We start from the raw sequence: 54,809 nt of genomic DNA, 5'->3' as shown, positions 1-54,809 counted from the left end.
GAAGGAGCCCGGCCTGTGGCTGGAGGCGTTCATGGACGGCTACAAGGGCACCGGCCCGTCCGCCGGTTCGTCCGGTCGGACCGGTTTTCAGACCAGTGAAGAGACGGCAGGGAAAGGCGAGCAGTGATTCCGCACCGCAACAACATGGACTGGATCCTGAACGACCTCGCGCACAGCGTCCCGTACGTGCGGCACATCATCGTGCTGTCCTCGGACGGCCTGCGGATCGCCCAGTATGGCGCCGACCCGGACACCGCGGACCGGCTGGCCGCCGCCTGCGCCGGGCTGCAGAGCCTGGCGAGCGCGGTCGGGCAGCAGTTCCCGCACGGGAACGGCTCGATGCGGCTGGTGGTGATCGAGGTGGACGGCGGCTACTTCTACCTGATGTCGGCCGGTGACCGCGCCTACCTCGCGGTGCTCGCCGACGAGGGCGTGGACGCGGGCCTGGTCAGCCACCAGATGCGCGACCTGGTGGCCCGGATCGGCGAGCACCTGTCCGCCCCGCCGCGCAACCCCGAGGCGGTCGCGTGACCGCCCTCGTCCTGACGGCGACAGGCAGCACGTGACATGACCGAGCACAGTGAGGCGAGCACATGACCGCAGCCGACCAGAGCGGCTGGGACGGCCCCGATCCCGATCGCCTCTACGTGATCACGCGCGGTCGCAGCGGCCCCTCCGGGCCGGGCGTCTTCGACCTGGTCACCCTGATCGTCTCCCTCGCGGAGCCGACGCCCACCCTGCAGCCCGAGCACGCGGCCATCCTCCGGCTGTGCCGCTCCCCGCTGTCGGTCGCGGAGGTCTCCGCCTACCTCGAACTGCCCACGAGCGTGGTCACCGTCCTGCTGGCGGACCTGCTCGACGACGGGCGGATCGAGGCCCGCTCCGCCGTCCCCCGGGCGGAACTCCCCGACCGTGCCCTGCTGGAGGCGGTGATCCATGGACTTCAACGGCTCTGACACCGTGGTCGGCCCGGCGGCCGAGGACCGCCTGCCGGACTCCGTCGCGATGGCGGTCAAGGTGGTGATCGTGGGCGGGTTCGGCGTCGGCAAGACGACGCTGGTCGGCTCGGTGAGCGAGATCCGCCCGCTGACCACCGAGGAGACCATGACCCAGGCCGGCATCGGCGTCGACGACCCGACCGGCGTGGAGCAGAAGACCGCGACCACCGTCGCCATGGACTTCGGCCGGATCAGCATCGACGACAAGCTCGTCCTGTACGTCTTCGGCACCCCCGGGCAGGAGCGCTTCTGGTTCCTCTGGAACGGCCTGTTCGAGGGCGCGCTCGGCGCCGTCGTCCTGGTCGACACCCGCCGACTGGAGGTCAGCTTCGAGGTGATCGGGCGGCTGGAGGACCGCGGCGTGCCCTTCGTGGTCGCCGTCAACGGCTTCCCGGAGGCGCCCAGTTACGCGCTGGACGAGCTGCGCCAGGCCCTCGACCTGCCGCCCCACGTGCCCATCGTCCCGTGCGACGCGCGCAGCCGCGAGTCCAGCCGGGACGCCCTGATGACCCTGATGCGCTACCTGTACGACCTCGCCGTGCCCGCCCCGCGCTGACCGGCCCTCCCCCCGATCCCTGATTCCGGAGACCTTGTGACCACCCCGTTCCCCGGCGACGCCGCCCTCACCCCGCCGCCCGGCTGCCCCGCCCACGGGCGCCCCGCGATCGACCCGATCGGCCCCGGCGGCCTGCGCCGGCTGTACGGGCCGGAGGCCGAGACCGACCCGGCGGGCCTCAACGAGAAGCTGCGCGCCGAGTACGGCGAGGTCGCCCCGGTGCTGCTGCACGGCGACCACCGGGCCTGGCTGGTCCTCGGCCACGCCGCCAACATCACCGTGATGCGCACCCCCTCGCTGTTCTCCCGGGACTCCCGGCGCTGGACGGCCTTCCGCAACAACGAGATCCCCCCGGACTCGCCGCTGATGCCGGTCGTCGCCTGGCAGCCGATCTGCGTGTTCGCGGACGGCGAGGAGCACCGGCGGCTGCGCGACGCCCTGCTGGACGGCCTGAACGGCTTCGACCGGCGCGGCATCCGCCGCCACGTGCGGCGCTTCACCACCGACCTGGTCCAGGTCGTCGGGCGGACCGGCCGGGCCGAGCTGATCACCCAGTTCGCCGAGCACCTGCCGATGCTGGTGATGACCAAGCTGCTCGGCATGCCCGACGAGTACGGCCCGCAACTGGTCGACGCCGCCCGGGACCTGATGAAGGGCACCGAGACGGCGGTGGCCAGCAACGAGTACGTGGTGGCCGGCCTGCGCCGCACCATCGCGATCAAGCGCGCCGACCCGGGCGACGATCTCACCAGCCGGCTGCTCGCGCACCCGGCCGGGCTCACCGACGACGAGGTGATGGAGCACCTGCGGGTGGTGCTGCTCGCCGCCAACGAGACCACCGTCAACCTGATCGCCGACTCGCTGAAGATGGTCCTCACCGACCCGCGCTTCCGCGCCCACCTGTCCGGCGGCCAGATGACCCTCGGCGAGGCGCTCGACCAGGTGCTGTGGGACTCCCCGCCGATGTCCCTGGTGGCCGGGCGCTGGGCGACCACCGACACCGAGCTCGGCGGCCAGCAGATCAAGGCCGGCGACCTGCTGCTGCTCGGCCTCGCGGCCGGGAACGTCGACCCGGTGGTCCGCCCCGACCTGGCCACCCCGCTCTACGGCAACCGCTCCCACCTGTCCTTCGGCGCCGGGCCGCACGAGTGCCCGGGCCAGGACATCGGCCGGCACGTCGCCGAGGCGGGCATCGACATCCTGCTCACCCTGCTGCCGGACGTCCGGCTCGCCGTGCCGGAGGAGGAACTGGTCTGGACCTCGGCCTGGATCTCCCGCCACCTGGTGGCGCTGCCGGTCGAGTTCACCCCGCGCGAGATCGAGCCGGACCCGCAGTCGGTGGCCGAGGACGAGGCGCGCGAACGCGCCGCCGCCGAGGCCGCGGCGGCGGTGGCCGCGGCGGCCACCGCCGTGGCGGCGGAGCCGGGCGACGCCGGCGGGGCGGCCGGTGCCGACCGGCCCGCCGGGGCGCCGCGGCCGGCCGCCGCCGTCCCGGCGCAGCGGCGCAGCTGGTGGGACGTGCTGACCGGCTTCTTCCGCCGCTGAGCCCTGGACGCCGCTCAGCCCTGGACCCTGGTGAGCCCTGGACCACGGGCCGGGCCGACGGTTACCCGTCGGTCCGGCGCCGGTGCAGGGTGAAGGTGTCCACCGGGGTGAGGTCCCCGTGCGGGCCGTCGAAGGTGTAGTAGGTGACCCGCATCGTGGTGGTGCCGCCGCGCCGGTCGCCGGGGTCGACGTCGAAGGCGGCGAAGCCGTGGGTGTTCTTGCGGTCCTGGAAGGCGGCCCAGGGGGCGTCCTCGACGAGCCAGATCGACTCGCGGTTGGGCGCGCCCGGCGCCGGCTTGTCCTCCAGGCCGACGACCACCCGGCTCTTGGGCTCCTGGAACAGTTCGTCCTGGGTGGTCGCCGCGTTGCCGCCCGCGCCGATGATCATGTGGACGGTGCCCCGGCCGGTGTCGGCCAGGGCCGGGTCGGTGCCGGTGGGCACCGGGGTGCGGGTGTCGTTGGGCAGGGTGCCGCGCACGGGGTGGGAGCGCTCGTAGTAGTGCTCGTGGCCGCAGACCACCAGGTCGACCCCGTAGGAGTCGAACAGCGGGCCCCACGCCTCGCGCAGGCCCAGGTCGCTGCCCGCGCCGTTCAGCGAGGTGGAGATCATCGGGTGGTGCATGCAGACGACGATCCAGTCGATCCCCCGGTCGCCCCGCGCCGCGCGCAACTCGCGCTCCAGCCAGCGCCGCTGGGCGCCGCCGGAGTAGCCGCGCAGGTAGGTCTCGGTGGACATCTGGATCGTCTCGTCGTCGTTGGCGAGGCTGATGAAGCGCACCGAGCCGACCGTGAAGGCGTACCACATGCCCCGGGTCTCCTCGTCGCGGTCGGCGGCCGAGTCGGGCAGGGCGAAGTAGGTCTGGTAACCGAGGGCGCCGATCGGGCCGTTGCCGCTCTCGCTCTCGTGGTTGCCGGCGCAGGGCATCCAGGGGCGCAGCCGGGTCGAGCGGCTGTTGTTGATGAACCAGTCGGCCCAGGTGGCGGTGCGGCTCTGGCCGTGGCGGCCGCTGTAGGAGGCGTAGCAGAGGTCGCCGTTGACCAGGTTGAACAGCGGGCCGACGCGCTCGACGGCGGCGACGATGTCGGCGGCGTGCGGGGAGCCGACCTGGCTGCTCATGTAGACGGGGTACTTGCCGAGCGGTGAGGGCATCCCGTCCGGGAAGACGATCCGGCGGCGGAGGTTGGGGGTGGCCTGGTCGCCGAAGCTGGTGAAGGTGAAGGGGACGCGGCCGCGCGGGGCGGTGGTGAAGCTGCCGGTCTCGGGGGCGGAGCCGTCGTGGCCGGCGCTGTAGAGGTAGGTGCTGCCGGGGCGCAGGCCGGTGAGCCGGGCGTGGTGGACGTACACCTCCGCCTTGTCCAGGGCGTCGCGGTAGGTGCGGGTCTCGGCTTCGAAGACCCGGCCGAGCTCGCCGCCGGCCGTGCCGAGCCGCACCTGCGGGCGGCGGACGGAGACCGGGGTGATCCAGGAGACGGTCATCTCGGTCGAGGCGTCGGTGCCGAACTGCAGGTGCAGGCCGCTGACGCTGGGGGTGCCGGTGCGGTGCGGGGTGGTCCGCAGCAGCGGGCTCGCGGGAGCGTCGCCGTTGCCGTTGCCGGCGTTGCCGCCGTCGTCGGCCGAGGCCGGCTGGGCGGCCGCGGCGCCGGCCACCAGCGCGGCTCCGGCCGCGGAGGTGCTCTTGAGGATGGACCTGCGTGGGATCGTCATGTGAACTCCGCCTGCCGAGTGGGGGTTTCGACTCCGGAGCACTGTAAATGGCATGCGCACGTAAAGTCGATCACTATTCCGCAGCGAACTGACGGTGGATCAGCGGACGGACGGGCCCTACGGCTTGCGGCCGATGCCGCCGTAGGCCGGGGTCTCCTCGGTGGGCGCGGGGCCGTCGCCGAGCTCCGGGTGCCACTGGTTGATCAGCACCACGCCCGGGTCGTCGAGTTCCAGCCCGGCGAAGAACCGCTCGACGCCGTCCCGCGGGCGGGCGTGGACCTCCATGCCCGCCTCGGCGTAGCGGCGGGAGCCCTGCCTGACCCGCTCGGGGGCCGCGTCGGTGGTGCCGGCGGTGAGGGCGAGGAAGCTGCCGGCGGGCAGTGCGTCGAGCAGGGCCCGGACGGGCGGGTGCGCGGCCTCGTCGGAGAGGAAGTGCACGAGGTTGATCAGGGTGAGCGCGACCGGCCGGGTGAGGTCGAGGGTGGCGGCGACGGCCGGGTCGGCGAGGAACTTCTCCGGGTCGCGCAGGTCGCCCTCGACGTAGGCGGTGCGGCCCTCGGGGGCGCTGCTGAGCAGGGCGCGGGAGTGGGCGAGCACGATCGGGTCGTTGTCGACGTACACCACCCGGCAGGCCGGGTCGACGCGTTGGACGACCTCGTGCAGGTTGGGTGCGGTGGGGATGCCGGTGCCGACGTCGAGGAACTGCCGGACGCCGTGCGTCGCGGCGAGCCGGTGGACCATCCGGTGCATCACCGAGCGGGCGGCGGCGGTGGCGGCGCGGGCGCCCGGCCAGTCGGCGAGGACGCGGTCGCCGACCGCCCGGTCGGCCGGGAAGTTGGTCTTCCCGCCGAGGAGGTAGTCGTAGACCCGCGCCGGGTGGGCCCGGTCGGTGTGCAGGTCCGTCTGCGTCGGTTGCTCGAACTCGGCGCCTATCAGCCAGCTCTCCGGCTCGTAGTCGTCCATGGTGCCTCCCCGTGCGGCGTGTCCGGACCACTCAAGCACAGCGGATCGGCAGCCGTCAGGCGGTTCCGGCGGTTCGCCGGGGCCGGTCCGCCCCGCCCTGGCGGACGGCCGCGGCGAAGGACGGCACCCGCAGCGCGGTGAACAGGCCGAGCAGCGGGCCCGCCGTGCAGACGGTGACGTAGCCGGGGATGAGGCCGAGCCCGTCGTGGTGGCCGAGCCACTCGGCGAGCAGCGGGAAGGTGCCGCCGAAGGCGGCGATGGTGGCGGCGTTGACCACGCCGAGGCCGACCGCCCGGACTTCGGTGGGGAACAGCAGGCCGGTGAACACGTTGAGGGTGCCGAGCACCGTCGCCACCAGCATGCCGAGCAGCACGGCGACGACCTGGAACGGCAGCCAGCCGCCGCGCAGCCCGGCCAGCAGCACCCCGACCAGCGGGATCGGCAGCGTGAACCCGATCCGGGCCACCCGCAGCAGGCCGAAGCGGTCCGCCGCGGCGCCGGTGAGCAGCATGGTGGCCAGCACCACCGCGAGCACCGCGGTCATGAAGGAGGCCGCCTCCTCCTTGCCGATCACGTGGTAGGCCGCGGCGTACTGCGGCAGGTAGACCAGGGCGAAGTAGTAGCCGACGGTGCCGCCGAGGGTGTTGAGGAAGACGGTGAGGGCGGCCGTCCGGTGGGTGCGCAGGGTCCGCAGGAACGGCGGCCGCTCGCCTCCGCGTCCGGCCCGGGCGCGGTGGAACTCCGCGCTCTCCGGCGCCGCCCGGCGCACCCAGAGGGCGGCCAGGCCGAGCAGTCCGGCGGCGACGAAGCCCCAACGCCAGCCGCCGTGCTCCAGGCCGGACTTGCCGATGGTGTGGATGAGCAGCGTGAGCACCCCGAAGGACAGCAGCGAGCCGAGGATGACGCCGCCGTAGGAGACCGAGCTGTACGCGAAGCGGTGCCGGGCCGGGGCGGTCTCGGTGACGTACGCGGCGACGCTCGGCGCCTCCCCGCCGAAGGCCAGGCCCTGCACGAGCCGGGCGGCGACGGCCAGGACGGCCGCCCAGACGCCGATGGTCTGCCGGCCGGGCAGGGCGGCGAGGCCGAGGCTGGCGGCGGCGATGACCACCATGCCGAGGCTGAGCGCGAAGCGCCGTCCGCGGGTGTCGCTGAGCCGGCCGATCAGGTAGGAGCCGATCGGGCGGGCGACGAAGCCGACCGCGAAGGTGGCGTACGCGGCGAGCAGGCCGCTGACGCCGTGCTTTCCGTGGCCGAACAGATCGGCGGCGAAGTAGGTGGCGAGAACGGCGTAGATGTTCCAGTCGAAGGATTCGACGATCGAGCCGACCGTCGCCGCGGCCAACTCCCGCCGTCTGCCGCCGCCGTCCGAGAGGTCGTCGGAGACCGGACTGAGGAGGCGATCTGTCATGGCGTCAGCATGACACCGCCGACGGGGCGGCGGAATCGGGTGCGCGGCGTCCTGTTCGTCCGGTTTGTTGGCGAACGGAAACCGGGCCCGGAATCCCGTGTGCCCGGTGTCATGAGGTGATGGTATTTCTGTGTCGTGAATTCGATGATCACCAGGACCTCCCGACGCGCCCTGCCCGCCGCCGTCGCCGCGGCGACCGCCGCCGCGCTGCTGGCCGGCTGCACCAGCGGGGGCGGCGGCAGTGCCGCCCCCACGGCCCCCGCCACCGCGAGCGCCACCACCGCGACGGCCACCCCCGCGCCGACGCCCACGCCCAAGCCCACGGGTGCGAACGACCCGGCACTGAAGACGTTCTACGGCCAGCAGCTCGCCTGGGCGGCCTGCAAGGGCGACTCGGCCGACGACCCGGCCCTGCAGTGCGCCACCCTCCAGGTCCCGCTGGACTACAGCGCCCCGGCCACCGGCACCCTGGACGTCGCCGTGGTCCGCTTCCCGGCCGCCAAACCCGACCAGCGGGTGGGCTCGCTGGTGATGAACCCCGGCGGCCCGGGCGGCTCCGGGGTCTCCATGGTCAAGAACTCCACCAAGAGCTCCGACGGCCCGCTGCACGACCGCTTCGACCTGGTCGGCTTCGACCCGCGCGGGGTCGCCGGCACCAGCCCGCTCAAGTGCCTCGACGACCAGGCGCGCGACTCCTGGATCAGCACCGACCAGCCCGGGGCCGACCACGGCAAGCAGCTCGCCGACGCCTGTCAGGCCAAGTACGCCAAGGTGCTGCCCTTCGTCAGCACCCGCAACACCGCCCGCGACATGGACGTGCTGCGCGCCGCCCTCGGCGACCAGAAGCTCAGCTACCTCGGCATGTCCTACGGCACCTACCTCGGCTCGCTCTACGCCGAGGAGTTCCCGGACAAGGTCGGCCGACTCGTCCTGGACGGCGCCACCGACCCCGCCACCACGCTGGTGCAGCACAACATCGAGCAGCAGGCCGGCTTCGAGCGGGCGTTGAAGGCCTTCGCCGCCGACTGCGTCACCAAGGACGCCTGCCCGCTCGGCAAGGACGCCGACCAGGCCGTGCAGAAGCTCGCCGACTTCCTCGACGGCCTCAAGGACAAGCCGCTCAAGGGCGCGGAGGGCCGCACCCTGACCGCCAACGAGGGCTGGACGGGCGTGCTCAGCCGGCTCTACGGCGGCGAGAAGGCCTGGAGCGGGCTGCGCAACGCCCTCGGCTGGGCGATGGCCCGCGGCAAGGGCGACTACCTGCTCGACCTCGCCGACGGCTACAACGGCCGTGACAAGGACGGCCGTTACGCGGACTCGGCGGACGCGTACACCGCCATCCACTGCGCGGACGGCGCCACCGACGCCCCCACCGGCGCGCAGCTGCAGGCCGCGCTCACGGACCTGGCCGCCAAGGCCCCGCTGGTCAGCAAGCACGACCCGAACGCGGCCCTGTTCGACCCGGACTGCCGGATCTGGCCGTTCCGCTCCGCCGAGAAGCCGCACGCGATCAAGTCCACCGCCGCCGCCCCCATCGTGGTCGTCGGCACCACCGGGGACCCGGCCACTCCGTACGCCTGGGCCGAGAAGCTCACCCAGGAGCTGGGCAACGCCGTCCTGCTCACCCGCGAGGGCGAGGGGCACACGGCGTACGGCGCCAGCACGTGCATCCGCGCCTCGGTGGACGCCTTCCTGGTCGACGGGACGGTGCCGGCGGCGGGGACGCGCTGCCAGAGCGACTGACGCCGGCCCCCGTACGACGGCCGGGCGGGGACCGGGCGGGACGCCGCCCGGTCCCCGGTCGGTCACCGGCCGGGGTGGTGGACGAACCGGTAGGTGTCGCGGTCGAGTTCGGTGACCTGAACGCCGAGCGATGCCGGGACGGCGATCCGGGCCCGCAGCACGTCGAGCACCCCGGCGGTCAGCGCGGCGCGCTGTTCGACGGTCCGGCCGGCCAGGATCTTGACCTCGACCAGCACCACCGCCTCGCCGCTCGCGCCGTCGCCGGCCACGGCGTACGGGGCGGGGCGGAAGACGGTCTTGCAGTCCGCCACGGTGGTGTCGATCACCTCGACGATCGCCCGGGGCAGCTCGGCGGCCAGGGCCGCCCGGTCGAGGGCGAGTTCGGGCGAGTGGTCGATCAGGATCTGCGGCACGGGGGGCTCTTCCCGGGGGTTCGGACAGTACGACCGCCGACCCTACCCCGCCCGGGAACGGCAGCGGGCCCCGGCCGGGCGGGCCGGGGTCCGAGGGCCGGGGTCCGAGGGCGCAGCGACCTCAGCGGCCTCAGCAGCCTCAGCGGCCTCAGCAGCCGAAGTTGATCAGCCGGAACGTCGCGTAGTGGTCGCCGGTGTAGTAGTCCTCGTGGTACCGCTGGCCGGTGACGATCCGGCGGGTGCCGCGGGTCGGCGCGCCCGGGGTCACCACGGTGTACTCGTGGTAGTAGCCGGAGCGCTGGCTCGGCAGGACGCCCTCCTTGTTGGTGAACACCACGCCGTCCTGGCGGTACGGGAACGGCCCGCCGGAGGCGATCAGGTCGAGGGTGGTGTGCGCCTGCGCCGGGAGGGCGGACAGGCACACCGAGCCGCTGGTCGCGGCCTGCGCCTCGGTGGCGACGGCGAGCGGCGCGACGACGGCCAGGGCGAGGGCGGCGGTGACGGCGGCGCGGGTCTTCCACGCGCGTAGAGTTCTGGTCATGCCCACAGCATGGCGGCCGCCCCGGCCGGCCGGAAGGCACGTTCGGAGTCTTCACCTCCGGTCAACTCGCCGTACCGGCCGATGACTTGAACCGGTACGGCGAGGCCGCGTCAGCCGCCGTTGTAGTCGGTGGCGGCCAACACGGCGAGTCGGCGGCGGCCGGGACCGAGGGCCAGGACACCGAAGTCCATGAAGTCCTCGACCCACCAGTCGGTGGACACCCTGAAGCCGTACCAGGTGCAGTCCTCGACCCGCCGGATCACCTCCTCCGGCGGCGCGTCCGGGTCCGCGCCCGCGAGCGCGGCCATCGAGCGCCAGGCGGCCAGCCGTCCGTAGGCGCCGTGCCAGAACTCGTTCGGGTGCCCACCGCCGACCGACGCGGCGGCGAACAGGCGCTGCCAGACCTCCGTGGCCGCGGTCGGGACGACGATCGGCCGCATGCGGAGCCCGTCCAGGCAGTCCAGCGGCAGCTCCGCCAGCGTCCCGGGCAGCGCGTCCGGCGCGAGCTCCGCGTCGGCGAGGAACACCGCGGCCTCGATCCGCCCGTTGTGCCGCCGGGCCCACCGCCGCACGGCGGCGGTCAGGTCGGGGGCATCCTCGCCGATCTCGACCGGCACGGCGGCCGATGCGCCCGAGCCGGCCAGCGGTTCGCCCTCCGGCAGGCCGTACCCCACCCCGCCGGCCATCCCGCCGCGGAAGAACTTTGGCACCGCCGGCTCGCCCTCGAACGGGGCGAGCGTCCAGGGCAGCCAGGCCAGGGGGTGGTCGGCCCACTGCGGGGAGGCCTCCGCCCAGGCCACCGCCTCGCGCAGCCGGGCCACCGGCGCGCCGCGCAGCACCAGTTCGTGCACCAGGCAGGCCCGCAGCTCCTCCCGCACCCGCCGGGTGCGCCGGGCGCCCGGGTCGGCCACGAACACCGGCCCCAGCGCGGCGAGCGGCTGGTACTGGGCCAGCACGGCGGCGGCCACGCGCTCGGGCCGCCCGCCGCGCTCCCAGGCGCCCAGGCCCAGCGACAGCGCGCGCTCCACGTTCGCGCGGCCGGGGGTGGTGGTCACGTCCCAGCGGATCCGGTTGAACAGGAAATGGAGCTCGGCGTCGACCCATCCGGAGCCGTAGCGGGTGTGCAGCGCGAGGGCGAACTCCTCGAGGTACGCCGTGTCACCGCGCGCCAGGTGCGCGTCGAGGTGATCGCAGATGTCACCGAAGTAGTCCCGCCGCCCGGCCAGCCCGTCCACCAGCTGCTTGATCGTTTCTGCCACGACGGGTGAGCCTAGCCCTGCGCCCGATCTCGCCGACACCGATATCCGGTGCGTGACGCAGCGTCACGATGTCACACCCAGGCGTTAGCGTGGCCCCGCAACGACGTCCGAGCAGCAGGAGGTACCACCGTGTCCCTGGTCCGGGTCCACAACTTCTCGATCTCCCTCGACGGCTACGGCACCGGCGAGGGCCAGACCCTTGAGGAACCCTTCGGCCACGCCGGCCACCGCCTGCACGGCTGGTTCTTCGAGACCCGCACCTTCCGGCGGATGACCGGCCAGGCCGGTGGCGAGACGGGCGTGGACGACGCGCTGGCCCGCACCTGGGCCGACGGCATCGGCGCGGAGATCATGGGCCGCAACAAGTTCGGCCCGCAGCGCGGGCCCTGGGAGAACGAGGACTGGCAGGGCTGGTGGGGCGACAACCCGCCGTTCCACACGCCGGTCTTCGTGCTCACCCACCATCCGCGCCCCAGCCTGGAGATGGCGGGCGGCACGACCTTCCACTTCCTCGACGCCACGCCGGAGGAGGCGCTGCGGCGGGCCCGGGAGGCGGCCGGCGGCAAGGACGTCCGGATCGGCGGCGGCCCGAGGACCGTCCGGGCCTTCCTGGCGGCGGACCTGATCGACCACCTGCACGTGGCCGTGGTGCCGATCGTGCTCGGCCGGGGCGAGTCGCTCTGGGAGGGGCTGGAGGGCCTGGAGGAGCGCTTCGACACCGAGGTGGTGAGCAGCCCGAGCGGCATCACCCACCTCACCTTCACCAGGCGGCCGAGGAGCTGAGACCGAGGGAGGAAGCTCAGGGGGAACCCCGGGGGCACCCCGGGGGAACCTCCGGGGAACGGAGGCGGACGGCCTCCCCGCACCAGCGTGGGGAGGCCGCCCGGCGGGGGCGCGTCCGGTCAGACCCGGTCGGCCGCGATCAGCACGTACTGGAAGGAGCCGTCCTTGTACGACTCGATGAACGCCTCCTCGATGCCGGTGACCAGCGAGGTGGTGTTCCGCAGCTCCCAGTAGGGCAGGGTGTCCGGGGTGAGGTCGATGACGGCCTGCGGCACCAGGCGGTTGTCGGCCATCGCCCGCAGGTACTCGCGGCGGGAGTGGATGTTGCACTCGAAGTGCGCGTTGATCTGCGAGACCCACTTGGACGGCTGGCCGTACTTCGGGTTCCAGCAGCCGGTGATGGTGACGTACCGGCCGCCGACCGCGAGCACCCGGGAGTGCTCGGCGAACAGGTCGTGCAGGTCGACGTACATGCTGGACTCGTTGTTCCACGAGCCGGCGATGCTGCCGTTCGCCAGCGGCATGTCGAGCATGTTGGCGACCCGCGAGCGCACGAACTCGCCGATGCCCAGCTCGGCGGCGCGCTTGTTCCCGAACTCGGCCTGCTGGGTGGAGAGCGTCAGGCCCTCGACCTTGCAGCCGAAGCGCTGGTGGGCCATCACCATCGAGCCGCCACGCCCGCAGCCGGCGTCCAGCAGGGTGGAGTCGGGCCGGATGTCACCGAGGTGGTCGAGCAGCACGTCGGCCTGCGCCGACTCCAGGCGGTGCAGCTCGGCGATGACCTTCTTCTCGCGCTCGCTGTCGGCCGGGTCGCCGATCGCCGCCTGGTCGATCTCGCCGATGCCGTAGTGGTGGTGGTACAGACCGTCGACGTCACCGAGGCGCAGGTTGACCGGGCGCGCCTCGTGGTCCCAGTAGCGGGCGATGTCGCCCTGGTAGGGGGTCGCCGGGCCGGGGATCGCGGCGTCGGTGGCGGTGGTCAGATCGTCGGTCAGGGACATGTGGTCAACTCCAAGATTCTCAACAGTGGTTGCGGGACGAGGTAGCTGCCGCGACGCGAGGTCGTTACCAGAAGTCGGGCAGGCTGTAGCGGTGCGTGTTGGTCTGGTGCCAGTAGTGGTTGCCGTCGAGCCAGGCGGCCACGCCGCGCAGGAACCGCACGAGCGTCGGCACCGGGCAGGCGACGGCCAGCGCGGCGGACTCGGCCTCGAAGGCGTGCATCAGCTCGTTGTGGACCTCGACGGCCTTCAGGTAGCCCTCCTTGCGGGAGACGCCCTCGCGCTCGGAGATCACCACGGGCAGGTTCAGGTGCAGTCCGGGACTGGACAGCTCCTTGGTGTACGAGTACAGGTCGTTGACGATGGTGGTGGCGTTGCCGGCCAGTGCGATCACCCGCTGCAGGGCGGGCAGCGCGTGCAGTTCGGCGGGCAGCTCGTAGCCGCCCACCGTGTCGGTGATCGTCGGGCAGGGGCGGAAGTTGTTGAACTGGCGCATCGCCAGGTACTCCCACACCTCCGGGACGTGGTCGGTCTCGGACCAGGCGGCCTCGGCCAGGTACCCCAGGTGCAGCCGCGCCATGTCGTGCCGGAAGCGGTCCGCCTGGGACGGCGTGGAGGCGCGGACGAAGTAGTCCATCGCCGAGCGGTACGAGCGCCGGGCCGCGTCGGAGGAGAGCGAGGCCTCCCAGGCCGGGTGGTACTCCGGCGTGGTGTGCAGCGGGTCCAGCGCGGTGTGCGCGAGCAGCAGGCGGCTGCCCAGGCCGATCGGCGACCCGCCCAGGTCCTCGCAGTAGCAGTCGTCCACCGCGTTCTCGGCGACCATCAGCCGGGCCGCGAGCATCAGGTGGTCGACGCTGGGCGCGTCCGGATGGCAGGCCACCATGTAGCGCCCAGTGGAGAACCCGTCGAAGTCCTTCTCCCACTCCGGCGGGTAGAGCTCGATCTCGTCGATCGCCCAGGCCTTGATCTTCAGGCTGAGCGCCTCCACCCGCACCGGGTCGGGCTCGGCGATCGGGTGGTGGTACAGGCCGGGGATCGGGTCGCCGAGCCCGGGCTTGCCCCCGCGCGGCGCCTCGGCCGGGGCCGGGGCGAGGGTCGTGCCGAGCAGCGCGGACAGGCCGGGAACGTGCAGGCCGGGGACGGCCGGCCCGGGGACGGACGGCACCTCGACCTCGGGGGCCCGGACCTCGGGCGCCCGGACGTCCGGGACGTGGACCTCCGGGACGTGCACCTCCGGGGCCTTGATCGTCGGGGCCTGGATCTTCGGCGGCTCGACCTCGGGCACGACGGCCTCGGGCACCTCGGCCGCCGGGGCCTCCGCCGCCGCGGCAGGCGGAGGCGTCAACTGCAGCCCGGCGGTGCCCAGTCCACTGGGCCCGCGCAGGATCCGTTCCATGGCGGTGGCGTTCATGCGCCCACCCCCGCGGCGAGGACGTCCGCGGGCGGTGAGCCCGTTGTGGTGCGCAGGGGCATGGAGCCTCCTCTGAGAAGGATCGCAAGATATGACGGGTCATCACCCCGCCTGCCGCGAAGGGGAAATCCACACCTCGGACCCCGTCTCGCTCGGTCCCCCACCGTAGGCGCGAAAGCGCGTTCCGGATCGCAACGGACGATCTTCTACACCCGATCAGGTGAACGTTCCTGCCGACTGCGTGTGGACGCGCCCTTGTCATGCATCTGCGCGCCCCCTGTCCCGGCCTCACCGTTCGGCACCCGGGCCGGTGGGTCGTCGCCACGCACCGTCAACTTCACGCCCTCCCCCGTGTCCTGACCACTGGTGGCGCGTTGGGCCGGTCACGGCGGGGGCTGTTCGAATGCGGATCGCCCGTCGTCGGCGGTCCGACACCGGCCCGCCGCGGATACGAGCTTCCCGAGGGAACGCGCAGTGACGACGATGACGATGCCGGACTTCTCCATGCCGTGGCCCGCCCGCCTCAACCCCCATCTGGAGACGGCCCGCGCCCACAGCCTGCGCTGGGTCCGGGAGAGAGCCGCCCAGTGCGCCGCCTGCACGCCGCGGTGGCCGACTGGGCGGGCTGGTCCAACGACATCGTGTCGTACCAGCTCGACGTCGAGCACGAGGACGAAGTGCACAACGGCCTGATCGCGCTCCAGCGCTTCGCCGACTGTGACCTGCCCCGGGCCGTCGACGTGGTGAACGGCATCCTGACCGCTCGCCTGCGCGAGTTCGAGTCCATCCGCGACAACGAACTCCCGGCCCTGTCGGACGACATGCGGCTCTCGCCCGAGGACCGCGCGGCACTGACCGGCCACGTCCGGGCCTGGCAGGACTGGATCGCCGGGTGGCTCGCCTGGCACCTCCGGACGGGCCGCTACACGGACTTCCGCACCCAGTCCACCCTGCCCACCCTGCTGCGGCGCGGCCCGGTCGGCCTCGGCACCGCCGCCGCCCGGATCGGTGCGAGCGCGTAGCCCCCCGGCCCCCGGCGCCCGGCCACCCCCGTGAGGGGGGAGAAGTCGGCACCGTCTTGGACCGCACGGGAGTTGAGCCTCACCCCGGCCGGCCGGGCTATAGGCATCACGATGCGCGTCTGTCAGACTTCGGGCCCGGACACTGCCGGACGTCGTCCGGATCGCATGTCCGATGTGCTGACGGGCGAGGGGGCCGCAGTGGAGCCGGTACTCATCCTTCTCATCGCGCTGGTCGTAGCGCTGGCCCTGGCCCGACCGATCCGGGTGATCCCGCAGGCCCGCGCCGCGATCGTGGTGCGCTTCGGCCGCTACAGGCGCACGCTCAACGCCGGCCTGCGCCTCGTCATCCCGTTCATCGAACGCGTCCGCGCCCGGATCGACCTGCGCGAGCAGGTCGTGCCGTTCCCGCCGCAGCCGATGATCACCCGGGACAACCTGGTCGTCAACATCGACACGGTGGTCCACTACCAGGTCACCGACCCGCGGGCCGCCACCTACGCGGTCGCCGATTACGCCGAGGCGATCGAGCAGTTGACCGGCACCACGCTGCGCAACATCATCGGCTCGATGGACCTCGAAACCATCCTGGCCTCCCGCGAGGTCGTCAACACCGGCCTGCTCCGCGGCCTCAACGAGGCCACCGGCAGGTGGGGCGTCCGGGTCAACCGCGCCGAGCTCAGGACGGTCGAGCCGCCCACCTCCATCCAGGACTCGATGGAGAAGCAGATGCGCGCCGAGCGGGACAAGCGCGCCGCGATCCTCACCGCCGAGGGCCAGCGCCAGGCGCAGATCCTCAAGGCCGAGGGCGAGAAGCAGGCCGAGGTGCTCAGGGCCGAGGGCGAGGCGAGAGCGGCGGCGCTGCGCGCCGACGCGGGGGCGGTTGCGGGAGCCGTCGTCGGGGTGGACGGGGGAACACCGGCCGCGCCGCTGCTGCCCCCGCAGGCGTTGCTCGGGCCCAGCCATCAACCGTTGCGGGGGGACGACCCGCGCAGCATCGGCCGCTACCAGCTGACAGCTCGGCTGGGCGAGGGGGGTATGGGGACGGTCTTCCTCGGGCGTTCCGCCGGTGAGCGCCTGGTCGCGGTGAAGGTCATCAGGCCGGAGCTGGCCGCGGACACCGAGTTCCGACGGCGGTTCGGCCGTGAGATCGAGGCCGTGCGCCGGGTCGGTGGATTCCACACCGCGTCGGTGGTCGCCGCCGACCCGCAGGGCGATCCGCCCTGGCTGATCACCGAGTACATCCCCGGCCTGCCTCTGCACGAAGTCCTGAGGCATTTCGGTGCGTTGCCGAGTCGGAGTCTGCACACCCTGGCCGCCGGTGTCGCCGAGGCGCTGGAGGGGATCCATGCCTGCAACATCGTCCATCGCGACCTCAAGCCGAGCAACATCATCATCTCCGGCACCGGGCCTCGCGTCATCGACTTCGGCATTGCCCGGGCACTCGACGGCACCACGCTCACCGGTTCCGACCAGGTGATCGGCACGCGGGGATTCCTGGCCCCGGAGCAGTACATCGGAGGACCGGTCACGTTCGCCACGGACGTCTACGCCTTCGGCATGGTGCTGTGCCATGCCGGAGGGGCGGTGCCGCTGGACGACAGTGCGGTCTCGGAGTCCGTCCTCGGTCTGCTGCCGGCCCAACTGGCCGACCTGGTCGTCCGCTGTCTCGACCACGACCCCCACCGCCGTCCGACCCCTACCCAGATCGTCGAGCACCTCTCCCGAAGCCGCCCGCCCGCCGGCGACTGGCTGCCGCTCCCGGTGCGCACGCTGATCGACCTGCACAGCGCGCCCACCGGCTAGTGACCCGGCCCGGCGCCCACAGCCGGTCGACCGGGGCCGCGTGCGCGGGAGCGGGGTAAGGAGGAGAAGAATGGCCCCAGGCGCCGTGCGGGAACGGCGCAGCGTGTCGCTGCCAACCGAACCAGTCGACGACACTCCTCCGAACGCGGCGTGTCGCGCACCTCAGCCAGGGTGGCTCTGAATCTCGTTGCCCAGACCCGTGGCTCTCGCCCCCACTGCCCGACCGGCTCACAAAACACCTGCTCAATACAGCCTTGAGCGCTCCAGCTCGGCATGCAGCCGTTGCAGTCCCGTCGCCGTCCGTGCCGCGGACTCGGACAGGTTGACACGCAGGTTCCGGCCGGGGTGAAGAGCTGTCCAGGCGGCGGCGGTGCCGGCGTGGAGGACCGTGGGATTGAGCCGTAGCCCGTTCGCTCCACACCGGCGGACCCAGCCCAGGAAGTCCCCTTCATCGAGGCGCAGGCGAGGGAACGCCGAGTACCCCGCTGTTGGGGCCAGGCCGTCTGCGAAGGTGAGGGGGCTGTCCGCTTCGGTGAGCAGCACGCTGTTGCTGCGGAAGCGCCGGGCCATGCCGTCCAGGTGCGCTTGCACGCGGTGGGTCGTGGCGGTGTCAGGCAGAGGGGGCAGGCCATGGTCCTGGACGATCTGCTGTGCCATGTGGTGGCGCTTGTCGAGGTTCTCGGGCGGGCCGTTGACGGCATGCAGGAGGGCTGCGTAGAGGACCATCAGGAGCGAGGTCAGCGGGGCGCTGGTGGGGGCGCGGTCGAAGGCGTCCGCGGTCAGGTGCTGCTGCAGTGCCCGGTTGCGGGTGATGATCGCGGCGGCGCGCAGACCCGGCATCGCGAGGTCTTTCGAGGCGGTCATGATGACCGCGCTGCTGGTGAGGTCGAGGGCCCGCACCCGGGACTGGATCGCGGCTTCCAGGGCGAGGGGTTCGTGGTGGGCGCCAACTTGGAACACGAGGTCGAGGAGGGTGAAGTCCGGGCGGTCACCAGGTCGGTTGAAGAATGTGCCGGTGACGCCGTTGGGGAGAACCTCGACGAGGGCGGTTCGGTTGCGGAGCAGCGTGCGGTTGTGGTGGACGGCGCCGTCGTGACGGTAGTAGGCCGCGACGCGTGCGCCCCAGCGGCCCGCGGAGTGGTCGAAGCCGTAGTAGTTGGGGATGGGCAGGGTGAGGCTGTGGCCGGTGGCCGCGAGGTGGCAGATGGTCAGGCTGGCGGCTTCGGTGCCGCCTTGGAGGAAGGTGACGTCCTGCGCGGTCAGGGGGATGCCGAGCCGTGCCGAGGTGAGGTCGGCGAAGGCCGCCTTGGCGCCTCCTTTGAAAGGGTCACGGTATCGGGAGAGGTTGCCCTGGGCGGCCAGGCTGTGCAGCAGTGCGCCGAGGTGACGGCCGAGATCGGGCGATGGCGGGTAGAAGTTGCAGCCTTCGCCGATCTCGAACGCGTCTGCGGGGGATCCTGCGCGCAGGCGGGCGAACGCGGTGAGGCATTCCGCCTGTGCCGGTGCGGGGGTGATGCGGTGCATGGGACGGCCTTCGCGCGCCTGGTCCGGGGCGCTGGCCGGGCTTCTGCGGTGCAGACCTGGTGAGACTAGCGGACCGGGCCGGCGGGAGGCGGGTGTTCGGCTGCCGTACCGCCGGTGTCCGAGGGTCGTCGAATTCCCCCAGCACGGTGCCGGGCGCGGTCACCACAGCCGCAGCCTCTCCAGGAGGAGCGCCGCTCGGGGTAGGGCCGGAGTCGGTGTGCCGGTGAGGAGTTCGTCGGGCAGGTCGACCTTGTGGTCGAGGCGGATCATCTCGCGCCACCGCAGCGCGTCGGGCCACTGCTCGGCCCAGGTGGGCCGGAGCTCGTCGGCGGGGATCTGCTCGAGAGAGCGGCCCTCGCGCAGCAGGCGGGCGGCGGTCTTGGTGCCGATGCCGCGTACGCCGGCGATGTTGTCCGCGGGGTCGCCGGTCAGAGCCCGGTAGTCGGGCCACTGGGAGGCGCTCACGCTGTAGCGGGCCACGACATCGAGGCCCGTGCTGTACCGGCGGTGCTCGGCGAGCATGGTGTTCAGCAGGCGCACCTCGGTGTCGGCGAGGAGCTGCAGGAAGTCCTTGTCGCCGCTCATCACGTCCACGGGCCGGCCGTGGCGGCGGGCGAGGACGGTGAGGGTCGCGATGGCGTCGTCGCCCTCGCAGCCGTCCTGCTCGATCCATCGCACTCCGCTCTCGTCGAGGGCAGCCTTGACGTGGATCAGGGACTCCATCAGGCCCGGGTCCGGCTGCGCGGCGCGGTTGGCCTTGTAGGCGTCGTCCTGCTCGACGCGCTCCTGGGTCCCGTTCTCGGCGTCGAAGACCACGAAGACCTCATGGCCGGGAGCGTGCTGCAGCTGGGCCTTGCGCAGCAGCGCGGCGAAGCCGAACACGCCGGTGCGGTCGTGCTGCTTGTCCCGGCTGTGAATCCGCGCGGCGAACCCGTACCAGGCCCGGTACAGCAGGTGGTGGCCGTCGACGAGCAGCAGCGGCAGGGACGTCATCGCGCGGCCTCCAGGGGGTCGAGCTGGCTGGTGGTGGCCTGTGACCGCGGCTGACGGGCATCCGGAACCGGATGACCGGGGAGTCTACCGGCGCAGCCGCCGGCAGCCGGGAAGAACCGGGCAAGGAGCGCGGCGAGGTGCGCGGTGGCGTCCCGCTCGGCGACCACGCGGGCGTGCGCGGCCCGTCGCATCCGCTCCCGCTCCTCCTCCGGCAGGGCCAGGGCGCGGCGCAGAACTGGGAGGCCGCCGCCAGGTATCGGCTGGAAGAAAGCATCCCCCTCCATGGCGACGACGTTGTGATCGAATCGCCCAGCATCGACGAGCCGTAACCGTCCCCTGCCGAGCCGGGCCCGTGACTCCCGCACACCACCCGCGGGAGTCACCTCCCAATGCCGCTGCCCGTAGAGGTCGGCCGCTGTGCCCGGTTGCGCTGCTGTGACCCCGCCGGGCTGCGGCACGGTCGGCAGCGGCGCATGCACGATCGCGCCCTTGTTGGCCTCCGGGATCAGGCCGTACGCCAGCATCGTCGAGGCGTCGATCCGGCCCGGCGAGTCCGGGTCGGTCGGCATCCACGTCGGCCACTCCGGTTCCACGTCGGTGATGACGCCGCGCACGCGGGCCCGGTCGACCGGGCCCGCGTGCGCGGGGGCGGGGTAAGGAGGAGAAGAATGGCCCCAGGCGCCGTGCAGGAGCGGTGCCAGGAAGGAAGACCAGCGCATGGACAGCCAGGCCGGCAGCCGCACCGCACTCGTCGAGGACCTGATGGGCCGCTTCCCCGACGTCCCCCGGGAGGCGGTGATCAAGGAGGACCTGCTGCGCGGCGGCATGGCCTTCGACGAGTCCGCGCTCAGCGGCAGCACCGGCGCCGGGGGCGGCGAGGTCAAACCGAAGTCCTACTTCATCTTCTCCTTCGACCACCGCACCCTGCCCGAGCTGGGTGCGGCGGCGCTCAACCGCCCGCCGGAGGAGGTCGTGCTCACCGGCGGCCCGTACGGGCTGCGCCGCACGGTGGTGTCGGTGCGGGTCAACCCGGACTCGCCGTACCGGGTCGGCGCCGGCGACGACGGCACGCTGGGCCTCTACCTGGACGGCGTGCGGATCGCCGACGTGGGCCTGCCGCCGATGCCGGACTACTACCGGCACACCCTCGCCAACGGGAAGTCGGTGATGGAGGTCGCCCCGACCATCCAGTGGGGTTACCTGATCTACCTCACGGTGTTCCGGGTCTGCCAGTACTTCGGCGCCAAGGAGGAGTGCCAGTACTGCGACATCAACCACAACTGGCGCCAGCACAAGGCGGCCGGCCGCCCGTACACCGGGGTCAAGCCGGTCGAGGAGGTGCTGGAGGCGCTGGAGCTGATCGACAAGCACGACACCGCCCGCGCCTCCCAGGCCTACACCCTCACCGGCGGGGCGATCACCTCGCAGGTCGGCGGCCGGGACGAGGCGGACTTCTACGGGCAGTACGCGAAGGCGATCGAGGAGCGCTTCCCCGGCCGGTGGATCGGCAAGGTGGTCGCCCAGGCGCTGCCGCGCGCGGACGTCCAGCGCTTCCACGACTACGGCGTGCGGATCTACCACCCCAACTTCGAGGTGTGGGACAAGCGGCTGTTCGAGCTGTACTGCCCGGGCAAGGAGCGCTACGTCGGTCGCGACGAGTGGCACCGCCGCATCCTGGACTCCACCGAGGTGTTCGGCCCGGAGAACGTGATCCCCAACTTCGTGGCGGGCGTGGAGATGGCCGCGCCGCACGGCTTCACCACGGTGGACGAGGCGATCGCCTCCACCCAGGAGGGCCTGCGCTACTTCATGTCGCACGGGGTCGTGCCGCGCTTCACCACCTGGTGCCCGGAGCCGACCACCCCGCTCGGCAAGGCCAACCCGAACGGCGCGCCGCTGGAGTACCACATCCGGCTGCTGCAGGCCTACCGGGGGACGCTGGAGGAGTTCGGCCTCTCCTCCCCGCCCGGCTACGGGCCGGCCGGTCCGGGCAAGGCGGTGTTCTCGGTCAGCTCCTTCATGGACTCGCTGCCGGGCTAGCAGCCGTTCCGGTGGTCCCCCTGCGCGCCCGGGCAGGGGGACCGCTCGGGGTCAGCCGCCGTTCAGCGCGCGGACGGTGAGGATCTGCTCGGCCCGTCCGACCGGGCCGTCGACGTCGTGCAGCACGGTGCTGGTGACGCCGTGCCCGGCCGGGCCGAAGGTGACGGCGGTGTCCAGGCCGGTCCAGCGGCCGCCGGGGCGGCGGTGGAAGTGGATCGTCAGGTCGGTGTTCGGGAACATCCACACGGTGGGGTCCTGCCGGACGGCGATGCCGTTGGCGGTGTCCACCAGGGCGATGAAGGCGGCGTGCGGGCCGCACGGCTCCCCCGCGACCAGGTCGAGCGGGGTGGAGAGCCAGGCGGCGGCCCGTCCGGGGGCGGCCGAGCGGCGGCGGGCGTCGAGGGAGGCGATGTAGCCGCCGTTCCACTGGTCGGCCATCGCCCACGGCTCGAACTCCTCGGGCGCGGGCAGCGGCTGGTCGTGGGTGCCGGCGACGGCGGAGGTGTCGGACTCGGCGAGGTACCAGGCGCGGGCCCGGACCACCGCCCGGCCGGCGATCGTGAGCACGGCCTCGACCAGCTCGATGGTGCGGCCGGGGCGGACGGTCTCCACCGTGATCTCGCACTCGTCGAGGGCGATCAGGCCGAGTATGTCGTAGCTGATCCGGGCCAGCGCCAGGGCGTCATCGGGCCGGCCGCCCTCCGCCCGGCGGTCGGCCCGGTGGCGGTCGATCGCGTGGGCGATCAGACCGCCCACCGGGCTGAAGTGCTGCTCGTCGGTGTGCCAGGCGCCCTGCGCGTGCGCGGTGGGCTTGAAGTGCCGCTCGCCGGTGCGCTGGTAGTAGCTGTCGGGCTCGGCGGTGGGGGTGGACAACGGTGGTTCTCCTCGGGCCGGATCGCGGGGTGCCGGCGGGCGCCGTGTGACGGCCGGTGTCCGCGCTCAGGATCGTAGGCGGCCGAACGACCACGGGCGCTGTGAATCGCCCCACACCTTCGCCGCCGCTGCCCGCTACTGCGCCCGGCCCGCGACCAGCGGGTAGTGGTCGGAGAGGTCGGTGTAGGTGTAGCTCTTGCCCCAACTGCTCACCGTCCAGGGCGCGCTGTGCACCCGCAGGACGTGGTTGAGGTAGCTCTGCGGCCGGGCGTGGTCGGCGCGGTAGAGGACGTGGTCGAGGTCCTCCTTGGGCTCGCCCGGGTACCGGTAGGCGGCGATCGAGTTGTCGACGGTGTCGAAGGAGTACGGCCAGCCGGTGCGTGCCGAGGCCGGGGCGAGGTTGCCGTTGTCCAGCAGGGCCTGGAACTCGGTGCCGTGGGAGTCGATGTTGAGGTCCCCGGCGACCAGTACCGGTTCGGCGGCGGGGATCCGCTTGGCGTCCAGGAAGGCGCGCATCGCGGTGAGCTGCCTGGCCCGGATCGCGGCGGGCTGGCCGCTGGAGCAGCCGGAGTCGGTGGACTGCAGGTGGGTGCCGACGACGTGGGTGCGCACGCCGTTCACGTCGAGCACGGCGTAGGCGAAGCCCTTGTTGGAGAAGTAGTCCGAGCCGCAGGCGTCCTTGAAGACGTACTGCTCCTTGCGCAGGATCGGCCACTTGCTGAGCAGCATCACCCCGCCGTCCTCGGGGGTGGCGGCGCTGTAGCTGCCGGCGGTGGCGTCCCAGCCGCCGGTGGAGCGGCCGACCACGGGGGTGCGGTACGGGTAGGCGGCGGAGGCCCGGGCGGCGAGCGCGTCGGAGGCGGCGTTGTCGAAGGCCTCCTGCAGCACGACCACGTCGTGCCCCTGGAAGAAGTCGGCGGAGGCGATGGCCTGCGCGCGGTGGGCCTGGCCCCAGTTGGGGTAGAGCGAGGTGCTCATCAGGAAGGTGTTGTAGCTGAGCACGTCGAGCGGGGGCGCCGTCACCGGGGCGCTCTCGGCGGAGGCGGGGGCGGTGCCGAGCGCGGCGAGCACGGTGGCGGCGGCACCGATTGCGAGCGCCCGGCGCAGCGACAGCAGGCGCGGGGACGGCAGGGGCAGCGGCATGGGGGCTCCGTGGGGGTGTCGTGGGAAGGGATGTCATGGGATGTTGTGCATCCAACTTCGCGTCCGGCACGGCCCGCAAGACATCGGGCGAGCATCCGGTGAACTCGTCCGTAACAGCACGACCCGTCAGTGGCACGGGCCCCCTGGGCCCCGGCAGGACGCTCCCCCACGGCTCCGCCGGTCGAAGCGGTACCCGGCGTTCCGCTTGTCCCGGCCGACCGTCAGACTGTCGCGGGCGATACGCGCGGCACCCACCCACCCGCGGCACCGAAACGGGGACGGCATGGCAGGCAGACCGAACAAGAAGCGCAAGAGACCGCTCGCCGAGGGCGTCCCGCGCCCGCCGAAGCGGGTGAAGCGGACCCCCTGGGAGCCCGCGCCGCGGACCGTCCGCCGCACCGCGCTGCTGGTCGGGCTGCTGGCGCCGGTACTGATCGTCGGTCTGGCCGCGGTCGGCAGCAACCCGGACTACCAGGCGCCGTGCGCGATCCTCGCCGTGTTCGTGCTCATGGCGGCGCTGATCGGGACGCTGCTGGTGCGGGCCACCGGCTGGGTGCTCTGGCCCGCCGTGGCGCTCGGCCTGCTGATGCTGGCGCTGCCCGAGCAAGCGCTGCGCGCCCAGCTGATCGGGCACCGCGGGGTGCGGACCGAGGTGGTGGTCACCGCGGCGCACAGCTCGAAGTCCCGGTACGGGACGGTGAGCTGGTCCTGCCACATCCGCCGGGCGGACGGGCAGCCGCTGCCGCACGGGACGTTCAGCGGCGCCGGCTGCTCCTCGAACCTGTCGGTCGGGCAGAGCGTCCCGGTGATCGTCGACCCGTCCGGCTGGGTGCCGCCGGTGGGGATCGGCGAGGACACCTCCTTCAGCGGCGCCACGCTCTACGCCGTCCCCGGCTTCGCCGTGCTGTGGGCGGCGCTGGTCCTCGGCGCGGGCCGGCGCACCCTGCGGGAGCGGAAGGCCTGAACCGGATCCGGCCATCCCCCTTCTCCAGCCCAGGAGTTCGGGCGTAGTGTGCCTGCCGTGAACGAACTGGTCTATCGGGGGAAGGACCTGCTCCGCCCCTCCGTCTTCCTCACCGTGCTCGGCCTCCTGCTCGTGGAGGCCCTGGTCGCCGGCCTCAAATTCGGCCCGGTGGGCGTCGCCTGGGCGGTGGGCCTCACCGTGGCGATCCTCGCGCCCTCCTTCTTCTACACCTACCGCAGCTGGAGTTCGGTCGGCCCGGCCGGCATCACCATCTGCTGGGGCGGCGGCAAGGGCCGCACCTACCCGTGGCACGAGATCCGCTGGATCGACGTCCGGGAGACCAAGAACCGGGGCAACACCTCCTACGCCGTCCGCTTCTACGTCACGGGCGGCCGGCGCCGGACGCTGCCCGGGCTGATGCACAGCCCGGTCTACCCGAACCCGGACTTCGGCGCCCACTTCCAACGGGTCGTCCAGTGGTGGGAGTTCAGCACCGACCCGGCCGTCCGCGTCCAGCCGCCGCGCACACTGCGGGACAAGGTGTCGCCGCAGGCGCTCGGCGCGCTGCTGGCCGTGCTCATCGTCGTGGGGGTGACCCTCGGCGTGGTGCTGTCGCACAGCGGCTGAGCCGCGGCGACACGGACCCGGGGACGGGCGGGGGCGGGGACGGGCGCGGGGGCGCGGGGGGCCGTGCGCGGCACCCGCCCGTCGCGGTTAAAGCCTCCGTCAAAAATGCCTGTCACACCTTGTTGCTAGTGTGATCACATGTGTAGGCGCCGCGGCGCCGCACGCCACCGGGGAGGGAACGGCCCGGCCGTCGCGACCGGACCCGATTCACACAGGAGTCACCATCAACACCGCCATTCGCACGTCCGCCCGTCGCGCCGTGCCCGTCGTCGCCATCGCGGCGATGCTCGCCGCCGGCGTCACCGCCTGCGGCACCGCCAAGGAGCTGAGCGCCCAGGAGAAGGCCGCCAAGGCCTTCAACAAGGTCGGCGACAGCAAGACCGCCGCCATCACCTTCTCCATCGACGCCACGGCCGACCAGATCATGGACTTCGCCAAGGCCACGGACGACACCACGGAGCGGAAGGCCGCCGAGGCCATGTCCGGGCTGAAGATCGCGGTCGCGGTCTCCGCCGACAAGCCGCTCAAGGACGTCGAGGCGTTCAAGCAGGCCCAGGGCTCCGCGCCGGCCAAGGACTACACGCCCGACAAGTCGCTGCGCCTCGCCTACACGCTGTCCGACCGCAAGGGCACCCAGCTGCTGGAGTTCCGCGAGGTCGACGCCAAGGCGTACCTGCACCTGGACGTCAAGGCCCTGGCCAAGCTGACCGGTCAGGACCCGGCCGAGATCGACCAGGCCACCAAGGACCTGCCCGCCGACCTGACCGCGGTGCGCAACGTCCTGGCTGGCAAGTGGGTCTCCTTCGACATGCAGGAGTTCGCCGACGCGGCCAAGAAGGCGGACGGCGCCAAGGGCACCGCCGGCGCCCCGGCCGCCAAGCCCACCGCCGACCCGCAGGCCGCCAAGGACCTGTACAACTCGCTGAAGGACGTCTTCCAGCGGACCGTCACCATCGAGGACAAGGGCAAGAAGGACGGCGCCGACCACCTGTGGATCAGCGCGCCGGCCCGCCAGGTCGTCGACGAGGTGTTCAAGGCGGTCAAGCCGCTGTCCGACAAGTTCCCGAAGGAGTTCGGCAAGTTCCCGACCTCGGCGCCGTCCAAGGGCGTGCCCGAGGGCAAGGTCGGCGTCGACGTCTACCTCAAGAACGGCGCGTTCTCCTCCGCGACCTTCGACGTCGCCCAGCTGAACGAGAAGGTCGGCCCGGGCATCGTCTTCCCGGTGAAGCTCACCTACGACCAGTCCGCCCCGGCCGTCGAGGCCCCGGCCGACGCCGCCAAGGTCAGCATCGAGGAGCTGCAGAACACCGCGATGCAGCTCGTGATGGCGGGCGCCAAGGGCCCGGGCGGCATGGGCGGCCCCGGCGGCATGGGCGGCGAGGACCCGGCCGGCGCCACCCCGGCCGCGCCGCTGACCGACGCCCAGCTCAAGGAGCTGGCCGCGGCCGGCGTCCCGGCGGAGCAGGCGCAGATGTACAACAAGTTCGGCCTGACCTTCGAGGACATCAAGGACCTGGCCTCCAAGGGCGCCTGATCCCCGTCCCCCTCGGTCCCTTCCGGCCGGCCGCGCCTCCCGCGCGGCCGGCCGGAGCCCGTTCAGGACTCCCGTGGGCTCAGGCGTGGGCCGCGGCGCACTCCGGGTGGCCCCAGCTGGCGCCCACCTTGGTGATCTTGTCGCCCTTGGCGTACGGGCGGGAGCACGGGCAGGTGCCGGGGAAGCGGGCGGCGAGCGTCCGGGTGCCGCCGCTCCTGGAGGACGACGCGGACGAGGACGACGAGGACGACTTCGCCGTCGAGGCGGTCCTCGTGGCGGTCTTCGCGGCCGGCCGGGTGGCCCGGCGGGCGGCGGCCGGGGCCGGGTCGGGCACCGGCAGGTCGGCGGCGGTGCCGCCCGCGGACCGCTGGGTGCGGGCGGCGTCGCTGGCGGCCTTGTCGGCGATGGCGTTCAGCGGGTCGCCGTCGACCTGGTGGGCGGGCACGTACACGAAGGTGACGTCCCGGCCCTCCAGCAGCGCGTCGATCCCCTGGATCAGCTCCTGGTTGGCGACCGGCTTGCCCGCCGCCGTCTTCCAGCCGTTGCGCTTCCAGCCCTTGAGCCACTTGGTGACCGAGTCACGGGTGTAGGTGCTGTCCAGCCGGACCTCCAGCGGCACGGCCGGGTCCGTGTCGGCCAGCAGCTCCCGCAGCGCCGTCAGTTCGCCGACGTTGTTGGTGCTGTGCCCGAGCGCGCCGGAGCGCCAGCGCTGGGGCGCCCCGGCACCGTCCGCGACCACGTAGGCCCAGGCCGCCGGGCCCGGGTTGCCCTTGGCTGCTCCGTCACACGCTGCAATGACTCGTTCGACCATGCCCCCGATCATGCCTGGCCGAGCGGCCGGGAGCCAAAGTCGCTCACTCCCGGGGCTCCCGGAGCAGCGGCAGCAGCAGGGCCGCCGACCAGCTGAAGTTCGTCGAGTTCCGTCCTTCGCCGGTCAGCGGCTGGTAGTTCTCGCGCACCGGGCCGGTGCCGGTGAGGCCCTGCGCGGCGGTCAGCAGCCGCTCGACCGTGCGGCGGGCGTCCTGGTGCCAGCCGTACCGGCGCAGGCCCTCGACGGCGAAGTAGGTCTGGTCGAGCCAGGCCAGGCCGCGCCAGTACCCGACCGGGTCGAAGGAGGCGCAGCTGCGGGCGACGGTCGGGAAGGGCATCGGGGTGCCGAACTCGGCCGGGTCGAGCAGCAGCCGGCGCACCGTGCGGGCCTGGGCGGGGGTGGCGGTGCCGGACCACAGCGGGATCACGCCCTCGATGCCGCGGCCGCGGGCGGTCAGCCGGGTGACGGTGGCGAGGTCGGTGTCGTGGAACCAGCCGCCCGCCGGGTCGTACATGGTGCCGCGGATCGCGGCGTCGATCCGGTCGGCACCGGCGCGCAGCCGGTCGGCGGCGGGGTGGTCGCCGAGTTCGGCGGCGATCAGGGCGAGGTGGCGGTGGTCGGCGGCCAGGTAGGCGTTGAGGTCGACGGAGCGCTGGGTGAGCGACCAGCCGAGCAGGGTGCCGGCCGCGTCCCGGTTGGGGACGACGGTGGTGCCGAGGGCGGCGTCGAAGCGCGGGGCGTTGTCCATGCCGGACTCCCAGGCGGCGGCCTGGCGGCAGTCCTCGGGGGTGCCGTTGGCCGGGTCGAGGGTGGCGCCGTACTGGCACAGGCCCTCGCCGTGGTGGTCCCGGGTGCGGTACCACCAGGCCTGGTAGGCGGTGAGCTTGGGCAGCAGCTCGCGCAGGAAGGCGCGGTCGCCGGTGCGCCGGTAGACCTCCCAGACGGCCCAGGCGGCCAGCGGGGGCTTGGAGTTGCGCTCGTTCCAGTTGCCGCCGCCGGTGCTCGGGTCGTTGTAGAAGACGCAGTCGGGGACCATGCCGGCGTCCTGGGGGCGTTCGGCGGAGCCGGCCGGGACCTGGTGGTCGAAGACGGCGCGGATCTGGTCGGCGGCCAGCGCGGGGGCGAAGACGGCGGTGCCGACCGCCTGCTTCCAGGTGTCCCAGGCCCAGACGCCGCTGAACCACTTGTTGGAGAGGCTGGGGGTGACGGCGTCGTGCCGGATCCGGCCGGCCGGGCTGCGCCAGTTGGTGACCAGGGTCTGCACGCACTTGACGGCGGTGCGGCGGCGCTCGGCCGGGACGCCGTCCGTCGCCCGGGCGAGGTAGCCGGCCCAGCGGGCCGCGCCGGCCGCCGCGACCGCGTTCGGGGCGCGCAGGGCGGCCTCCGACTCGGCGGCGGCGCGGGTGCGGTCGGCCTCGGTGAAGGTGTAGCTCTCGGTCCAGTGCAGGCTGCGGGCGCGGCCGGGGGCGAGCCGGACGGGCTCGGCGAGTTCGGTGCGGTGGGCGTCGCCGCCGGCGTCGAGCACGACCCGGACGGGCTGGGCGTGGCGGACGGTGAAGCGTTCGGTGCCGTCGGTGAGGTAGTCCCAGGTCTGCCGGACGCGGGCGAAGCGGACCTCGATGCCGTGCTCGGCGGCGGTCAGCCGCGGGGCGTCGTGCTGCGGGCCGGCGGCGGGGCGCAGCAGGGTGCCGGTCCAGGCGGCGCCCAGGGTGCGGTGGGTGGGGCCGGCGTTGGCGAGGCGGGCGTGCAGGAGGGCGGTGCGGTTTCCGGCGTAGCGCAGTTCCAGGGTGAGGGTGAGGCCGGTGCCGAGGTCGAGGCGCTGGCGGAGCAGGCCGGGCAGCGCGGTGAGCTGAAGGACGGTGGGGTCGAGGGGGCGGTCCTGTTCGGTGAGGTGGAGGCGGGTGAGGCCGTCGCTGAGCCACCAGGGGTACTCCTGGGCGAGGTGGAGCGGGCCGGTGAAGCCGCCGAGCGGGTCGTCGGGGCGGGGCAGGGCGTAGGCGTGCCAGGCGCCGAGGTCGGCGAAGACGGTGATCGGGTTGGTGCCGCTCGGGTCGCCGGGGTAGGCCTGGGCGGGGGTGCCGTGCAGGTCGAGGACGTCGGGGTACTGGTCGGCCGTCGCGTTCCCGGCTGTCGCGTTCTCGGCCGTCGCGTTCCCGGCCGTTTCGTTCCCGGCCGTCGTGCTCCCGGCCGCGGGTGGTTCGTCCGCACGGGCGGCGGCGGGCGCCGCGAGGACGGCGGTCGCGGTCGCGGTGGCCGTGGCGGTGAGGAAGTGGCGGCGGGTCAGCGGGGTCACGGGCGCTCCTCGGTGGGCGGGGTGCGGAGGACGGCCGCGCCGAGCGGGGCGAGGGTGACGGCCCCGGCGGCTTCGGCGCCGGTGAGCAGGTCGGTGCCGGTCAGCGGGCGTGTGCCGGTCCGGTCGAGCGGCACGCGCCGTTCGGCCGGCGTGTGGTTGAGCAGGAAGAGGTAGCCGGTGCCGTCCGCGCCGTACCGGCGGGTGGCCTCGACGCCGTCCGGCAGGTCGGGGAGTTCGGCGCGCACCCCGGCTTCGGCGAGCGGGAGGTCGAGGACCCGGCCGGTGTCGGTACCGAGGTGGCAGCTCAGGTACCAGGCGCTGCCGGCGCCGTGCCGGTGCCGGGTGACGGCGGGGCGGCCGGCCAGTTCGCCGTCCGTGTAGCGGGCGACGGTCGCGGCGCCCTCGGTCTCGATCCACTCGCTCCAGCGTTCGGCGCGCAGGGCGGTGCCGTCGAGGTCGACGGCGGTGGTGGCGCCGTCCGGGATCGGCCAGTGCTCGTCGACGACGACGCCGAGCAGGTCGCGCAGCGGGCCGGGGTGGCCGCCGGGGTGGACGTGGTCGTGCCGGTCGGTGATGCCGCTGAAGGGGCCGCAGACCAGCCGGCCGCCGGCCCGGACGTACCGGTGGAGCCGGTCGGCAGTGGCGGTGTCGAGCAGGTAGAGGTTGGGGGCGAGCAGCAGCGGGTAGCCGTCGAGTTCGCCGGTGGGCGGGACGAAGTCGACGGTGATGCCGCGCTCGTACAGGGCCGCGTACCAGGGCCGGAGCAGGTCGGTCCAGCGCATCCGGGCGGAGGGGTGGTCGTCGAGTTCGAGCGCCCACCAGCTGTCCCAGTCGAGCAGGACGGCCGCCTGCCCGCGCAGCCGGCTGCCGGCGATCTCGCCGAGGCGGCGCAGTTCGGCGCCGAGGGCGACGGTCGTGCGCCAGCCGCGCGCGGCGGTGCCGCGGTGCGGGAGCATCGCGCTGTGGAACTTCTCGGCGCCGGCCGCGGAGGCGCGCCACTGGAAGTGCAGGACGCCGTCCGCGCCGCGGGCGAGGGCCTGGAGGGACCAGAGCCGGTGGAGGGCGGGCGGTTTGGGGACGTTGACCGGGCGCCAGCTGACGGCGGAGGGGGCCTGTTCCATCAGCAGCCAGGGCCGGCCGGCCTTGAGGGAGCGCATCAGGTCGTAGGTCAGGGCGGCGTGGACGTGGGCGTTCGGGTCGGCCGGGTCGGGGTAGGCGTCGTCGGAGACGAGGTCCTCGTGCCGGCTCCACTCCCAGTAGTCGAGCGCCTTGAGCATCGACATGAAGTTGGTGGTGACGGGTACGCCGGGCGAGAGTTCGTCGAGGACGGCCTTCTCGGCGCGGTAGAGGGCGAGCAGCGCGTCGGAGCAGAACCGGCGCCAGTCGAGCAGCTGGGTGGGGTTGACCGGGCCGGGGGCGGTGCGCGGCGGCTCGACCTGGTCGAAGGAGGTGTAGCGCTGGGACCAGAAGGCGGTGCCCCAGGAGCGGTTCAACTCGTCGACGTCGCCGTGGCGTCGGCGCAGCCACCCGCGGAAGTCGGCGGCCGAGGCGGGGCAGAAGCACTCCTGCACGTGGTCGCCGTACTCGTTGTGGACGTGCCACAGGGCGAGTGCGGGGTGGTCGCGGTAGCGTTCGGCGAGCGCCCGGACGAGCCGGACGGCGGCGGCCCGGTAGGCCGTCGAGGAGGGGCAGTAGTGCTGGCGGGAGCCGAACTCCAGCCGGACGCCGTCCGCGGTGACGGGCAGCACCTCGGGGTGGGCGCGGACCAGCCAGGCGGGCGGCGAGGCGGTGGCGGTGGCCAGGTCGACGGCGATGCCGTGGGCGTGGACGAGGTCGAGCAGCCGGTCGAGCCAGCCGAAGTCCCAGTGGCGGGCGTCGGGTTGGAGCTGGGCCCAGGAGAAGACGCCGACCGTGACCAGGTTGACCCCGGCGGCGGCCATCAGCTCGACGTCCTCGGCCCACACCTTCTCGGGCCACTGCTCGGGGTTCCAGTCGCCGCCGTACAGCAGCCCGGGCACCCGGGTGGGTCCGGTCCCGTGGTTCTCGGTCATGGTCATCCCTTCAGGGCCCCGCCCAGCAGCCCGGCCACGAACTGCCGCTGGAACAGCAGGAAGAGCACCATCAGCGGCAGGGTGGCGAGGAACGAGCCGAGCATCAGGCCGGAGTAGTCGACGTGGCTGAGTCCGGTCAGGGTGTTGAGGGCGACCGGCACGGTGTACTTGTCCTGGGTGTTGAGCATCAGCAGCGGCCAGATGAAGCTGTTCCACTGGCCCATGAAGGTGAGGATCACCAGTGTGCCCAACTGCGGCCGCACGCACGGCAGCACGACCTGGTAGAAGGTGCGCAGTTCACCGGAGCCGTCGATCCGGGCGGACTCCAGCAGTTCGTCGGGGAAGTCGAGGAAGCTCTGGCGCATCAGCAGGACGCCGAAGGAGTTGGCGAGGAAGGGCAGGATGACGGCCTGGTAGCTGTCGATCCAGCCGAGGTTCGCCATCATCTGGAACAGCGGGACGAGCAGCACCTGGAGCGGGATCATCAGGGTGGCGAGCACCGCGCCGAGCAGCAGGCCGCGGCCGCGGAAGCGGTACTTGGCGAGGCCGTAGCCGCACATGGCGGAGAGCAGGGAGCTGAGCAGGGTGTGGACGGCGGCGATGCCGAGGCTGTTGAGCAGCACCCGGCCGAAGCCGATGCTGTCCTGGAGGTGAGCGAGGTTGCGCAGCAGCCGGCCGCCGGGCAGGAACGGCGGCGGGGAGTGGAAGAGTTCGGCGCTGCTGTGGGTGCTGGCGAGGAGCATCCAGGCGAACGGGATCAGGCTGAGGACGGCGCCGAGGGTGAGGACGGCGAGGGCAGCCGCGCGGCCGAGCCGGGCGGGCAGCGGGCGGCGGGGCCGCTGCGGGCGCACGGGGGTGCTGCTCATCGGCGGCGTTCCCTTCCGTAGAGCCGGAACTGCAGCAGGGAAACGGCGGCGATGAGGAGGACGACGACCCAGGCGATCGCGGCGGCGTAGCCGAAGTCGAGCTGCTGGAAGCCGACCTTGTAGAGGTAGACGACCGGGGTGAGGGTGGCGTCGCCGGGGCCGCCGCGGGTCAGCACGTAGTTCTCGTCGAAGAGTTGGAGGGTGCCGATGGTGGAGGTGATGGTGCAGAACAGCACCACCGGCCGCAGTTGGGGCAGGATCACGCCGGTGTGGGTGCGCAGCGGCCCGGCGCCGTCGAGGGCGGCGGCCTCGTACTGGTCGCGGCCCACGGCCTGCAGGCCGGCCAGCAGGATGACGGCGTTGTAGCCGGTCCAGCGCCAGGTGACCGAGCCGATCACGGAGATCCGGGCCCAGGTGGGCGAGTTGAGCCAGTCGACGGGCTGGAGGCCGAGGGCGTGCAGGAGTTGGTTGGCGAGGCCGCCGTCGGTGCGCAGCAGGACCTGGAAGACGACGGCGTAGGCGACCAGGGTGGTGATGGCGGGCAGGAAGAACACGGCGCGCCAGCCGGCCCGGAAGCGCAGCCAGGACTGGTTGAGCAGGACGGCGAGGACGAGGGCGAGCCCGATCATCACCGGTACCTGGACGGCGAGGATGAGCGCGGTGTTGACGAGGGAGTGCAGGAAGGCCGGGTCGTCGAGCAGGCGCCGGTACTGGTCGAGGCCGACCCAGACGTCGACGCCGTCGCGGCGGGCGGTGAAGCTCTGGTAGAGGCTGGCGCCGAGCGGGTAGGCGAAGAAGGCGGTGAACAGGACGGCGGTGGGGCCGGCGAAGAGCCAGGCGGCGGTGTGCGGAGAGCGGCGGCGCCGGGCGGGTGCGGCGCTCGCCCGGGGTGTGCGCAGGGCGGTGGCGCTGCTGGTCATGGCGCCCGCCCTTCAGGAGACCGGTGGGCGGCCGGTCGCGGTGGCGATCTGGCGGGCGGCGGAGCGCAGCGCGGTGCCGGGGTCGGCGCCGTTGTGCAGGACCTGGTTGACGGCGGTGGTGACGATGTCGCCGGCCTTGGTGTCGTCGGCGGTGCGCTCGACGGCGGGGACGGTGCGGGCGAGTTCGGCGAACAGCTTCATGACGGGCTGGTCGGCGTAGTAGGGCGCGGGCTGCTGGAAGTAGGGGTCGTCGAGGGCCGGGAGGTAGGCGGGGAAGAGGCCTTCGTGCTGCATCATCGAGGCCTGGTTGGCCCGGTCGGCGAGCAGGAAGTCGAGGAAGGCCCAGGCGAGTTCGGGGTTCGCGCTCTGGGCGGGGACGCACAGGACGGAGCCGCCGCTGTTTGAGGTGCGGCAGCCGCCGGGGGTGAAGGCGGGCAGCGGGACGACGCCGAACCTGCCCTTGAGGTCGGCGAGGTCGCCGGTGAGGGTGCCGTCCCACCAGGCGGCGGTGGGGGCGGTGGCGGCCTTGCCGTCGTGGGTGCCGGAGACGAGGCCGTCCCAGCCGTCCTCGAAGTCGACGAGGTCGCGGTCGACGAGCTGTTTGAGCAGGGTGAGGGCGCGTTCGGCGGCGGGGGTGGCGACGGCGACCTTGCCGTCGACGAACCAGGCCTGGCCCTGCTGTTGGAGCAGCATGCCGAAGGTGGTGTCCTTCTTGGCGTCGAGGATGAGCAGCTTCTTCCCGGTGGCGGCCTTGAGCGCGGTGCCGGCGGTGAGGTAGTCGTCCCAGGTGGCGAGGGTGGCGGGGTCGATGCCGGCCTGCTGGAAGTGGTCGCGGCGGTAGAAGAGGGCGCAGGGGCCGCTGTCCCAGGGGAGGGCGTAGACGCGGCCCTTGGTGTCCGTGACGGCTCGCCAGGTGGCTTCCGGGTACTTGTCCTTGAGGCCTTGGGCGCGGCCGGTGAGGTCGACCAGGGCGCCGGGGAAGGTGCCGAGGTAGCCGGGCACCTTGTGGCCCTCGACGGTGAGGACGTCGGGCAGGCCGCTGCCGGCGCCGAGGCCCACGGTGATCTTGTCGTAGGCGTTCTCGTAGCCGATGTCGAGGACGTCGACGGTGGTGCCGGGGTGACGCTGTTCGAAGGTCTTGCCGAGGCGCTGCATGGCCTTGGCGGCGACGTCCCAGGACCAGATGGTGAGCTTCCCGGCGAGGGTGCCGGTCGGGGTGGCGCCGATCTGCTTGGCGTCCGTCCCGGCGGCTCCGCCGGTGGCGCAGCCGGCCGCGCCGGTGAGCAGCAGGGCGCCGCCCGCGGCTGCCCCGGCGAGCAGCGTGCGCCGGGTCGGGGCGAGGGCCGATCCCGGTGCTGTGCGGCCGAGTTGGGGGATTCGTTCGGGCCGGGTTCGTGCGGACATCTTGCCTCCCGACGAGTGAATGCCGAATGCTGTATACAGAACTCAGCATGCACATCGCCGTCAAGGCTTGTGACCGAAAACGCGGAAGGTCCCGATGAGCGCACGCGTGCCCCGAACCCATCCGTACATCCCCAACTCCGCCCCCGACGTGCGGGCCGCCATGCTGGCCGCCATCGGCGCGCGCGGCGTCGAGGAGTTCTACGCCGACATCCCCGCCGCGCTGCGGCTGCGCCGCCCGCTGGAGCTGCCCGAGCCGCTCCGCTCGGAGGCCGAACTCACGGCCCACCTGGAGGAGTTGCTGGCCCGCAACACGGCGGTGCCGCCCGGCCGCAGCTTCCTCGGCGCGGGCTGCTACCGGCACCACGTGCCGGCCGTGGTCGACGAGGTGGTCAACCGCAGCGAGTTCCTGACCGCGTACGCGGGCGAGCCGTACGAGGACCACGGACGGTTCCAGGCGCTGTGGGAGTACCAGTCGCTGATGGCCGAGCTGCTGGCCGTCGAGGTGGTCAACGTGCCGACGTACGACGGCTTCCAGGCGGCGGCCACGGCGCTGCGGATGGCCGGGCGGGCGACCGGCCGGCACCGGCTGGTGCTGGTCGGCGAGATCGACCCGGACCGGCTCTCCCGCATCCACGACTACGTCCGCGGCGTGCACGAGCTCGTCCCGGTCCCGGCCGAGCCGGCGGCCGTCCGGGCCGCGCTCGCGGACGGCGACGCGGCCGCCGTGTACGCCCAGCTCACCGACTTCTCCGGGCGGATCGACCCGGAGCTGCCCGACTACATCGAACTCGCCCACGCAGCAGGCGCGTTGGCCGTGGTCCACGCCAACCCGCTGAGCCTCGGCGTGCTCGCCCCGCCCGCCGACCTCGGCGCCGACCTGACCTGCGGCGACCTCCAGCCGCTCGGCATCCACCCGAGCTTCGGCGGCGGCAACGCGGGCTTCATCGGCTCCCCCGACGAGCCGCGCCTGGTCGCCGAGTACCCCAGCCGCCTGTTCGGCCTGGTCCCCACCGAGGTGCCCGGTGAGTACGGCTTCGGCGACGTCGCGTACGAGCGGACGTCCTTCGCGCTGCGCGAGGAGGGCAAGGAGTGGGTCGGCACCGCCGCCGCGCTGCACGGCATCGCGGCCGGCGTCTACCTCGCGTTGATGGGGCCGCACGGCATGCGCGAGATCGGCGAGACCGTCCTCGCCACCACCGCCTACGCCCGGCAGCGGCTCGCCGAGGTGCCCGGCGTGGACCTGGCCGACCCCGGGGCCGTGCACTTCGCCGACTTCACCCTGCGCTACACCGGCGGGCGCACTGCCGCCGAGATCGCCGCCGCCCTGCTGGAACGCGGCCTGCACGGGGGCACCCCGGCCGGGGAGCACGAGGGCCGCTACTGCGTGACCGAGCTGCACACCCGGGCCGACATCGAGCACCTCGCCACCGCCCTTGAGGAGATCGTGAAGTGACCGACCGCCGGACACCCTCCCGTGCGCGCATCGCCCCCAAGCCGGCGCTGCGGCGCTTCCAGCAGGCCCGCTGGGACGAGAAGCTGATCTTCGAGCTGGGCTCCCCTGGCGAGCGCGGCGTCCTGCCGCCGCTGCCCGACCCGGCCGTCACCGCCGCCGTCGGCTCCCCCGCCGACCGGCTGCCCGCCGCGCTGCGCCGCACGGCCGCGCCCGCGCTGCCGGAGCTCGGCCAGCAGCAGGTGCTCCGGCACTACCTGCGGCTCTCCCAGGAGAACCTGGGCGCCGACCTCAACGTGGACGTCGGCCAGGGCACCTGCACCATGAAGTACAGCCCGAAGGTCAACGACACCTTCGTCCGGGACCGCCGGATCGCCGCCCTGCACCCGGCGCAGGACCCCTCGACCGTCCAGGGGGTGCTCGAACTCGCCTACCGGCTGGAGCAGTTGCTCAAGGAGATCTCCGGCATGGACCGGGTCAGCCTGCAGCCGGGGGCCGGCTCCGCCGCGATCTGGACCAACGTGTCGGTGATCCGCGCCCACCACGCGGCGCGCGGCGAGGCCGGGCAACGGGACGAGATCATCACCACCGCCTTCTCCCACCCCTCCAACGCGGCCTGCGCGAAGACCGCCGGCTACCGGGTGATCACCCTGCACCCGGACGCGGACGGCTACCCGGACTTCGAGGCGCTGCGCGCCGCGGTCGGCCCGCGCACCGCCGCGCTGCTGATCACCAACCCGGAGGACACCGGCATCTACAACCCGCGGATCGCCGAGTTCGTCGAACTCGTCCACCGCGCGGGCGGGTTGTGCGCCTACGACCAGGCGAACGCGAACGGGATCCTGGGCATCACCCGGGCCCGCGAGGCCGGGTTCGACCTGTGCCACTTCAACCTGCACAAGACCTTCTCCACGCCGCACGCCTGCGGCGGTCCGGCGGCGGGCGCGTGCGGCGTCACCGCCGAGCTGGCGCCCCACCTGCCGCGCCCCACCGTGGAGTTCGACGGCGAGCGGTACCGGCTGGACGACGGCGGGCCGGAGTCGGTCGGCAAGATCCGGCCGTACCTGGGCGTGGTGCCGAACCTGGTGCGCGCCTACGCCTGGATCATGTCGCTGGGCGCCGACGGCCTGCGCGAGGCCGCCGAGACCGCGGTGCTCAACAACAACTACCTGCTGGCCCTGGTGCGCCGGATCCACGGCGTCTCCGTCCCGTACGCCGAGGGGCGCCCCCGGGTCGAGCAGGTCCGCTACAGCTGGCAGCGGCTCTCCGAGGACACCGGGCTGCACAGCGAGGAACTCGGCTACCGGGCCGCCGACTTCGGCACCCACTACTGGACCAGCCACCACCCGTACGTGGTGCCCGAGCCGATGACGCTGGAGCCCACCGAGTCCTACTCCCGGGCAGACCTGGACGAGTACGCGGCCATCCTCGCCGAGGTCGCCCGGGAGGCGTACGAGGAGCCGGAGACCGTCCGCACCGCGCCGCACCGCTCGACGGTGCACCGGATCCGGCACGAGCCGCTGGACGACCCGGCGGTGTGGGCCGTCAGCTGGCGCGCCTACCGCCGCAAGGTGCTCGGCGAGCAGCCGTGACGCCTCCCCTGATCGAACCGGCCCGGATCGGGCTGGTGGTCAACCCGGTCGCCGGGCTCGGCGGCCGGGTCGGCCTCAAGGGCAGCGACGGCGCCGACGTCCAGCGGCAGGCCCGCGCCCTCGGCGCCCGGGCCGCCGCCCCGGCGCGGGCCGAGCTGACGATACGTCAACTCCGCGCTCTGGCTGGGGATGTCGACATCCTCACCGCCGCCGGCCCAATGGGCGCCGACTCGGCGGGCCCGACCGCCCGGGTCGTCCACCGGCCCGCCGGAGAGCCCACCGGGGAACCCACCACGGCGGCGGACACCCGGGCGGCGGTGCGCGCCGTGGTCGCGGCCGGCGCCCGGCTGCTGCTGTTCTGCGGCGGCGACGGCACCGCCCGCGACGTCCTCGCCGCGCTCGGGCCCGAGCCGGCCGTGCCCGTGCTCGGCATCCCCGCCGGGGTCAAGATGCACTCCGCCGTGTTCGCCGTCCACCCCCGCGCCGCCGCCGAGGTGGCCGCCGCCTGGGCGCGCGGCACGGGGGTGCGGCTGACGGCCGCCGAGGTGGTGGACCGGGACGAGGCCGCGCTGCGGGCCGGCCGGGTGGGCGCCCGGCTGTACGGGCGGCTGACCGTCCCGGTGCTGCCCGCCCGGGTGCAGCAGCGCAAGACCGGCAGCTCCGGGCCCGCCCCGGCGGCGCTCGACGGGATCGCCGCCGAGCTCGCCGAACGGATCGGCCCCGGCGGGCTGTTCGTCCTCGGCCCCGGCACCACCACGCACGGCGTCGCCGCCGCGCTCGGCGCCCCGGACACCGCCCTGACCGGCGTCGACGTACTCCGGCTGCGCCGCGACGGCACCGCCCGGGTCGAGCTGCGCGACGCCCGGGCCGACCAGCTGCTCGCCCTGCCCACCACCCCGTGGATCGCGCTCTCCCCGATCGGCGGCCAGGGCTTCCTGCTCGGGCGCGGCAACCAGCAGCTCTCCCCCGAACTGCTGCGCGCCGCCGGCCCCGAGCGGCTGCTGGTCCTCGCCACCGAGGCCAAACTGGCCGCCCTGGCCGGCCGGCCGCTGCTGCTGGACACCGGCGACCCCGCACTGGACGACGCCCTCTCCGGCCACGTCCGGGTGATCACCGGCCGCCGCGCGACGGCCGTCTACCGCGTCACCTGCTGACCGACTCCCCAGCGCGTTCGGCTGCCCGGCGCGTTCGACTCCCCAGCGCAATCGACTCCCCAGCGAAGGAGCCCAGATGATCGACCTCTCCGGCAAGCGCGCCCTCGTCACCGGCGCGGCCTCCGGCATCGGCCGGGCCACCGCCGCCCTACTGGCCGAACTCGGCGCGGCCGTCGTGCTCGCCGACCTCGACGCCGAGCGCGGCGAGCGCGCCGCCAAGGAGATCGGCGGCCTGTTCGTGCGCTGCGACGTCTCCCGGCGCGCCGACTGCGAACGGGCGGTCGGCGCCGCCGTGGCCGAACTCGGCGGCGTGGACGTGCTGTTCAACAACGCCGGGATCATCCGCCGGTCCACCGTCACCGAGATCACCGACGAGGACTGGGACCTGGTGATGGCCGTGAACGTCCGCTCGATCATGCTGCTGAGCTCACTGGTGGTCCCGCTGATGGCCGCGAACGGCGGCGGCAGCATCGTCAACACCGGCTCCGGCTGGGGCATCAAGGGCGGCGGCCGGGCCGTCTCGTACTGCGCCTCCAAGGGCGCCGTGGTCAACATGACCAGGGCGATGGCGATCGACCACGGCCCGCAGAACATCCGGGTCAACTGCGTCTGCCCCGGCGACACCGACACCGGCATGCTCGCCGAGGAGGCCCGCCAACTCGGCGAGAGCCCGGACGCGTTCTACGCCGACGCCGCCGACCGCCCGCTGGGCCGGATCGGCCGGCCGCGGGACATCGCCCGGACCGTCGCCTTCCTGGCCAGTGACGCCGCGGCGTTCGTCAGCGGCGCGATCATCCCCGTCGACGGTGCCGGCACCGCCTGACCAGCGCCGCACGGGCGCCCGGCCCCATCGCCGGGCGCCCGCCCGCTACGCTGTGGACCAAGAACGGAAGGAAAGAAGCCCGATGGCGATCGAGCGGCGTCCGCTGCGCGAGCAGGTGAAGGACGAACTCCTGGAGCAGCTCGGCCGCGGCCGGTTCACCCCCGGCGAGTCGATCAACGAGGTCCAGCTCGCCGAGGAGCTGGGCGTCAGCCGTACGCCCCTGCGCGAGGCGCTGATCAGTCTGGAGCGCGAGGGCATCATCACCAGCGAGCGCGGCAAGGGCTTCCGCTTCGCGCCCACCGGCAAGCAGGAGTTCCGCGACCTGACGGCGATCGTGATCGCCCTGGAGTCGCTGGCGCTGCGCACCTCCGACCCGGCCCACCTGTCCGCGATCGCGCCCCGGCTGCTGGCGGAGGCGCGCGCCTTCTCCGCGCCGCAGGCCCCGCACGGCACGATCGAGCGCTACGACGACGCCTGGCACGCGCTGCTGCTGTCCGGCTGCGCCAACTCCCGGCTGCGCGACATGATCGAGTCGCTGAAGCTCACCCTGCACCGCTACGAGCGGGTGGTGGTCGGCGACCACGAGATCCTGGAGCGCGCCGCCGCCGAGCACGAGCGGATCGCCCAGTGCCTGCTGGACGGTGACGTGGAGCGGGCGGTCGCCGCGCTGGAGGCCAACTGGACCAGCGGAATGGAACGCATCCTGGAGCGCCTGCCCCCGGTCGCCGCCCGCTGACGCCCCCTCCGGCCCCCCGCCGTCCCCGCGCACCGGATGGCCTGGCAGGATCTGCCGCCATGGACCCGAGCACCCCGCCCGCCCGGCGGCGCACCGACGACCTCCCGTGGCCGCGCCGACCGCTGCTCGCCGCACTGTGGATCCCCGCCGCGGCCGTCCTGCTGCCGCTCGGCGGGGCGATCGGCGCCTTCGGCCTGTGGATGCTCGCGCCCGCGCTGGCCCTGGTGCTCGCCGGCCTGGTCGGGCTGCTCTGGGCGGTGTGGAGCCTGTGCCCGTCCCGGCTGCTGCGCCGGGTGGGGCTGAGCCTGCTGCTCGGCCCGCTGATCGCCGTCCCGCTGCTGGCCCTGAACACCGCTCAGGCCACCGACCTGAGCATGCGCGGCGTCACCCACCCCGGCGAGGTCACCGCCGTCCGGGTCAGCCACGGCAAGACCACCACCTACTCCTGCACCGTCCGTTTCACCGACGTCCCGGACCGCTCGCGGCCCGTCCAGTGCGGCGCGGCCGACACCGTCGGCGAACGGGTCGACGTCACCGAGGACCCGGACGGCCTGGTCGACCCGGAGTTCGCCGGCGCGGCCGCCGCCGGCCGCTTCGACCTCGCGCTCACCCTGTTCTTCGACGCCGCCCTGCTGATCGTCGGCGCCGCCTGCGCCACCGCGGGCGCCGTCCTGCACCGCACCCGCCGCGGCCGCGCCCGCCCCTGACCACCCTCGCCACCCTGTGGCCCACCTCACATCCCGTTCCTGTCAGCAATCGGCCCGCTGCCCCGCTCAAGCACCGAAAGCAAGCGCAGAGCAAGCGCAGAGCAAGCGCAGAGCGAGCACAGAGCACGCGCTCAGCACGCGCAGAGCGAGCGAACCGACAGGAGCGACCCATGAAGCACCGCATCGTCGTCCTCGGCGCCGGCTACGCCGGAGCCAACGTGGCCGGGACCCTGGCCCGTCGCCTGTCCCCCGCGGACACCGAGATCACCGTGGTCAACGCCGAGCCGGACTTCGTCGAGCGGATGCGCCTGCACCAGCTCGCGGCCGGCCACCGGATCGAGTCCCGCAAGCTCGCCGACGTCTTCGCCGGCACCGGCGTCCGGCTGCGCCTGGGCCGGGTCACCGCCGTCGACCCCGAGGGGCGGCTCGTCGCGCTGGCCGACGCGAACGGCGGCGGCGAACTCGACTACGACACGCTGGTCCACACCCTCGGCAGCCGGGCGGCCGACCACGGCGTGCCCGGCGTGGCCGAGCACGCCTTCGAGGTGGCGAGCCGGCCCTCGGCGCTGCGCCTGCGCGACCGCCTGGACGGCCTGGTCCGGCAGGGCGGCGGGCGGGTGCTGGTCGTCGGCGACGGGCTGACCGGCATCGAGACCGCCACCGACATCGCCGAGAGCCGGCCCGGCCTGTCGGTGACGCTGATCGCCCGTAGCGAGCTGGGCGCCCCGCTCTCCCCCGGGGCCCGCGGCCACCTGCGCCGGGCCTGCGACCGGCTGGGCGTCACCGTCCTGGAGCACACCGGCGTCGAAGCCGTCGAGGCGGGCCGGGTCCGGTGCGCCGACGGCAGTGTCCTCGCCTCCGACGCGACGGTGTGGACGGCCGGCTTCGCGGTCGGCCCGATCGCCGCCGCGAGCGGGCTGGAGGTCACCGGGGACGGCCGGATCGTCGTCGACCGCACCATGCGATCGGTCTCGCACCCGAACGTCTACAGCGCCGGCGACGCCGCCTTCGCCATCGGCGACAACGGCCTGCCGCTGCCGATGTCCTGCGCCACGGCCGGCTTCACCTCCCGACAGGCCGCGGACGCGATCGTGGGCCGGCTGACCGGCCGCCCGATCCGGCACACCAAGCTGAGTTACATCGGCAACCACATCAGCCTGGGCACGCGGGACGGCATCCTGCAGATGGTCGACCGCGAGGCGCTGGCGAAGCCCTCCTACCTGGGCGGCCGGACGGCGGCGCGGGTCAAGGCCGGCATCCTCGCAGCCTCGCTGTGGGCCGTCGCGCACCCCACCTTCGGCCTGCCCACGCGCCGCCACCGCCTGGCCGAGGCGCCGGACACGCCCACCCAGCAGCTGACCGGGCAGCAGCTGACCGCCCAGCAGACGGCCGCGTAGCAGGGAGCCCTAGGGTGATCCGCGTGGACAGCACCGCGATCGACGGCTTCGACGCCGACCGCTTCGACACCGACCGCTTCGAGGCCGGGCGGAACCGGCTGGCCGCGCTGGCCTACCGCCTGCTGGGCTCCGCCACCGACGCCGAGGACGCCGTACAGGACGCGTTCCTGCGCTGGCAGGCCGCCGACCGGCGGCGGATCGAGGTGCCGGAGGCCTGGCTGACGAAGGTGGTCACCAACCTGTGCCTGGACCGGCTCCGATCCGCCCAGGCTCGCCGGGAACGCACCGTCGGTGCCTGGCTACCCGAGCCGCTGCTCGCCGGCGATCCGATGCTCGGCCCGGCCGACACCGTCGAGCAGCGCGAGTCGGTCTCCCTGGCGGTGCTGACGCTGATGGAGCGACTGGCGCCCCTCGAACGGGCCGTCTACGTCCTCCGGGAGGCGTTCTCCTACGGCCACGCCGAGATCGCCGAACTCCTCGACATCTCCGAGTCCGCGAGCCAGCAGCACCTCCACCGGGCCCGGGTCCGCATCGCCGCCGCGCGCCCCCGCGGCGGCGAGGTCGACCCGGCCTCGGCCCGCCGGATCGTCGAGGAGTTCCTCGCCGCGGCCTCCTCGGGCCGCACCGACCGGCTGGTGGCGCTGCTGACCGACGACGCGACCGCGATCTCGGACGGCGCCGGCCTGGCGAAGACGCTGCTGCGCTACGACACCCCGCAGCGCATCGCCACCATCGTGCGGGCCGGCTTCAAGCCCACCGCCGCGAAGCACCGCCTGCTCGGCGGCTCGCCCGCCGTGCACTACGCGCTCGTCAACGGCGCCCCCGCGGTCGTCTTCGTGCTCGGCGACCAGGTCGTCGGCACGGTGGCCTTCGACCTCGCCGACGGCCGGGTCGCGACCGTGCGCGGCATGGGCGCCGCCGCCCGGCTCGGCCGCCTCGGCGAGGCCTGGCGGCGCCACGAGCCGGACGCGCCCCTGATCGAACGGTGGTGACGCGGCACCACCGCCCGAGCAATCCCCCCCCGCTGGCCGTACCCGTCGAGTTGATCGTTATCGTCTGCTCCCGTGTCCAGGTGGGACACGGTTCCATCGACAACGGGAGCACCTCATGGCCGATCAGAAGCTCGACCTGCAGTCGCAGGCCAGACGGGCCGTACTGCGGCTGGATCGGACCGAGCGGCCCCGCCTCGTCCTCCTGGCGATCAGCGGGCCGAGCCAGTACCTCCTGGGCGCCCTGTTCGGCGGGCTGCTCGGCTTGTTCCTGGTCAAGTCCTACTTCATCAGCGTCACGGACCGCTCGGTCTTTATCCACCGCGGCCCCCGCCTGAACCCTCACCCGCAGGAGCTGGTGCACGTCGTCCCGCTCGCGGACGCCGGTCGCCTGATCAGCCGCGTCAAGCTCGGCCGCAGCTGGAACGCGCTGTTCCTCAACCTCCCGGGCAGAGCGCGGCCGACCCGGCTGAACGTCTCGTTCCACTCCCGTTCCGAGCTGGACGGCTTCCTGCGGAAGCTCGGCGCGATCCAGGCCTAGATGTCTTGACCACGAGCGTTGCCGGCCAGGGGTGACCGGCGGGGCTGTGAACACCATGAAGTGGATCGTTCCCGCCCGGCCGTGGTTGGGGGTGACACCCCCGGCGGCTTCGATCATGGGGGCGTACGGCGCGCGGCCCAGGCTGTTGGCGGCCAGGACGTCACCACGGCCGTTCAGGATGAACGCCGGGCAGGCCATGGAATCCAGGAAGTGCCGCAGGTTCGGCCGCACCGCGGCGGCGGGCCGGCGTCGGCGTCCCGGACATTGTCCACGGTTTCCAGATGCGCGCGATGGTCGAGCGCAACCTGGAAGCGATGGGGATCGCGGACCAGTTCGAGGCCGTCGACCGGGAGGTGGAACTGAACCTCAGCTTCACCATCGACGAGGTGTCGCCGATCGAGTACGCCAGGAACTGCCAGGTGCCCACCTTCATCACCCAGGTGCACGACGACGCGCTGACCAAGCCCTCCGACGTGCAGGCGATCTTCGACGCCGTCCCCGTAGACGACAAGAAGCTGTTCTGGATCGAGGGCAGCACCCGGCGCTGGGACGGCTACAACTACTTCTCCGAGCACCCCGAGCAGCTGGTCGAGTGGTTCGACAAGCACGTGAACTGAACCCACGTCACCCTCGGGCCGCCTGAACGGCCCGAGGGTGACGCGCAACGGCGCAAGTCTCCACCACCGCTACAGCAGCGACGCGAGTCAACAACCCTGCGGGTCAACACACCTAGAGGTCCGCGGGCCAGGCGTAGCTGCTCGGGACCTGGACGGCGGCGTTCTCCGCGGCCGTGCCGTAGACCAGGGCGATCTCGTCGTGCGCGTTCAGCGGGATGGCGGCCGGGTCGCCGTCGACCGGACGGCCGTTGACGTAGGCCCGCAGGGTGTGGGTCGCGTCGGTCTTCAGGCCGCCCAGGTGGTCCGCGGAGGCGGAGACCTGCCACTCGGTGAGGAACTGCCCGAGGCTGAAGTCCGCCTTCGCCGGGGATTCGACGTGGATGACCCCGCTGCCGTCGTGGGTGTGCAGCGGGCTGATCCGCCGGGCGGCCTCGTCGATGCCGACCAGGGCGGGCACCTCGACCGGTTTGCCGTCGACCAGGACGTCCAGGTGGGCGTGGATGTGCAGTTCGGTGCCCTCCGCGCCGAGCATCGGGAGCCCGGCGGCGGCCACGGCGGCCGCCGGATCGCCCGGCGCCGGCCAGGGCGGCGGGGTGGTGCGGCCCTCGGCCGTGGTCCGCGGGTGCGCCGGAATCCCCGGCGCGGAGCGGGGTGAGTTCTGGTCCGTGGCGATCGCGGTGGCGACCCCGCCGACCACCGCGAGGAGCACCAGGCCGATCGTCCCGCGCACCAGCAGGCGCCGGCGCCGATCCCGGCGGGCCTGTTCCGCCCGCAGCGCCGCCGCATGGGCCCGGCGGTCGTCCGGAGCCGGTTTCCGCGCAGCCATCCTCGCGGCCTCCTCGGGAACGGCGGTGCCGCACGACGACACCGCGCCTTCAACCTGGTCCCGGTCTCAGCCTGGCAGAGACGACGCGAATCGGCTCACCGAGTGACCGCCCCGCCCGACCTCGTCCATTTCTTGACCAGGTTGCCTTTTTAACCGAGTAACGGTTTCATGGACGGCATGAGCGACAGCATGAGCCCCTTGATGGACGTTCCCCCCGTACTCGTCACCGGCGCGACCGGCCGGATCGGCCGCCTCACCATCGACCGCCTCCTCGACGCGGGCGTGCCGGTCCGCGCCCTCACCCGCCGCCCCGAGGCGGCGGCCGCGCTGCCGGCGGAGGTCGAGGTCTTCACCGGCGACCTCACCGTGCCCGAGTCGCTCGATCCCGCGCTGGCCGGCGCGGGCGCGGTCCTCCTCGTCTGGACCGCCCCGCCCCGGACCGCCGCGGCGGTCGTCGAGCGGCTGGCCGCCCATGTCCGGCGGGTCGTCTTCCTGTCGTCCCCGCACCGGACGCCGCACCCGTTCTTCCAGCAGCCCAATCCCGCGGCCGCGCTGCACGCGGACATCGAGCGGCTCATCGCGGCCACCGGCCTGGAGTCGACGATCATCCGGCCGGGGATGTTCGCGTCGAACGCGCTGGCCTGGTGGGTGCCCGAGATCCGGGCCGGCGCGGCCGTCCGGTGGCCGTACGGCGCCGCCGAGACGGCACCCGTCGACGACCGCGACATCGCGGCCGTCGCGGCCCGGACGCTCCACCAGGACGGGCACGTCGGGGGCGACTACGTCCTCACCGGGCCCGAATCGCTGACCCAGGCCGCCCAGGTGGCTGCCATAGGCGACGCCCTGGGGCACCGGATCGCGTTCGAGGAGATGACGCCGGACGAGTTCCGGAGCCGGCTGGAGGGCGCGGCGCCCGCTCCGGTCGCCGACATGCTGCTCGCCGCGTGGAGCGCGGCGGTCGGGCGGCCCGCGTACGTCACCACCACGGTGGCCGACATCCTCGGGACGGCACCGCGCACGTTCCGCCAGTGGGCCGCCGACCACGCCGCCGCGTTCACCGGGGGTTCGTGACCTCCTCGACCGCGGCCAGCGGTTCAGCTCAGGCCCGGCCGCCGGCCGTCCGCGCCCACCACCACCCAGTGGGCCGGCAGTTCGATCCGGGCGCCGTCCGGGGTGAACTCCGTGGTGAGCAGGGGCATGTCGCCCGAGGCGAGAACGCCGAGGCCGGCCGCGCGGAGGATGTCGGTGAAGGCCTCGTCGGCGACCTCGGCCGGGGCGAGGCCGTGGCTGAGGACCGGGCGCAGCTTCGGGGGCGGCCCGGCGGGGTTCTGCGCGAGCCGCGCCAGCACGCCCTTGGCCGCCTCCGCCAACTCGACGACGAAGCCCCGGCCGCGCCCGCCGAGCAGCACGGCGACGGCCTCCGCGACGGGGCCGCGGTCGGCCGGCTCGCTCTGGTGGATCACGCCGCGCACGTACACGTTGGCGTCGCCCAGGCGCTCGTGCAGCTCCCGGACGGCCGCGGGGTCGGTGGCGTCCAGCTGGGCGAACCCGGCCCGTCGCGCCCCGTCCCCGCGCCGGGCCAGGTCGACGGCCGCGGCCGACAGGTCGACCCCGAGGACGTGCGGGAAGCGGTCGGCGAGGAAGCGGGTCTGGGTGCCGTTCCCGCAGCCGAGGTCGACGAGCGGAAGCCGGTCGTCCGCCAGGTGCGGCCGGAACAGTGCGAGATGGCGTTCCGCCGTGAGCGCCGGCTCCGCGTCCCAGATCACCGAGCCGGGCTCCTCGGGGGCATCCCGCCAGAAGCCCTCCCAGGCATCCCTGTACCGATTCGTCACGCTCATGGCCGAGACCTCCAGGTGTCACGCACGGTTTCGGGATCGTGCCTATAGGTCACGGCGGTACATGGCAAGCACCCGGGGCCCGACCTGCCGTACGGCGGCACGCCCGTGCGCCTTCGTCGCCGGGGCGGGGAAGATCCCGCCGGTCCGGGCTGTTCGGACCGGGGACAGCGGGAGCGCGGACCAGAGGGAGTGACGGTGTCTCAGCGGATCACGGCGGTGGCGGTGTTGCGGGCCAGGGCGGGGCGGGAGGCGGAGATGCGGGAGCAGGCCCGGTCGATGGTCGCGGCCAGTCTGGCCGAGCCGGGATGTCTGTCGTACCGGAACTACGTGGACCCGGACGACCCACGGGCCTGGGTGGTGGTGGAGGAGTGGGAGACGCGGGAGGCGTTCGAGGCGCATCTGGCCAGCCCGCACCTGGCCCGCTCGCTGGAGCGGACGGCTGAACTGCTGGACGGCCCGCCGGAGTTGCGGGTGCTGACCGCCGCCGGGTGAGGGCGTGACCGGGAAGCGAACGGGCCGCCGCACGGGTCCTCGCTCGGGAGGGCAGCGCCGAGGCCGCCATCGGGAACCGCCAAAACGCCCGGACCGCGAGCACCCCGGGCCCGAGGACGGCACCGGACCTCGCCGCGCGGGGAGCGCCCGCCCCGCGCGACGCGCCGACGCGGGAGGGCCGTGGGGGCCGTCGAGCGGCCGTCGCCCGTTCGGCCGACATAGGCTGGTCTGATCACCCCGCCCCGCACCCCGCCGGAGGGCCGATGATCCGACGCCGCCCCGCCGACCGCCCCAGCGCGGACGACCTGCTGACCGAGCTCGGCCGGCTCACCGCGTCCGCGCTGGAGCAGGCCGAGCTGCAGCGGGCCCGCGTCGAGCTGGCCGAGGCGCTGCAGCGCGAGCTGCTGCCGGCCGCCCTGCCGCAGCAGCCCGGCCTGCGGGCGGCGGCCCGGTACGCGCCGGCCCGGCACGGCCTGAGCGTCGGCGGGGACTGGTACGACGGCTTCCGGCTGCCGGACGGCTCGGTGGCGTTCTCGCTCGGCGACGTCCAGGGCCACGACGTCGAGGCGGCGGCGATCATGGGCCAGGTGCGGGTCGGCCTGCGCGCCGTCGCGAGCACGGCCGCCGACCCCGGCGAGGTGCTGAGCCGGGCCAACGACCTGCTGATCTCGATGGACAGCCGCCGCTTCGCCACCTGCAGCTTCCTGCGCTACGACCCGGCCACCGGGGACCTGTCGCACGCCCGGGCCGGGCACGTCCCGCCGGTCTGGGCGGACGCCGACGGCCGCTGGGGGCAGTGCGCCGACGACGACGGCGGCCCGCCGCTCGGCGTGCTGCCCGGCCAGACGTACCCGGTGAGCCACCACCCGCTGACCGGGACGGGGGTCGTCGCGCTCGTCACGGACGGGGTGGTCGAGGGGCCGCAGTTCCCGATCGAGGCCGGGCTGGACCGGGTGGCGGCCGTCCTGCGGGAGCGGGTCGCGGACGAGCCGGACGTGCTGGCCGCCGAACTGCTGGAGGTCGCCGACCTGACCGGGCACACCGACGACGCCGCGGTGCTGGTGCTGCGCCACGACGACTGAGAACCCCCGCCGGGAACCCTCGCGCCGGCCCGCGCGTGTCACGCCCGCACCGCGCCGCCCCTCCGTAGTCAGATGGCTGCTGTGCCGCCGACCTCCACGCCCAGCCCCCGCGCCCTCCGCCGTCGGGCCCCGGCCGCCCTGCGCCTGCTCGCGGTCACCGCGGTCTACCTCGCGGCCGGGCGGATCGGACTGCTGGAGCAGGTGGTGATCGGCGGGGCCAGGGTCACCCCGCTCTGGCCGCCGACCGGGATCGCGCTCACCTGCCTGCTGCTGTTCGGGCTCCGCACCTGGCCGGCCGTGGCGCTCGGCGCCTTCCTGGTGATCGCCTCCTCCGGGCCGCCGACCTGGGGCTCGCTCGGCGTCGTGGCCGGGAACACGCTGGCCCCTGTCGCCGCGTGCCTGATGCTGCGCCGGGCCCGGTTCCGGATCGAGCTGGACCGGCTCCGGGACGGGATGGCGCTGGTCTTCCTGGGGGCGTTCGCCGGAATGCTGATCAGCTCCACCATCGGCACCGCCGTCCTGGTCCTGAACGGCGACCTGCCGGCCGGCGGATTCTGGTCCACCTGGTCGGCCTGGTGGACGGGCGACGCGATGGGGGTGCTGGTGGTGACCCCGCTGGCGCTGGCGCTGCGCACGGCCCGGCTCCCCGCCGATCGCCGCCCGTCCGACTGGGTGGAGCCCGTCCTGTTGCTGGCCAGCACCGCCGGCGCCACCGTGATCGCCACCTCGACCACGCTGAGCCTGCTCTTCCTGGTCTTCCCGTTCCTGATCTGGGCGGCGCTGCGCTTCCAACTGCTCGGGGCGGCGCCCTGCGTCCTGCTGGTCTCGCTGGTCACCATCACGGCGGCCACCAACCGGGCCGGTCCGTTCGCCGGGCACGGGCTGGTCGCCGCCATGGTGATGCTGCAGGCCCTCAACGGGTGCGCGGCGCTGACCGGCCTGCTGCTGGCCGCGATCGTCGCCGAGCAGCGCGAGACCTACCGGCGGATCGAGCAGGCCACGGTCGAACTGGCCGAGGTCGTCCACCGCCTGGCCCCCGGCAAGGCCGACCCCAGCCGCTGGCTGCCGCCGGAGGACGACGGCCGCTGAGCGGTTCTGCGCGAAGGGGCCGGAAACCGCGCCCACTACACTTCGGCCATGCTCAAAGCTGACCGGACCGCCCGGATTCTGTCGCACATCGCCGAGGCGGGCAGCGCCGACGTACACGAGCTCGCCGCCCTCCTCCAGGTGTCCCCGGCCACCGTCCGCCGTGACCTGCAGGAACTGCACGACCAGGGCCTGCTGCACCGCACCCGCGGCGGGGCCGTCACCGGCGCCGTGAACCTCGAACTGCCGCTGCGTCACAAACACGGCACCCGCCAGGCGGAGAAGCGGCGGATCGCGCTGGCGGCCGACCGGCTGGTGCCGGACGGCGCGGTGGTCGGCCTGACCGGCGGCACCACCACCAGCGAGCTGGCCCGGGTGCTGGCCGAGCGCGGCGGGATCACCATCGTGACCAACGCCGTCAACATCGCGGCCGACCTGATCGTCCGCCCGGAGGTGCGCCTGGTGGTCGTGGGCGGCATCGCCCGCACCACCAGCTACGAACTGGTCGGGCCGGCCGCCGAGCGGATGCTCGCCGAGTACCACCTCGACCTGGCCTTCATCGGCGTGGACGGCCTGACCCAGGAGGGCTGCACCACGCACGACGAGATGGAGGCCCAGACCGACCGGGCCTTCCTGCGCAGCAGCGCGCGGTCGGTCGTGCTGGCGGACAGCACCAAGGTCGGCCGGGTCACCTTCGCCAGGATCTGCCCGCTCACCGACGTCCACGAGCTGGTCACGGACGACGAGTTGAGCGCCGCCCAGGAGGAGGCGATCACCGACAACGGCCTGCGCGTCCGGCGCGCCTGACGTATCGTCACCTCGTCGAGCCCGGCCGGGCCGCCCTCCGGCCGGGCGTTTTTTTGCAGCCGAAATTGTCATGCAACGGTCCGATAACGGTCTCCCGTGACCACCTCGACCGGACGGCCCGCCTCGGGAATACTGCCCGACGCAGCCAGCACTTTTCGATTCTGCTCAAAACAAGCGCTCTTCAAGCATCTCGGATCACGACGGATCCCGATCGAAGCACAACGGCGTACGAAGGCGGTAACTGCGGTGCACAAACGATTCCTCGCCCTCTCCACGGCCTGCGCCCTCGGCGCCCTCGCCCTCACGGCCTGCGGAAGCGGCAGCGACGGCGGCGGCGCCGACGCGGACGGCAAGGTGACGCTCAAGCTGGTGGCCGCCGACTACGGCGACAAGGAGTCCAACAGCTCCCGGACCTACTGGAACAACCTGGCCACCGCCTTCACCGCCGCCAACCCGAACATCCGGGTCGACGTCCAGGTGGTCAACTGGAACGACATCGACAAGCAGGTCCGCACCATGATCCAGAGCGGCAACGTGCCGGACGTGCTGCAGACCGGCGGCTACGCCGACAAGGTCGCCGACGACCTGCTCTACAAGGCCGAGGACGTGCTCTCCACCGGCACCCGGGCCAACTTCATCGACAGCTTCGCCGAGGCCGGTCAGGTCAAGGGCGTGCAGTACGGCATCCCGTTCGTCTCCTCCGCCCGCGCCCTCTTCTACAACAAGACCCTGTTCCAGCAGGCCGGCATCACCCAGCCGCCCGCCACCTGGGAGGACGTCCGCAAGGACGCCGAACTCCTCAAGGCCAAGGCCCCCGGCACCACCCCGTACGCCCTGCCGCTCGGCCCCGAGGAGGCCCAGGGCGAGAGCATGATGTGGGAGCTCGGCAACGGCGGCGGCCCCACCGACAAGGACGGCGCGTACACCATCGACAGCCCGGCCAACGTCGAGACCTTCAGCTGGCTCAAGGCCAATCTGGTCGACCCCGGCCTCACCTACGCCAACCCGGCCACCACCGACCGCAAGACCGCGTTCGCCGACTTCGCCGCAGGCAAGGCCGGCATGCTCAACGGCCACCCCTCGCTGATCCAGATGGCCCGCGACGGCAAGGTCGACTACGGCGTCGCGCCGATCCCCGGCAAGACCGGCCCGCTCAAGTCCACGCTCGGCGTGGCGGACTGGACGATGGCCTTCAAGAAGAACGGCCACCGCGACCAGATCCGCACCTTCCTCGACTTCGTCTACGCGAAGGACAACACGCTCCGGTTCGACGAGACGTACAACCTGATGCCCGTCACCCAGGACACCCTGCGCGAGATGACCGGCAGCGGCAAGCACAAGGACCTCGAACCCTTCTTCGCGCTGCTCCCGCACGCCGCCTTCTACCCGCTCGGCGACACCAGTTGGGACACCGTCTCGGCGGAGCTGAAGAAGACCGTCGGCACCGCCCTCACCGGCGACCCGGCCAAGGTGCTCGGCGCACTGCAGAAGAAGGCCAAGGACACCGCCGCCGACAAGTAGCGCCCCGGTGACGCCACCACGCCGCTCCTGCACCGAACCCCTGTGAGAGGCACGCCCGTTGTCCCAGCACTCCCCCTCCCCCACCCGGGGCGCACCGCCCGCGCGGACGCCGCGCCGCCGGGGCCGGCTCGGCCCGCTGCCGTGGATCGCGCCCGCCGTCCTGCTGATCCTGTTCGTCGTCCTGTGGCCCGTCTACGAGATGGTGCGCACCTCGTTCCTGCGCATCAGCACCAGCGGCTTCGTGCGCGGCTCCGCCGGGCTGGACAAGTACCGCAAGCTGTTCGGCGAGACCGACCTCGGCCACGTCCTGCTCGCCACCGTCCTGTGGACCGTCGCCGTCGTCGGCCTGACCATGCTGCTCTCGCTCGGCCTGGCCCAGCTGTTCGACCAGCGCTTCCCCGGCCGCCGCTTCGCCCGCTGGGCGCTGATCGCGCCCTGGGCGGCGTCCGTCCTGATGACCGCCATCGGCTTCCGCTGGATGCTCGACCGCACGGCGGGCGTGCTCAACACCGCGATGACCAACCTCGGCCTGATCGACGGGCCGCGCGACTGGCTCGGCGACCCGTCCACCGCCTGGCCGTGGATGGTCGGCGTCGCCGTCTTCGTCTCGCTGCCGTTCACCACCTACACCCTGCTGGCCGGCCTGCAGACCGTGCCCGCCGAGGTGTCCGAGGCCGCCAAGGTGGACGGCGCGAGCGCCTGGCAGGCGTACCGGCGGATCACCCTGCCGCTGCTGCGCCCGGCGTTCCTGGTCGGGCTGGTGATCAACCTGATCAACGTCTTCAACTCCTTCCCCGTCATCTGGGGCATGACCCAGGGCGGCCCGAGCAGCGACACGGCCACCAGCACGGTGTTCATGTACCAGCTGAAGGCGACCGACATCGGCGAGTCCGCGTCCATGTCGGTGGTCAACTTCGCCCTGGTGGTGCTGCTGGTGCTGCTCTTCCTCAAGGTCAGCCGCTGGAACCGGGAGGAGAGTTGACCAGCCGCCGCCTCACGCCCCGCACCCTGCTGCTCGCCGCCACCGCCTGGCTGCTGGCCGCCGTCTTCCTGCTCCCCTACCTGGAGATGGCCGTCACCGCGCTGCGCCCGGCCGACGAGCTGCGCGACCCGGGCTACCTACCGCACCACTTCGCCTGGTCCAACTTCGTCGACGTCTGGCGGGACTCCACCCTCGGCGCGAACCTGCGGGTCACCCTGCTGGTCGCCGGCGGCTCCACCCTGCTGGCGCTGCTGGTCGCGCTGCCCGCCGCCTACCACACCGCCCGGGTCCGCTACCGGGGACGCCGGCTGTTCCTGCTGCTGGTGCTGGTCACCCAGATGTTCCAGCCGACCTCGCTGCTGGTCGGCCTGTACCGCGAGTTCTACCAGCTCGACATGCTCAACTCGGTCTGGACGCTGATCCTCTGCAACGCCGCCTTCAACCTGGCCTTCGCCGTCTGGATCCTCACCGCCTACATCGGCTCCATCCCGGTCGAGCTGGAGGAGGCCGCGATGATCGACGGCCTCGGCCGGTTCGGCGCGCTGCGCCGGGTGGTGCTGCCGCTGGCCATGCCCGGTGTGGTGACCGCGCTGATCTTCACCTTCATCGCGGCCTGGAACGAGTTCGTGATGGGCCTGACCCTCTCGACGGCGGTGCGCAGCCAGCCGCTCACCGCCGGGATCAACAGCTTCATCGGCGACTACACCGTGCAGTGGAACTACCTGTTCGCCGGCTCGGTCGTCGCCATCGTGCCGGTGATCGTGCTGTTCGCCCTGATCGAGGGCAAGGTCGTCGCCGGTCTGACCGCCGGCTCGGTCAAGTAACGCCCTCCCCTGCAAGGAACGCCCTCCCCTGGCCCTTTGGACACCCCCGACCGGAGGAACCACCGTGCGCCTGCACCGACCCCGGCTGCGCCGGGCCGCCCTCGCCGCGGCCCTGACCAGCCTCGCCGCCCTCGCCGGGCCCGCCCTCCCGGCC

51 protein-coding genes and 2 pseudogenes are annotated in these 54,809 nt (G+C 73.2%); 31 read left to right on the top strand and 22 right to left on the bottom strand.

What is annotated here, in order from left to right; all coding sequences use genetic code 11:
- The first annotated feature begins 144 nt into the window (after positions 1–144).
- The 4 genes from VM95_RS23140 (at position 145) to VM95_RS23125 (ending at position 3,099) form a co-directional block, all read left to right on the top strand.
- On the top strand, positions 145–531 hold the full coding sequence (locus VM95_RS23140) for a roadblock/LC7 domain-containing protein (RefSeq protein WP_208615517.1): 387 nt from the start codon (positions 145–147) through the stop codon (positions 529–531).
- 62 nt (positions 532–593) lie between these two features.
- Positions 594–956 carry a DUF742 domain-containing protein gene (locus tag VM95_RS23135; RefSeq protein ID WP_045699963.1) on the top strand — a complete coding sequence of 121 codons (363 nt, stop codon included), beginning with the start codon at positions 594–596 and terminating at the stop codon, positions 954–956.
- A complete protein-coding gene (locus VM95_RS23130; RefSeq protein ID WP_045699962.1) occupies positions 937–1,554 on the top strand; it encodes a GTP-binding protein in 618 nt (205 codons plus the stop codon). The genes VM95_RS23135 and VM95_RS23130 overlap by 20 nt, the downstream gene beginning before the upstream one ends.
- A 36-nt stretch (positions 1,555–1,590) precedes the next feature.
- The gene (locus tag VM95_RS23125; protein ID WP_045699961.1) at positions 1,591–3,099 is read left to right on the top strand and encodes a cytochrome P450; all 1,509 of its coding nucleotides are present in this window, start codon (positions 1,591–1,593) and stop codon (positions 3,097–3,099) included.
- A gap of 61 nt (positions 3,100–3,160) precedes the next feature.
- Here VM95_RS23125 and VM95_RS23120 read toward each other — a convergent pair whose 3' ends face one another.
- The 3 genes from VM95_RS23120 to VM95_RS23110 all read right to left on the bottom strand — a co-directional run bounded on the left by VM95_RS23120 (position 3,161) and on the right by VM95_RS23110 (position 7,175).
- Positions 3,161–4,804 (bottom strand): purple acid phosphatase family protein, encoded by a 1,644-nt coding sequence (locus VM95_RS23120; protein WP_045699960.1) that lies wholly within the window; start codon positions 4,802–4,804, stop codon positions 3,161–3,163.
- Between the two features lie 117 nt (positions 4,805–4,921).
- On the bottom strand, positions 4,922–5,767 hold the full coding sequence (locus tag VM95_RS23115; RefSeq protein WP_078860395.1) for an SAM-dependent methyltransferase: 846 nt from the start codon (positions 5,765–5,767) through the stop codon (positions 4,922–4,924).
- 55 nt (positions 5,768–5,822) lie between these two features.
- Positions 5,823–7,175 carry an MFS transporter gene (locus VM95_RS23110; RefSeq protein ID WP_078860393.1) on the bottom strand — a complete coding sequence of 451 codons (1,353 nt, stop codon included), beginning with the start codon at positions 7,173–7,175 and terminating at the stop codon, positions 5,823–5,825.
- A gap of 144 nt (positions 7,176–7,319) precedes the next feature.
- Between VM95_RS23110 and VM95_RS23105 the strand changes: the two genes are divergently transcribed.
- Complete coding sequence (locus tag VM95_RS23105) at positions 7,320–8,918, top strand: alpha/beta hydrolase (RefSeq protein WP_045699959.1); 1,599 nt, start codon at positions 7,320–7,322, stop codon at positions 8,916–8,918.
- Positions 8,919–8,980: 62 nt separating this feature from the next.
- On the opposite strand, the gene VM95_RS23100 is transcribed toward VM95_RS23105, so the two are convergent.
- The 3 genes from VM95_RS23100 to VM95_RS23090 form a co-directional block, all read right to left on the bottom strand.
- The gene (locus tag VM95_RS23100) at positions 8,981–9,331 is read right to left on the bottom strand and encodes a tautomerase family protein (protein WP_045699958.1); all 351 of its coding nucleotides are present in this window, start codon (positions 9,329–9,331) and stop codon (positions 8,981–8,983) included.
- A 148-nt stretch (positions 9,332–9,479) separates the two neighbouring features.
- The gene (locus VM95_RS23095) at positions 9,480–9,872 is read right to left on the bottom strand and encodes a ribonuclease domain-containing protein (protein ID WP_078860401.1); all 393 of its coding nucleotides are present in this window, start codon (positions 9,870–9,872) and stop codon (positions 9,480–9,482) included.
- Between the two features lie 110 nt (positions 9,873–9,982).
- Positions 9,983–11,131, bottom strand: coding sequence for a DUF6183 family protein (locus tag VM95_RS23090; RefSeq protein ID WP_157882172.1), 1,149 nt, complete (start codon positions 11,129–11,131; stop codon positions 9,983–9,985).
- Positions 11,132–11,260: 129 nt separating this feature from the next.
- Here VM95_RS23090 and VM95_RS23085 point away from each other — a divergent pair, with 129 nt between their 5' ends.
- Positions 11,261–11,914, top strand: a complete 654-nt coding sequence (locus VM95_RS23085; RefSeq protein ID WP_045699957.1) for a dihydrofolate reductase family protein — start codon at positions 11,261–11,263, stop codon at positions 11,912–11,914.
- Between the two features lie 119 nt (positions 11,915–12,033).
- Here VM95_RS23085 and VM95_RS23080 read toward each other — a convergent pair whose 3' ends face one another.
- On the bottom strand, positions 12,034–12,915 hold the full coding sequence (locus VM95_RS23080) for a geranyl diphosphate 2-C-methyltransferase (RefSeq protein ID WP_107073060.1): 882 nt from the start codon (positions 12,913–12,915) through the stop codon (positions 12,034–12,036).
- A 64-nt stretch (positions 12,916–12,979) separates the two neighbouring features.
- On the bottom strand, positions 12,980–14,323 hold the full coding sequence (locus VM95_RS23075) for a family 2 encapsulin nanocompartment cargo protein terpene cyclase (protein WP_244178904.1): 1,344 nt from the start codon (positions 14,321–14,323) through the stop codon (positions 12,980–12,982).
- 587 nt (positions 14,324–14,910) lie between these two features.
- Here VM95_RS23075 and VM95_RS23070 point away from each other — a divergent pair.
- The 3 genes and pseudogenes from VM95_RS23070 to VM95_RS44565 all read left to right on the top strand — a co-directional run bounded on the left by VM95_RS23070 (position 14,911) and on the right by VM95_RS44565 (position 17,148).
- On the top strand, positions 14,911–15,345 hold the full coding sequence (locus VM95_RS23070) for a terpene synthase family protein (RefSeq protein WP_045699956.1): 435 nt from the start codon (positions 14,911–14,913) through the stop codon (positions 15,343–15,345).
- A gap of 198 nt (positions 15,346–15,543) precedes the next feature.
- A pseudogene (locus VM95_RS44570) lies at positions 15,544–16,293 on the top strand (SPFH domain-containing protein); the annotation flags it as partial.
- Between the two features lie 87 nt (positions 16,294–16,380).
- Entirely contained in the window at positions 16,381–17,148 is a 768-nt protein-coding gene (locus VM95_RS44565) for a serine/threonine-protein kinase (protein WP_244178905.1), read from the top strand.
- Positions 17,149–17,391: 243 nt separating this feature from the next.
- On the opposite strand, the gene VM95_RS23060 is transcribed toward VM95_RS44565, so the two are convergent.
- The 3 genes from VM95_RS23060 to VM95_RS41755 all read right to left on the bottom strand — a co-directional run bounded on the left by VM95_RS23060 (position 17,392) and on the right by VM95_RS41755 (position 20,279).
- Positions 17,392–18,672 carry a PLP-dependent aminotransferase family protein gene (locus VM95_RS23060; RefSeq protein ID WP_045699954.1) on the bottom strand — a complete coding sequence of 427 codons (1,281 nt, stop codon included), beginning with the start codon at positions 18,670–18,672 and terminating at the stop codon, positions 17,392–17,394.
- Positions 18,673–18,831: 159 nt separating this feature from the next.
- The gene (locus VM95_RS23055) at positions 18,832–19,665 is read right to left on the bottom strand and encodes a 5'-3' exonuclease (RefSeq protein WP_052707512.1); all 834 of its coding nucleotides are present in this window, start codon (positions 19,663–19,665) and stop codon (positions 18,832–18,834) included.
- The gene (locus tag VM95_RS41755) at positions 19,662–20,279 is read right to left on the bottom strand and encodes a hypothetical protein (RefSeq protein WP_045699953.1); all 618 of its coding nucleotides are present in this window, start codon (positions 20,277–20,279) and stop codon (positions 19,662–19,664) included. Before VM95_RS41755 ends, VM95_RS23055 begins: the two co-directional genes overlap by 4 nt.
- Positions 20,280–20,382: 103 nt before the next feature.
- Between VM95_RS41755 and VM95_RS23045 the strand changes: the two genes are divergently transcribed.
- Positions 20,383–21,705: a radical SAM protein gene (locus VM95_RS23045; protein ID WP_045699952.1), complete on the top strand. Its 1,323-nt coding sequence runs from the start codon at positions 20,383–20,385 to the stop codon at positions 21,703–21,705.
- 51 nt (positions 21,706–21,756) lie between these two features.
- Here VM95_RS23045 and VM95_RS23040 read toward each other — a convergent pair whose 3' ends face one another.
- Together VM95_RS23040 and sph are read right to left on the bottom strand one after the other, a co-directional pair.
- Complete coding sequence (locus VM95_RS23040) at positions 21,757–22,578, bottom strand: thioesterase family protein (protein ID WP_045699951.1); 822 nt, start codon at positions 22,576–22,578, stop codon at positions 21,757–21,759.
- Between the two features lie 135 nt (positions 22,579–22,713).
- On the bottom strand, positions 22,714–23,721 hold the full coding sequence (sph, locus tag VM95_RS23035; RefSeq protein WP_045699950.1) for a sphingomyelin phosphodiesterase: 1,008 nt from the start codon (positions 23,719–23,721) through the stop codon (positions 22,714–22,716).
- A 283-nt stretch (positions 23,722–24,004) separates the two neighbouring features.
- On the opposite strand from sph, the gene VM95_RS23030 reads away from it, so the two are divergent.
- From VM95_RS23030 to VM95_RS23020, 3 genes are all read left to right on the top strand, one after another.
- On the top strand, positions 24,005–24,685 hold the full coding sequence (locus VM95_RS23030) for a hypothetical protein (protein ID WP_045699949.1): 681 nt from the start codon (positions 24,005–24,007) through the stop codon (positions 24,683–24,685).
- Between the two features lie 57 nt (positions 24,686–24,742).
- The gene (locus tag VM95_RS23025) at positions 24,743–25,312 is read left to right on the top strand and encodes a hypothetical protein (protein WP_045699948.1); all 570 of its coding nucleotides are present in this window, start codon (positions 24,743–24,745) and stop codon (positions 25,310–25,312) included.
- A 259-nt stretch (positions 25,313–25,571) separates the two neighbouring features.
- Positions 25,572–26,846, top strand: coding sequence for a hypothetical protein (locus VM95_RS23020; protein ID WP_045699947.1), 1,275 nt, complete (start codon positions 25,572–25,574; stop codon positions 26,844–26,846).
- Positions 26,847–26,925: 79 nt separating this feature from the next.
- Here the strand turns inward: VM95_RS23020 and VM95_RS23015 are convergent, their stop codons facing one another.
- The 6 genes from VM95_RS23015 to VM95_RS22990 are packed head-to-tail and all read right to left on the bottom strand — an operon-like array spanning position 26,926 to position 35,191.
- On the bottom strand, positions 26,926–27,657 hold the full coding sequence (locus VM95_RS23015; RefSeq protein ID WP_045699972.1) for a ribonuclease H family protein: 732 nt from the start codon (positions 27,655–27,657) through the stop codon (positions 26,926–26,928).
- Between the two features lie 43 nt (positions 27,658–27,700).
- Positions 27,701–29,950, bottom strand: coding sequence for an MGH1-like glycoside hydrolase domain-containing protein (locus VM95_RS23010; protein ID WP_045699946.1), 2,250 nt, complete (start codon positions 29,948–29,950; stop codon positions 27,701–27,703).
- On the bottom strand, positions 29,947–32,001 hold the full coding sequence (locus VM95_RS23005) for a beta-galactosidase (RefSeq protein ID WP_208615516.1): 2,055 nt from the start codon (positions 31,999–32,001) through the stop codon (positions 29,947–29,949). Before VM95_RS23005 ends, VM95_RS23010 begins: the two co-directional genes overlap by 4 nt.
- Before the next feature lie 2 nt (positions 32,002–32,003).
- The gene (locus tag VM95_RS23000; RefSeq protein ID WP_045699944.1) at positions 32,004–32,867 is read right to left on the bottom strand and encodes a carbohydrate ABC transporter permease; all 864 of its coding nucleotides are present in this window, start codon (positions 32,865–32,867) and stop codon (positions 32,004–32,006) included.
- Positions 32,864–33,787: a carbohydrate ABC transporter permease gene (locus VM95_RS22995; protein ID WP_045699943.1), complete on the bottom strand. Its 924-nt coding sequence runs from the start codon at positions 33,785–33,787 to the stop codon at positions 32,864–32,866. The genes VM95_RS23000 and VM95_RS22995 overlap by 4 nt, the downstream gene beginning before the upstream one ends.
- A gap of 12 nt (positions 33,788–33,799) precedes the next feature.
- A complete protein-coding gene (locus tag VM95_RS22990; RefSeq protein ID WP_045699942.1) occupies positions 33,800–35,191 on the bottom strand; it encodes an ABC transporter substrate-binding protein in 1,392 nt (463 codons plus the stop codon).
- Positions 35,192–35,297: 106 nt separating this feature from the next.
- Here VM95_RS22990 and gcvPA point away from each other — a divergent pair, with 106 nt between their 5' ends.
- The 9 genes from gcvPA (at position 35,298) to VM95_RS22945 (ending at position 44,580) form a co-directional block, all read left to right on the top strand.
- Entirely contained in the window at positions 35,298–36,644 is a 1,347-nt protein-coding gene (gene gcvPA / locus VM95_RS22985; RefSeq protein WP_244178903.1) for an aminomethyl-transferring glycine dehydrogenase subunit GcvPA, read from the top strand.
- Complete coding sequence (gene gcvPB / locus VM95_RS22980) at positions 36,641–38,233, top strand: aminomethyl-transferring glycine dehydrogenase subunit GcvPB (protein WP_078860391.1); 1,593 nt, start codon at positions 36,641–36,643, stop codon at positions 38,231–38,233. Before gcvPA ends, gcvPB begins: the two co-directional genes overlap by 4 nt.
- Positions 38,230–39,387, top strand: coding sequence for an ATP-NAD kinase family protein (locus VM95_RS22975; protein ID WP_052707511.1), 1,158 nt, complete (start codon positions 38,230–38,232; stop codon positions 39,385–39,387). The genes gcvPB and VM95_RS22975 overlap by 4 nt, the downstream gene beginning before the upstream one ends.
- A gap of 76 nt (positions 39,388–39,463) precedes the next feature.
- Positions 39,464–40,210 carry an SDR family NAD(P)-dependent oxidoreductase gene (locus VM95_RS22970; RefSeq protein WP_045699940.1) on the top strand — a complete coding sequence of 249 codons (747 nt, stop codon included), beginning with the start codon at positions 39,464–39,466 and terminating at the stop codon, positions 40,208–40,210.
- 82 nt (positions 40,211–40,292) lie between these two features.
- Entirely contained in the window at positions 40,293–40,946 is a 654-nt protein-coding gene (locus VM95_RS22965) for a GntR family transcriptional regulator (RefSeq protein WP_052707510.1), read from the top strand.
- A 59-nt stretch (positions 40,947–41,005) separates the two neighbouring features.
- Positions 41,006–41,653, top strand: a complete 648-nt coding sequence (locus tag VM95_RS22960) for a hypothetical protein (RefSeq protein ID WP_045699939.1) — start codon at positions 41,006–41,008, stop codon at positions 41,651–41,653.
- Positions 41,654–41,823: 170 nt separating this feature from the next.
- Positions 41,824–43,050, top strand: coding sequence for an NAD(P)/FAD-dependent oxidoreductase (locus VM95_RS22955; RefSeq protein WP_045699938.1), 1,227 nt, complete (start codon positions 41,824–41,826; stop codon positions 43,048–43,050).
- A gap of 14 nt (positions 43,051–43,064) precedes the next feature.
- On the top strand, positions 43,065–44,042 hold the full coding sequence (locus VM95_RS22950; protein WP_107073057.1) for a sigma-70 family RNA polymerase sigma factor: 978 nt from the start codon (positions 43,065–43,067) through the stop codon (positions 44,040–44,042).
- 115 nt (positions 44,043–44,157) lie between these two features.
- Positions 44,158–44,580, top strand: a complete 423-nt coding sequence (locus tag VM95_RS22945) for a hypothetical protein (protein WP_045699937.1) — start codon at positions 44,158–44,160, stop codon at positions 44,578–44,580.
- Positions 44,581–44,676: 96 nt separating this feature from the next.
- Here the strand turns inward: VM95_RS22945 and VM95_RS45285 are convergent.
- Positions 44,677–44,811: pseudogene (locus VM95_RS45285) on the bottom strand (MmyB family transcriptional regulator); the annotation flags it as partial.
- A gap of 50 nt (positions 44,812–44,861) precedes the next feature.
- Here VM95_RS45285 and VM95_RS22940 point away from each other — a divergent pair.
- Entirely contained in the window at positions 44,862–45,197 is a 336-nt protein-coding gene (locus VM95_RS22940; protein ID WP_045699936.1) for a hypothetical protein, read from the top strand.
- A gap of 112 nt (positions 45,198–45,309) precedes the next feature.
- On the opposite strand, the gene VM95_RS22935 is transcribed toward VM95_RS22940, so the two are convergent.
- Positions 45,310–46,023, bottom strand: coding sequence for a hypothetical protein (locus VM95_RS22935; protein WP_208615515.1), 714 nt, complete (start codon positions 46,021–46,023; stop codon positions 45,310–45,312).
- A gap of 177 nt (positions 46,024–46,200) precedes the next feature.
- Here VM95_RS22935 and VM95_RS22930 point away from each other — a divergent pair, with 177 nt between their 5' ends.
- Positions 46,201–47,094 (top strand): NAD(P)H-binding protein, encoded by an 894-nt coding sequence (locus VM95_RS22930; RefSeq protein ID WP_244178902.1) that lies wholly within the window; start codon positions 46,201–46,203, stop codon positions 47,092–47,094.
- Between the two features lie 23 nt (positions 47,095–47,117).
- Here VM95_RS22930 and VM95_RS22925 read toward each other — a convergent pair whose 3' ends face one another.
- A complete protein-coding gene (locus VM95_RS22925) occupies positions 47,118–47,861 on the bottom strand; it encodes a class I SAM-dependent methyltransferase (RefSeq protein ID WP_045699934.1) in 744 nt (247 codons plus the stop codon).
- 195 nt (positions 47,862–48,056) lie between these two features.
- Between VM95_RS22925 and VM95_RS22920 the strand changes: the two genes are divergently transcribed.
- The 7 genes from VM95_RS22920 to VM95_RS22890 all read left to right on the top strand — a co-directional run bounded on the left by VM95_RS22920 (position 48,057) and on the right by VM95_RS22890 (position 54,655).
- A complete protein-coding gene (locus VM95_RS22920; RefSeq protein ID WP_244178901.1) occupies positions 48,057–48,353 on the top strand; it encodes a putative quinol monooxygenase in 297 nt (98 codons plus the stop codon).
- Positions 48,354–48,616: 263 nt separating this feature from the next.
- Positions 48,617–49,435 carry a PP2C family protein-serine/threonine phosphatase gene (locus VM95_RS22915; RefSeq protein ID WP_045699933.1) on the top strand — a complete coding sequence of 273 codons (819 nt, stop codon included), beginning with the start codon at positions 48,617–48,619 and terminating at the stop codon, positions 49,433–49,435.
- A gap of 72 nt (positions 49,436–49,507) precedes the next feature.
- On the top strand, positions 49,508–50,524 hold the full coding sequence (locus tag VM95_RS22910) for an MASE1 domain-containing protein (RefSeq protein WP_045699932.1): 1,017 nt from the start codon (positions 49,508–49,510) through the stop codon (positions 50,522–50,524).
- Positions 50,525–50,572: 48 nt separating this feature from the next.
- Positions 50,573–51,328 carry a DeoR/GlpR family DNA-binding transcription regulator gene (locus VM95_RS22905; protein WP_045699931.1) on the top strand — a complete coding sequence of 252 codons (756 nt, stop codon included), beginning with the start codon at positions 50,573–50,575 and terminating at the stop codon, positions 51,326–51,328.
- Positions 51,329–51,574: 246 nt separating this feature from the next.
- Entirely contained in the window at positions 51,575–52,849 is a 1,275-nt protein-coding gene (locus tag VM95_RS22900; protein ID WP_045699930.1) for an extracellular solute-binding protein, read from the top strand.
- A gap of 58 nt (positions 52,850–52,907) precedes the next feature.
- Positions 52,908–53,831, top strand: a complete 924-nt coding sequence (locus tag VM95_RS22895) for a carbohydrate ABC transporter permease (protein ID WP_045699929.1) — start codon at positions 52,908–52,910, stop codon at positions 53,829–53,831.
- Positions 53,828–54,655 carry a carbohydrate ABC transporter permease gene (locus VM95_RS22890; RefSeq protein ID WP_244178900.1) on the top strand — a complete coding sequence of 276 codons (828 nt, stop codon included), beginning with the start codon at positions 53,828–53,830 and terminating at the stop codon, positions 54,653–54,655. The genes VM95_RS22895 and VM95_RS22890 overlap by 4 nt, the downstream gene beginning before the upstream one ends.
- Positions 54,656–54,809: the final 154 nt, after the last annotated feature.

Source organism: Streptomyces rubellomurinus, from assembly GCF_000961885.1.
GTDB lineage: Bacteria > Actinomycetota > Actinomycetes > Streptomycetales > Streptomycetaceae > Kitasatospora > Kitasatospora rubellomurina.
Note: the sequence above shows the minus strand (reverse complement) of the source record. Positions and strands in the feature narration are given on the sequence as shown.

Excerpts from the sequence above, each read along its gene's own strand:
- VM95_RS23080 (WP_107073060.1), bottom strand. The coding sequence starts at position 12,915 with ATGTCCCTGACCGACGATCTGACCACCGCCACCGACGCCGCGATCCCC.
- VM95_RS22945 (WP_045699937.1), top strand. The coding sequence starts at position 44,158 with ATGGCCGATCAGAAGCTCGACCTGCAGTCGCAGGCCAGACGGGCCGTA.
- VM95_RS22955 (WP_045699938.1), top strand. The coding sequence starts at position 41,824 with ATGAAGCACCGCATCGTCGTCCTCGGCGCCGGCTACGCCGGAGCCAAC.
- VM95_RS23005 (WP_208615516.1), bottom strand. The coding sequence starts at position 32,001 with ATGACCGAGAACCACGGGACCGGACCCACCCGGGTGCCCGGGCTGCTG.
- VM95_RS22990 (WP_045699942.1), bottom strand. The coding sequence starts at position 35,191 with ATGTCCGCACGAACCCGGCCCGAACGAATCCCCCAACTCGGCCGCACA.
- VM95_RS23045 (WP_045699952.1), top strand. The coding sequence starts at position 20,383 with ATGGACAGCCAGGCCGGCAGCCGCACCGCACTCGTCGAGGACCTGATG.
- VM95_RS22915 (WP_045699933.1), top strand. The coding sequence starts at position 48,617 with ATGATCCGACGCCGCCCCGCCGACCGCCCCAGCGCGGACGACCTGCTG.
- VM95_RS22935 (WP_208615515.1), bottom strand. The coding sequence starts at position 46,023 with ATGGCTGCGCGGAAACCGGCTCCGGACGACCGCCGGGCCCATGCGGCG.
- VM95_RS23075 (WP_244178904.1), bottom strand. The coding sequence starts at position 14,323 with ATGAACGCCACCGCCATGGAACGGATCCTGCGCGGGCCCAGTGGACTG.
- VM95_RS23115 (WP_078860395.1), bottom strand. The coding sequence starts at position 5,767 with ATGGACGACTACGAGCCGGAGAGCTGGCTGATAGGCGCCGAGTTCGAG.
- VM95_RS23055 (WP_052707512.1), bottom strand. The coding sequence starts at position 19,665 with ATGACGTCCCTGCCGCTGCTGCTCGTCGACGGCCACCACCTGCTGTAC.
- VM95_RS23120 (WP_045699960.1), bottom strand. The coding sequence starts at position 4,804 with ATGACGATCCCACGCAGGTCCATCCTCAAGAGCACCTCCGCGGCCGGA.
- sph (WP_045699950.1), bottom strand. The coding sequence starts at position 23,721 with ATGCCGCTGCCCCTGCCGTCCCCGCGCCTGCTGTCGCTGCGCCGGGCG.
- VM95_RS22930 (WP_244178902.1), top strand. The coding sequence starts at position 46,201 with ATGAGCGACAGCATGAGCCCCTTGATGGACGTTCCCCCCGTACTCGTC.
- VM95_RS22995 (WP_045699943.1), bottom strand. The coding sequence starts at position 33,787 with ATGACCAGCAGCGCCACCGCCCTGCGCACACCCCGGGCGAGCGCCGCA.
- VM95_RS22960 (WP_045699939.1), top strand. The coding sequence starts at position 41,006 with ATGGACCCGAGCACCCCGCCCGCCCGGCGGCGCACCGACGACCTCCCG.
- VM95_RS23000 (WP_045699944.1), bottom strand. The coding sequence starts at position 32,867 with ATGAGCAGCACCCCCGTGCGCCCGCAGCGGCCCCGCCGCCCGCTGCCC.
- VM95_RS23030 (WP_045699949.1), top strand. The coding sequence starts at position 24,005 with ATGGCAGGCAGACCGAACAAGAAGCGCAAGAGACCGCTCGCCGAGGGC.
- VM95_RS22925 (WP_045699934.1), bottom strand. The coding sequence starts at position 47,861 with ATGAGCGTGACGAATCGGTACAGGGATGCCTGGGAGGGCTTCTGGCGG.
- VM95_RS23015 (WP_045699972.1), bottom strand. The coding sequence starts at position 27,657 with ATGGTCGAACGAGTCATTGCAGCGTGTGACGGAGCAGCCAAGGGCAAC.
- VM95_RS44565 (WP_244178905.1), top strand. The coding sequence starts at position 16,381 with ATGGGGACGGTCTTCCTCGGGCGTTCCGCCGGTGAGCGCCTGGTCGCG.
- VM95_RS23130 (WP_045699962.1), top strand. The coding sequence starts at position 937 with ATGGACTTCAACGGCTCTGACACCGTGGTCGGCCCGGCGGCCGAGGAC.
- VM95_RS23140 (WP_208615517.1), top strand. The coding sequence starts at position 145 with ATGGACTGGATCCTGAACGACCTCGCGCACAGCGTCCCGTACGTGCGG.
- VM95_RS23105 (WP_045699959.1), top strand. The coding sequence starts at position 7,320 with ATGATCACCAGGACCTCCCGACGCGCCCTGCCCGCCGCCGTCGCCGCG.
- VM95_RS23060 (WP_045699954.1), bottom strand. The coding sequence starts at position 18,672 with ATGCACCGCATCACCCCCGCACCGGCACAGGCGGAATGCCTCACCGCG.
- VM95_RS22965 (WP_052707510.1), top strand. The coding sequence starts at position 40,293 with ATGGCGATCGAGCGGCGTCCGCTGCGCGAGCAGGTGAAGGACGAACTC.
- VM95_RS22910 (WP_045699932.1), top strand. The coding sequence starts at position 49,508 with ATGGCTGCTGTGCCGCCGACCTCCACGCCCAGCCCCCGCGCCCTCCGC.
- VM95_RS22905 (WP_045699931.1), top strand. The coding sequence starts at position 50,573 with ATGCTCAAAGCTGACCGGACCGCCCGGATTCTGTCGCACATCGCCGAG.
- VM95_RS23135 (WP_045699963.1), top strand. The coding sequence starts at position 594 with ATGACCGCAGCCGACCAGAGCGGCTGGGACGGCCCCGATCCCGATCGC.
- VM95_RS22940 (WP_045699936.1), top strand. The coding sequence starts at position 44,862 with ATGCGCGCGATGGTCGAGCGCAACCTGGAAGCGATGGGGATCGCGGAC.
- VM95_RS23110 (WP_078860393.1), bottom strand. The coding sequence starts at position 7,175 with ATGACAGATCGCCTCCTCAGTCCGGTCTCCGACGACCTCTCGGACGGC.
- VM95_RS22970 (WP_045699940.1), top strand. The coding sequence starts at position 39,464 with ATGATCGACCTCTCCGGCAAGCGCGCCCTCGTCACCGGCGCGGCCTCC.
- VM95_RS23095 (WP_078860401.1), bottom strand. The coding sequence starts at position 9,872 with ATGACCAGAACTCTACGCGCGTGGAAGACCCGCGCCGCCGTCACCGCC.